Annotated in this window: 52 protein-coding genes (1 of these 52 running past the window's edge); 26 read left to right on the top strand and 26 right to left on the bottom strand. The window is 61.4% G+C overall.

The genetic code is table 11. The annotated features are described in order from the left end of the window. On the top strand, positions 1-22 hold the 3' end of the coding sequence (locus MHJ63_RS08620; RefSeq protein WP_239447170.1) for a DsbA family protein. 614 nt of this gene lie to the left of the window's left edge; the window shows 22 of its 636 coding nt (coding positions 615-636); the start codon falls outside the window, past its left edge; it ends in the stop codon at positions 20-22. Positions 23-66: 44 nt separating this feature from the next. On the opposite strand, the gene MHJ63_RS08615 is transcribed toward MHJ63_RS08620, so the two are convergent. Continuing rightward, the gene (locus MHJ63_RS08615) at positions 67-1,515 is read right to left on the bottom strand and encodes an NAD-dependent epimerase/dehydratase family protein (RefSeq protein WP_239447169.1); all 1,449 of its coding nucleotides are present in this window, start codon (positions 1,513-1,515) and stop codon (positions 67-69) included. Positions 1,516-1,656: 141 nt separating this feature from the next. On the opposite strand from MHJ63_RS08615, the gene MHJ63_RS08610 reads away from it, so the two are divergent. Next, positions 1,657-2,019, top strand: a complete 363-nt coding sequence (locus MHJ63_RS08610; protein ID WP_239447168.1) for a BlaI/MecI/CopY family transcriptional regulator — start codon at positions 1,657-1,659, stop codon at positions 2,017-2,019. Positions 2,020-2,044: 25 nt separating this feature from the next. Beyond that, on the top strand, positions 2,045-2,827 hold the full coding sequence (locus tag MHJ63_RS08605) for a M56 family metallopeptidase (RefSeq protein ID WP_052048479.1): 783 nt from the start codon (positions 2,045-2,047) through the stop codon (positions 2,825-2,827). A gap of 52 nt (positions 2,828-2,879) precedes the next feature. Here the strand turns inward: MHJ63_RS08605 and MHJ63_RS08600 are convergent, their stop codons facing one another. The 3 genes from MHJ63_RS08600 to MHJ63_RS08590 are packed head-to-tail and all read right to left on the bottom strand — an operon-like array spanning position 2,880 to position 5,532. Next, positions 2,880-4,142 carry a Dyp-type peroxidase gene (locus tag MHJ63_RS08600; protein WP_239447167.1) on the bottom strand — a complete coding sequence of 421 codons (1,263 nt, stop codon included), beginning with the start codon at positions 4,140-4,142 and terminating at the stop codon, positions 2,880-2,882. A gap of 48 nt (positions 4,143-4,190) precedes the next feature. Beyond that, a complete protein-coding gene (locus tag MHJ63_RS08595) occupies positions 4,191-4,826 on the bottom strand; it encodes a copper chaperone PCu(A)C (RefSeq protein WP_239447166.1) in 636 nt (211 codons plus the stop codon). Between the two features lie 25 nt (positions 4,827-4,851). Further along, a complete protein-coding gene (locus tag MHJ63_RS08590) occupies positions 4,852-5,532 on the bottom strand; it encodes a copper resistance CopC family protein (RefSeq protein WP_239447165.1) in 681 nt (226 codons plus the stop codon). 337 nt (positions 5,533-5,869) lie between these two features. Here MHJ63_RS08590 and MHJ63_RS08585 point away from each other — a divergent pair, with 337 nt between their 5' ends. After that, complete coding sequence (locus tag MHJ63_RS08585) at positions 5,870-7,204, top strand: CDP-glycerol glycerophosphotransferase family protein (protein WP_239447164.1); 1,335 nt, start codon at positions 5,870-5,872, stop codon at positions 7,202-7,204. A 121-nt stretch (positions 7,205-7,325) separates the two neighbouring features. Here MHJ63_RS08585 and MHJ63_RS08580 read toward each other — a convergent pair whose 3' ends face one another. After that, positions 7,326-8,747, bottom strand: a complete 1,422-nt coding sequence (locus MHJ63_RS08580) for a variant leucine-rich repeat-containing protein (protein WP_239447163.1) — start codon at positions 8,745-8,747, stop codon at positions 7,326-7,328. A 95-nt stretch (positions 8,748-8,842) separates the two neighbouring features. Between MHJ63_RS08580 and MHJ63_RS08575 the strand changes: the two genes are divergently transcribed. Further along, a complete protein-coding gene (locus MHJ63_RS08575; protein ID WP_239447162.1) occupies positions 8,843-9,724 on the top strand; it encodes a hypothetical protein in 882 nt (293 codons plus the stop codon). Positions 9,725-9,816: 92 nt separating this feature from the next. On the opposite strand, the gene MHJ63_RS08570 is transcribed toward MHJ63_RS08575, so the two are convergent. After that, positions 9,817-10,131, bottom strand: a complete 315-nt coding sequence (locus MHJ63_RS08570) for a helix-turn-helix transcriptional regulator (RefSeq protein WP_415752567.1) — start codon at positions 10,129-10,131, stop codon at positions 9,817-9,819. A 280-nt stretch (positions 10,132-10,411) separates the two neighbouring features. On the opposite strand from MHJ63_RS08570, the gene ald reads away from it, so the two are divergent. After that, complete coding sequence (gene ald / locus MHJ63_RS08565) at positions 10,412-11,524, top strand: alanine dehydrogenase (RefSeq protein WP_239447161.1); 1,113 nt, start codon at positions 10,412-10,414, stop codon at positions 11,522-11,524. Positions 11,525-11,562: 38 nt separating this feature from the next. On the opposite strand, the gene MHJ63_RS08560 is transcribed toward ald, so the two are convergent. Continuing rightward, the gene (locus MHJ63_RS08560; RefSeq protein ID WP_083285436.1) at positions 11,563-12,663 is read right to left on the bottom strand and encodes a YeiH family protein; all 1,101 of its coding nucleotides are present in this window, start codon (positions 12,661-12,663) and stop codon (positions 11,563-11,565) included. A gap of 195 nt (positions 12,664-12,858) precedes the next feature. Between MHJ63_RS08560 and MHJ63_RS08555 the strand changes: the two genes are divergently transcribed. From MHJ63_RS08555 to MHJ63_RS08535, 5 genes are all read left to right on the top strand, one after another. Then, entirely contained in the window at positions 12,859-13,725 is an 867-nt protein-coding gene (locus MHJ63_RS08555; RefSeq protein ID WP_239447160.1) for an NUDIX hydrolase, read from the top strand. A 73-nt stretch (positions 13,726-13,798) separates the two neighbouring features. Next, complete coding sequence (gene aroQ, locus MHJ63_RS08550) at positions 13,799-14,254, top strand: type II 3-dehydroquinate dehydratase (RefSeq protein ID WP_239447159.1); 456 nt, start codon at positions 13,799-13,801, stop codon at positions 14,252-14,254. Between the two features lie 194 nt (positions 14,255-14,448). Then, positions 14,449-16,254: an MDR family MFS transporter gene (locus MHJ63_RS08545; protein ID WP_239447158.1), complete on the top strand. Its 1,806-nt coding sequence runs from the start codon at positions 14,449-14,451 to the stop codon at positions 16,252-16,254. Continuing rightward, positions 16,247-16,753 carry a MarR family winged helix-turn-helix transcriptional regulator gene (locus MHJ63_RS08540; protein WP_239447157.1) on the top strand — a complete coding sequence of 169 codons (507 nt, stop codon included), beginning with the start codon at positions 16,247-16,249 and terminating at the stop codon, positions 16,751-16,753. The genes MHJ63_RS08545 and MHJ63_RS08540 overlap by 8 nt, the downstream gene beginning before the upstream one ends. A 211-nt stretch (positions 16,754-16,964) precedes the next feature. Continuing rightward, positions 16,965-17,600, top strand: a complete 636-nt coding sequence (locus tag MHJ63_RS08535; protein ID WP_239447183.1) for a DNA-3-methyladenine glycosylase I — start codon at positions 16,965-16,967, stop codon at positions 17,598-17,600. Here MHJ63_RS08535 and MHJ63_RS08530 read toward each other — a convergent pair. After that, positions 17,587-17,967: a P-loop NTPase family protein gene (locus MHJ63_RS08530; RefSeq protein WP_338110390.1), complete on the bottom strand. Its 381-nt coding sequence runs from the start codon at positions 17,965-17,967 to the stop codon at positions 17,587-17,589. The genes MHJ63_RS08535 and MHJ63_RS08530 overlap by 14 nt on opposite strands. On the opposite strand from MHJ63_RS08530, the gene MHJ63_RS08525 reads away from it, so the two are divergent. Then, the gene (locus MHJ63_RS08525) at positions 17,891-18,181 is read left to right on the top strand and encodes an ArsR/SmtB family transcription factor (RefSeq protein ID WP_239447155.1); all 291 of its coding nucleotides are present in this window, start codon (positions 17,891-17,893) and stop codon (positions 18,179-18,181) included. The two genes, MHJ63_RS08530 and MHJ63_RS08525, sit on opposite strands and share 77 nt — an antisense overlap. A 108-nt stretch (positions 18,182-18,289) precedes the next feature. Here the strand turns inward: MHJ63_RS08525 and MHJ63_RS08520 are convergent, their stop codons facing one another. From MHJ63_RS08520 to MHJ63_RS08475, 10 genes are all read right to left on the bottom strand, one after another. Beyond that, on the bottom strand, positions 18,290-19,297 hold the full coding sequence (locus MHJ63_RS08520) for a glycine betaine ABC transporter substrate-binding protein (RefSeq protein WP_239447153.1): 1,008 nt from the start codon (positions 19,295-19,297) through the stop codon (positions 18,290-18,292). 10 nt (positions 19,298-19,307) lie between these two features. Continuing rightward, on the bottom strand, positions 19,308-20,069 hold the full coding sequence (locus MHJ63_RS08515) for an ABC transporter permease (RefSeq protein ID WP_420876148.1): 762 nt from the start codon (positions 20,067-20,069) through the stop codon (positions 19,308-19,310). Then, positions 20,066-21,469 carry an ABC transporter ATP-binding protein gene (locus MHJ63_RS08510; protein ID WP_420876147.1) on the bottom strand — a complete coding sequence of 468 codons (1,404 nt, stop codon included), beginning with the start codon at positions 21,467-21,469 and terminating at the stop codon, positions 20,066-20,068. Before MHJ63_RS08510 ends, MHJ63_RS08515 begins: the two co-directional genes overlap by 4 nt. Continuing rightward, the gene (locus MHJ63_RS08505; RefSeq protein ID WP_035756395.1) at positions 21,462-22,103 is read right to left on the bottom strand and encodes an ABC transporter permease; all 642 of its coding nucleotides are present in this window, start codon (positions 22,101-22,103) and stop codon (positions 21,462-21,464) included. The genes MHJ63_RS08510 and MHJ63_RS08505 overlap by 8 nt, the downstream gene beginning before the upstream one ends. Positions 22,104-22,254: 151 nt before the next feature. Then, entirely contained in the window at positions 22,255-23,403 is a 1,149-nt protein-coding gene (locus MHJ63_RS08500) for a lactonase family protein (RefSeq protein ID WP_239447152.1), read from the bottom strand. Then, a complete protein-coding gene (locus MHJ63_RS08495; protein WP_070491623.1) occupies positions 23,403-24,248 on the bottom strand; it encodes an HpcH/HpaI aldolase/citrate lyase family protein in 846 nt (281 codons plus the stop codon). Before MHJ63_RS08495 ends, MHJ63_RS08500 begins: the two co-directional genes overlap by 1 nt. A 163-nt stretch (positions 24,249-24,411) precedes the next feature. Next, the gene (locus MHJ63_RS08490) at positions 24,412-25,851 is read right to left on the bottom strand and encodes a dihydrolipoamide acetyltransferase family protein (RefSeq protein ID WP_239447150.1); all 1,440 of its coding nucleotides are present in this window, start codon (positions 25,849-25,851) and stop codon (positions 24,412-24,414) included. A 21-nt stretch (positions 25,852-25,872) separates the two neighbouring features. Beyond that, positions 25,873-26,838, bottom strand: coding sequence for an alpha-ketoacid dehydrogenase subunit beta (locus tag MHJ63_RS08485; protein WP_239447180.1), 966 nt, complete (start codon positions 26,836-26,838; stop codon positions 25,873-25,875). A gap of 11 nt (positions 26,839-26,849) precedes the next feature. Then, complete coding sequence (locus MHJ63_RS08480; protein WP_239447148.1) at positions 26,850-28,088, bottom strand: thiamine pyrophosphate-dependent enzyme; 1,239 nt, start codon at positions 28,086-28,088, stop codon at positions 26,850-26,852. A gap of 235 nt (positions 28,089-28,323) precedes the next feature. After that, positions 28,324-29,466, bottom strand: a complete 1,143-nt coding sequence (locus MHJ63_RS08475; RefSeq protein WP_239447146.1) for a histidinol-phosphate transaminase — start codon at positions 29,464-29,466, stop codon at positions 28,324-28,326. A 206-nt stretch (positions 29,467-29,672) separates the two neighbouring features. Between MHJ63_RS08475 and MHJ63_RS08470 the strand changes: the two genes are divergently transcribed. Further along, positions 29,673-30,074 carry a phage holin family protein gene (locus tag MHJ63_RS08470; protein ID WP_035756387.1) on the top strand — a complete coding sequence of 134 codons (402 nt, stop codon included), beginning with the start codon at positions 29,673-29,675 and terminating at the stop codon, positions 30,072-30,074. 12 nt (positions 30,075-30,086) lie between these two features. Here the strand turns inward: MHJ63_RS08470 and MHJ63_RS08465 are convergent, their stop codons facing one another. Both MHJ63_RS08465 and MHJ63_RS08460 read right to left on the bottom strand, forming a co-directional pair. Next, positions 30,087-31,472, bottom strand: a complete 1,386-nt coding sequence (locus tag MHJ63_RS08465) for a hypothetical protein (protein ID WP_239447144.1) — start codon at positions 31,470-31,472, stop codon at positions 30,087-30,089. A 26-nt stretch (positions 31,473-31,498) separates the two neighbouring features. Then, complete coding sequence (locus MHJ63_RS08460) at positions 31,499-31,792, bottom strand: hypothetical protein (RefSeq protein WP_035756384.1); 294 nt, start codon at positions 31,790-31,792, stop codon at positions 31,499-31,501. A 146-nt stretch (positions 31,793-31,938) separates the two neighbouring features. Between MHJ63_RS08460 and purB the strand changes: the two genes are divergently transcribed. Further along, on the top strand, positions 31,939-33,351 hold the full coding sequence (purB, locus tag MHJ63_RS08455; RefSeq protein ID WP_239447142.1) for an adenylosuccinate lyase: 1,413 nt from the start codon (positions 31,939-31,941) through the stop codon (positions 33,349-33,351). Positions 33,352-33,623: 272 nt separating this feature from the next. On the opposite strand, the gene trxA is transcribed toward purB, so the two are convergent. Both trxA and rlmN read right to left on the bottom strand, forming a co-directional pair. Then, entirely contained in the window at positions 33,624-34,004 is a 381-nt protein-coding gene (trxA, locus tag MHJ63_RS08450; protein ID WP_070491612.1) for a thioredoxin, read from the bottom strand. Positions 34,005-34,066: 62 nt separating this feature from the next. After that, positions 34,067-35,305 carry a dual-specificity RNA methyltransferase RlmN gene (gene rlmN, locus MHJ63_RS08445; protein WP_239447140.1) on the bottom strand — a complete coding sequence of 413 codons (1,239 nt, stop codon included), beginning with the start codon at positions 35,303-35,305 and terminating at the stop codon, positions 34,067-34,069. A 35-nt stretch (positions 35,306-35,340) separates the two neighbouring features. Between rlmN and MHJ63_RS08440 the strand changes: the two genes are divergently transcribed. Then, positions 35,341-36,318, top strand: coding sequence for a DUF7010 family protein (locus MHJ63_RS08440; RefSeq protein WP_239447126.1), 978 nt, complete (start codon positions 35,341-35,343; stop codon positions 36,316-36,318). A 47-nt stretch (positions 36,319-36,365) separates the two neighbouring features. Here the strand turns inward: MHJ63_RS08440 and MHJ63_RS08435 are convergent, their stop codons facing one another. The 4 genes from MHJ63_RS08435 to MHJ63_RS08420 are packed head-to-tail and all read right to left on the bottom strand — an operon-like array spanning position 36,366 to position 42,512. Then, positions 36,366-39,659 (bottom strand): ABC transporter permease family protein, encoded by a 3,294-nt coding sequence (locus MHJ63_RS08435; RefSeq protein ID WP_239447125.1) that lies wholly within the window; start codon positions 39,657-39,659, stop codon positions 36,366-36,368. Then, positions 39,656-40,450: an ABC transporter ATP-binding protein gene (locus MHJ63_RS08430; protein WP_052048449.1), complete on the bottom strand. Its 795-nt coding sequence runs from the start codon at positions 40,448-40,450 to the stop codon at positions 39,656-39,658. Before MHJ63_RS08430 ends, MHJ63_RS08435 begins: the two co-directional genes overlap by 4 nt. Beyond that, a complete protein-coding gene (locus MHJ63_RS08425; RefSeq protein ID WP_052048448.1) occupies positions 40,447-41,181 on the bottom strand; it encodes a phosphoribosylanthranilate isomerase in 735 nt (244 codons plus the stop codon). The genes MHJ63_RS08430 and MHJ63_RS08425 overlap by 4 nt, the downstream gene beginning before the upstream one ends. 38 nt (positions 41,182-41,219) lie before the next feature. Next, positions 41,220-42,512, bottom strand: a complete 1,293-nt coding sequence (locus tag MHJ63_RS08420) for an MFS transporter (protein WP_239447123.1) — start codon at positions 42,510-42,512, stop codon at positions 41,220-41,222. Positions 42,513-42,774: 262 nt separating this feature from the next. Between MHJ63_RS08420 and MHJ63_RS08415 the strand changes: the two genes are divergently transcribed. From MHJ63_RS08415 to MHJ63_RS08365, 11 genes are all read left to right on the top strand, one after another. Then, positions 42,775-43,662, top strand: a complete 888-nt coding sequence (locus MHJ63_RS08415; RefSeq protein WP_239447121.1) for a TetR/AcrR family transcriptional regulator — start codon at positions 42,775-42,777, stop codon at positions 43,660-43,662. Next, complete coding sequence (locus MHJ63_RS08410; protein WP_239447119.1) at positions 43,652-46,399, top strand: MMPL family transporter; 2,748 nt, start codon at positions 43,652-43,654, stop codon at positions 46,397-46,399. The genes MHJ63_RS08415 and MHJ63_RS08410 overlap by 11 nt, the downstream gene beginning before the upstream one ends. Before the next feature lie 120 nt (positions 46,400-46,519). Next, positions 46,520-47,140 (top strand): GNAT family N-acetyltransferase, encoded by a 621-nt coding sequence (locus MHJ63_RS08405; RefSeq protein WP_239447117.1) that lies wholly within the window; start codon positions 46,520-46,522, stop codon positions 47,138-47,140. 73 nt (positions 47,141-47,213) lie between these two features. After that, a complete protein-coding gene (locus tag MHJ63_RS08400) occupies positions 47,214-48,389 on the top strand; it encodes a lipid II:glycine glycyltransferase FemX (protein WP_239447116.1) in 1,176 nt (391 codons plus the stop codon). A 55-nt stretch (positions 48,390-48,444) separates the two neighbouring features. Next, positions 48,445-49,749, top strand: a complete 1,305-nt coding sequence (locus MHJ63_RS08395) for a carboxylate--amine ligase (RefSeq protein WP_239447114.1) — start codon at positions 48,445-48,447, stop codon at positions 49,747-49,749. 185 nt (positions 49,750-49,934) lie between these two features. After that, positions 49,935-50,261 carry a metal-sensitive transcriptional regulator gene (locus tag MHJ63_RS08390; RefSeq protein WP_035756152.1) on the top strand — a complete coding sequence of 109 codons (327 nt, stop codon included), beginning with the start codon at positions 49,935-49,937 and terminating at the stop codon, positions 50,259-50,261. 34 nt (positions 50,262-50,295) lie between these two features. Continuing rightward, entirely contained in the window at positions 50,296-50,520 is a 225-nt protein-coding gene (locus MHJ63_RS08385) for a copper ion binding protein (protein ID WP_035756150.1), read from the top strand. Beyond that, positions 50,517-53,036, top strand: a complete 2,520-nt coding sequence (locus tag MHJ63_RS08380; RefSeq protein ID WP_239447112.1) for a heavy metal translocating P-type ATPase — start codon at positions 50,517-50,519, stop codon at positions 53,034-53,036. The genes MHJ63_RS08385 and MHJ63_RS08380 overlap by 4 nt, the downstream gene beginning before the upstream one ends. Beyond that, the gene (locus tag MHJ63_RS08375) at positions 53,033-53,728 is read left to right on the top strand and encodes a FadR/GntR family transcriptional regulator (protein ID WP_239447110.1); all 696 of its coding nucleotides are present in this window, start codon (positions 53,033-53,035) and stop codon (positions 53,726-53,728) included. Before MHJ63_RS08380 ends, MHJ63_RS08375 begins: the two co-directional genes overlap by 4 nt. Positions 53,729-53,886: 158 nt before the next feature. Beyond that, positions 53,887-55,314: an MFS transporter gene (locus MHJ63_RS08370; protein ID WP_239447099.1), complete on the top strand. Its 1,428-nt coding sequence runs from the start codon at positions 53,887-53,889 to the stop codon at positions 55,312-55,314. A gap of 141 nt (positions 55,315-55,455) precedes the next feature. Beyond that, a complete protein-coding gene (locus tag MHJ63_RS08365; protein WP_239447097.1) occupies positions 55,456-56,721 on the top strand; it encodes an alpha-hydroxy acid oxidase in 1,266 nt (421 codons plus the stop codon). The last annotated feature ends 950 nt before the right edge of the window (positions 56,722-57,671 follow it).

Genomic DNA, 57,671 nt, shown 5'->3' with positions numbered 1-57,671 from the left:
AACCGGTACCGACGCCATCTAGCCGCGGCTAGGCAGCACACTCTGGGCGGGCTCGGTGACCTTCCCTTAGCGGAAGGTCACCGCGGCCCGCTCAAAGTTTGGATACTCAAACACAGGCCCCACCACCTCAACCGCGTTCGTCTCCGCCTTCACACCATGCAGCAGAAGCCCCGGCTCAAGTCCCGCCAACCCGCCAGCGGCACGCATCACACCAGCCGGAACCGGCAACCGAACACCCCCACCAGACTCGGAACCAAGTAGCCGCAGCGCTTCCGAAAGCCTGATCGGCTCCGGAGCCGCCGCCACCACAACCCGGTCATTCAACGCTTGGAGAGCACCAGCATCGGCCGTCTGCTCTTCCTGCATGAGCAGCGCATGCACAACAATCCGCGCCCAGTCCTCCACGTGAATCCAGGACAGCCACGGGTCCACGCTCGGCCGCACACGCGATGCCGCAACAGCCTTCAACCCTGCAAGCCCCGGCATCCCGGAACCCAGAACGGGCGCGGTCCGCACCACCACGGCATTTTCAGGTGCATCGTTCTCCCACTCACGCAACAACGCGGCCATTCCCTGAACCGCTTCCGGCGCCCAGTCCGGCGCGGTCTGCGCGGTATATACCGGCGCATCCACATCGGTAGTCAAGGCAAGGGCCGATGCGTGAACCCACCCCGTCACGCGCCTCGCCTTCCGCGCCGCCTGAGCCAGCGCACGCGCCGCCGTCAGTCTGGCCACGCGAAGTTCCGCCATCTTCGCGGCCGTCGCTTTCTTGAACATGCGCGGCCCCACCATGTTCACAATCGAAACCCCGGCAGGGTCAGCGAAAACCTCCGCCCACTCCCCAACGCTCACGCCATCCCACTGGCGCCGCGGAACCAAACCCCCGGTGCGCCGCGAACGGCTCAAAACCACCACGCGGCGGCCCCGTGCCATCAACGTGTGGGCAAGCCTGCTGCCCAAGAACCCCGTGCCGCCTGCGATCACAACCAGCGGCAACGCACGTGCGGCATCGTGATCGGCAGGCTCCGCGAGCATCTCGAAAAGGCGAGCACCAACCTTGGATAGATCGCTATCCAGCAGGCCGCCGAAAGCCGCCCCACCAGCCGCTGACCCGAGAGGCCCCTCAGCCTCGATCCGCCGCTCGACCACGGTCCCGCGACCATCCGCGGAATCAATCAGCGACCACGTGACCTTCGTGAACCCGCCAGGTTGATCCTGCTGCCACGCGAAACGCAGACCCTCATGCATCTCAACAACCCGCGCAGGGGGTGCCGTCAACGCGTGCACCGTGCCCCGCGCCACCGCGCGAGGAACCACCATGATCCGCTGCCCCACCGTCAGGTCACCGGTCTCACCCGCGGCCACATCGTCCAGAACCGTGCCATCCTCAGCCACCGGCGCGCAGCGCTGGATCGCATCGTCCACCACGGGCCACACATCCGGGGTCATCAAGGCACCCCATACGGCCTCACGAGGGACGGCAACACGAACCTGCTGTACACGCTGAAAGGTCATGAAACCAGCCTACCCACCAACAACCTAAGTTACTGTCACAGCCACAAGAACCAACGCGACATCCGATGCCACATCTTGTAGTGTTATATAGGATCGATCAGGGATAATTCCCCATAACTTCAGCAAGGAGGTGACCCAACCGTGACGCCGATTCGCGAACGCGGCCAGCTGGAACGCGAAGTCCTAGACCTTCTGCGGGAGAACAGCTCCCCCATGAGCGCCCGCCAGCTGCAAGACGCCTTCGACGAACCCACGCCGGCATACACGACGCTGATGACGGTGCTCGCCCGCTTAGAGAAGAAAGGCGAAGTCACCCGGGGCGGTCCCTCTCCACGCAAGACAACCTTCCAGGCTGTCCGTAGCGATGAAGACGCCGCGAGCCACGGAATGCTCGCAGCCCTCGGCCAAGCCAATGACCGCAAGGCGGCCCTGCTCGCTTTCGCCGGTAACCTCGATGCCGCAGACGTCGCCCTGCTTAACCAAGCGTTCAGTTCCAAGAAGTAACGCCGTTTCCTGACATACTGCGACTATGCTCTGGTGGGTTCTCACGTGCTTCGGCACCGCAACAGCGCTCGCTTTTGTAGCGCCCATCGTGCTCACCAAGGGCCACTGGCATGTTCGCCGCCCGAGGCTCGCCCTTACTCTGTGGTTCGGCGCGTTCTTCACCGGTCTTGGGTTGACTCTGCTCGGCCTCATCTTGAGCGCAACCACCGCCGTCGCCACCCCTAAAGCGGAAACCGGGCTGGAATCACTCACGCTGTCGATGCTGGCCTGGGTCGGCCTGCTCGCGCTCGGCGCGGTCACCGCGCTGATCTATACCGCGACCGAACCACTCGTGGAAATCCAGAGATCCACAGTCTCGCATCTAGAATCAGCGAGCTATCAACGCATCCAGCACCGCGACTACGAACTCATCCTCTTCCACGCCGCCGAACTGCTCGCATGCGCAGTGCCCCTCAAGCACGCGACCGTTTTCATCTCCTCCGGCCTGCGCGAAGCCCTCACAGACGCGGAACTCGACGCGGTCATAGCGCACGAACACGCCCACCTCACCCAACGCCACGGGCTCGCGCTACGCATCGCCCACGTGAACTCGATTGCCCTCGGCGCGTTACGGGCCGGCCGCGAGCTACGCCGCGCCTCACTCCTGCTGGTTGAGCTAGCCGCCGACGACGCCTCAGCCAAAGCCACGAGCCCCACCGCACTCGCAGGGGCCTTAACCACGATGGGCACGCAGCTTGGTGACGCCGGCATGCTCGCACGCGCGCAACGGCTCTCAGCTAAAGCCAACGCCAAAACAGCGGCGGCCTAGCCGCGCTGGAGGCCTGGCCTCGCTGTGCGCTCCAGCGGCGGCCTGAGGACAGTTACGCGAAGAGGGTTTCGCCGATGAACCCGCCGTCTTTGCATCCTGGCGGGATCGCGAACACTGCCGAGCCGATGTGGGTGATCCACTCGTTGAGCAGATCAAGCTCATCAAGCCGCTTCTGTAGCGGCGCGTACTGGGTCACAGGGTTGTGCTGGAACGCGGTGAAAATCAACCCGGAATCTGAGACTTCGGTCCCGGTGGGGTGCACGTCGTAGTTATAGACGCGGCGGAAGATCCGCTCGTGCGGGTTATCCGAGCGTGCCCGGCGGATGTGCGCGAAGTCCGCGATCACCGGGAACCCGGCCGCGTTGTTGGCCTCAAAGTCAGGTTCGTCGTGCTCCTTCTGGCCCGTCAACGGGGCGCCGGAAGCCATGCGGCGGCCTACAGAGGCTTCGCGGCCATCGCGGTCCAGGCGGTCCCACTTATCCAGCATCATCTCGATGCGGCGGATCACCAAGCTCGTCCCACCATCAAGCCAGGCAGGGTTCGCCTTAGGCCCTTCCCACACGACGGAAGCGAAATCATCCGTCTCCGGCGCCATATTCACGGTGCCGTCCAGCTGCCCGAAAAGGTTGCGCTGCGTGTGGGTGTCTTTCTGCGATCCATAGGCGCGCCGGAACCCCTGCTGAACCCACGCGACATCCATAAAATGTCGCGAGTCCTTGAGCAACATGCGGGTTGCGTGAGCGACCGTCACCGGATCATCCGCTGCCACCTGAATCAGGAAGTCCCCGCCAGTCCACTCCGGTTTCAGGGTGTCACGTTTGTATTTCGGCAGCGGCTTGAGCCAGTCCGGCATGACCTTCGGGTCAGGGTTGATCCGCTTGACCATCTCAGAGCCGAAACCGAACGTCACGGTGAGCCGCGAGGGATAGAGCGCGAGCTCCGGCTCCGTATCCGCCAACGCACCGTCACCCTGCGTGAGGCGGGACGCATCGTCGGTAAGAATATTCAGCATCCGGTGGAGACCTTCGCGGTCCGCTGTCTTCTTCAGCGTCAACCCCACCAGAGTCTGATGCGCCTGCGGGTACATCTCGATGCCGGCTTGGTGTTTGCCATAGAACGGTAGCTTCTTGACGCCTTGGATGACGTCAGCATCCGCGAGAGCTTCTTGCCTCGCCTGATCTTCTCGATTGCTTGCGAACGCATCGACGCCGACAACGGCCGCAGCTCCCGCTACGGTCGCGGCACCCCCGAAGAGCAATGAGCGGCGTGATAAGCCACCCCGACCTTTCTGGTCGTCTTGTTCCGCGTGGGTCATACGTGCCTCATCCTTTCTGTCGACGCCGATGCGTAAGCAGGAAGGAACTTACTTGTCCTTCTTGTCTTCCTTGTCACCGTGATCATGGTCGCCGTGGTCGTGGCCGCTGTGATCGCTGTGCTCGTCCTTGTCCTTCTTATCGGACTTATCACCGTGTCCACCGTGTTCGCCGTGGCCGGCGTGGTCGTCATCGTAGTTTTCGTTGGCGCCGGTGAATTCCTTGGCTGGGGCCTCAATGTCGAAGCTTTCGCCGTCGGTGGTCTTGAGGGTGATCTTGATCGTGTCACCCGGCTTGATCTCCTTGGACAAGCCCATGAACATCAGGTGGTCAGCGCCTGGCTCGAGAGTGATGCTCTTGTGTGCAGGAACAACGAAGCCGCCTTCCTTCTCCTGCATCTTCTTGCTGCCATCCGGGGTGTCGATGACCTCGTGCAGCTCTACCTTCTTCGCGTACTCGCTGGTTGCGGATTCGATAGTGACGTCTTTATCAGTCTTGTTCTCGATGACGCCGAATGCGGCGGTCATGCCTTCAGAGGCCGCCTTTACCCAGGCGTCCTTGGCTACGAGCGCTTCCTGCGAGGCCTCCTGCTTGGTCTCTTCCTTCTTCGTGTCACCCGAGCATGCGGACAAGCCGAGAAGAGCAGCTGCACTCAGTGCGATTGCGGCGGAAATACGACGGTTCATGATGGTCCTTTACGAAGGTTGTGCCTCAGTTAGTTTTTTGGCCTCGGCTGGCGAAATACCAGACGGCCAGACCCGCTATCACAACGCCTGCGCCGGCGGCCGCGATAACCCAGACAGGGACACCAGATTCCTTCTCGGAATCAGCGCTAGCTGAGGCTTCGGCAGCACCGTCATAGATACTGCCGCTATCGACGTCCTTACCGTCAAGGGCAGGAACCTTGGGCGCGTCAGTGACATCACCTACAGAAAACGGGATAGTCCCCGAGATGGGGTGTCCATCCTCAGAAACCACACGCCACCGGATTTCGTAGTATCCATCCGGCAGTTTCCCATCCAAGGGCTGGGTGACTTTGAAGTCCTTGATCTTCGCGTCAAGGCCCTCAGCGTGGTTCTTCTGTTCGGCATCCACCACCATGATCATGGTGCCCAAATCCATGGGGCGCCCCGAGAACTCAAGCGTGATGTCCTGCGGAGCCTGATCAAGTGCCTCTTGGCTGGCAGGGGTGGAGTCAACCAAACGGTCATGAGCGTGCGCGGCTGGCGCACCAAAGACCGAGGCGATGAGCAGCAACAGCGTGAACGCCACCGCACCTAATGCGACGGCACGGCGCTGTGCACCGACAGAAGAGGCCGATGCAGCGACAGCAGAGCCCGGTGTAGCGACGGGCGCCGGTGCAGCGGTAGACCTCGCTAGTGTGCGCGTCATGCTTTCGATCTCCCCCATGAGCTATACGTGCTTGAACACTGTGATATCGAGTACGCACCTAACTCTACAAGATGTAGTCGCTAATTCCTATTGGCTGTCGCATCAGCGCAGTCACCAAACCCGCGTAGCCACCAGTTCCACGCAGATCATTGAGGCGCACACCTACAGGCTTAATTATGGAGCATGCCTCGAACGGAAACCTGTTTCACGCTTGTAATATAGAGTTGATTATTTGGCAAGCCCTCGTTCATCTAGGGCTCCAAGGCCGTTACCTACCCCATCATGTGCGCGCCCTCATTGTGAGTGAGCCCTCGTTCTACGTTTATGCAGGAGTCCTGTGGAAAAGCAGCTGAAGAAGTTCGCCCGTAAAATTTTCCGGTCCAAAGCCTGGAAAGCCTCCAGCCAGTGGCTGCGAGGCACCCGCGACTACAACCTGACCGCTAAAGAGTACGCAGACTCCGCCGCTCCGGAAGCACAGATCCTCGCATACTTCGGCGATACCCGCGCCAAGCTCTACCAGCTGCGCCAGTGGATCCCCGTGCTTGAAGAGCTCAACGAAACCGTACCGACCGCGATCTTCCTGCGCCGCCCATCGGCCATTAAAGCGGTAGAAGAAATGACGAGCCTACCGGTCGTCTACCGCGGCAGCTTCGACCGCATGATCAGCTACTACGAAGAACACAAGCCAAAGCTGTTCCTCTACGTCAACAACGGCCGCTCCAACTTCCAAACCCTCAGCTACGCGCCAGCCGTGCACGTGCACATCAACCACGGCGAATCCGACAAGCTCTCGATGGTCTCCAACCAGGCGAAAGCCTACGACGCCGTCTTCACCGCCGGCCCGGCCGCGCTACGCCGCCACCGCCGCGCACTCATCGACTTCGACGAATCCAAGCTCATCTCCGTCGGCCGCCCACAGCTGGACCTCGACTACGAGAACGAACTGCCAGAAACCACCCTGCGCACCATCATGTACGCACCAACCTGGCAGGGTGAAAACGACAACAACAACTACACCTCGATCGACTGCTACGGCCCACAAATCATCGAAGCCGCCCTCGCAACCGAAGGCACCCGCGTAATCTACAAGCCACACCCACGCGTGGCAGGGGCACGCCAGGCCGACATGAAGGCAGGCCACCGCCGGATCATGGAACTCATCGAAGCCGCAAACGAAGAAGGCGGCGAGCACCTCGTGTTGCGCAACGGCAACATCCTCGCGATGTTCGCTGACGTTGACCTCATGATCACCGACATCTCCAGCGTGGGCCTGGACTTCCTATACCTCAAGGCCGACAGCCCGATGCTGTTGACCGACCGCCGCACCAACCGTAAACAGCTCACCGACGAATCCCCGGTCGCCTCCGCTGTACCAGTGATCGACGCAGACACCGTGGACACACTGCCTGAGATGATCGCCGATGCGCTGGCCAACGGTGGCGATAAGGACGCCCGCGCTGAAGCCCGGGCACTGTACTTCGGTGACTACGGCGTCGGCGAATCCCGCGTCGCTTTCATCGACACCGTGCAGCGGCTCATCGCTGAACGCGCGGAGAAACTCAAGCACCTCGACCTCCCTGCAGCCACCGCAGCCGAAGCCGGAGACGACCCAGAGGAAGACAACCTCGAAGGCGAGAACACGGCCGGTGACAACACGGCCGAAGAAGACTAGGCCACAGCAAGTCCAGCCCCAACCGGGCGAGGACTTACAACACAGCAACGCCCCGGGGCTATTGACTGCACCCCGGGGCGTTGCTGTATCGCTGTAGCTCTGTGACTCTGTGGCTTTGCGGCTAGTACGTGATGAAGTGGGAGCGGCTCAGGAATACACCGCGCCCGGTTTTGCTGTTCCAACAGGTGAGGCCGTGCTCTTCAGAGACGCACACGAAATCACCGTGGACAACGGATTCGCCGTATCCGAGCTTCTGACCCTTGAACCCGTCTTCACAGCCGTTCTTCTCGAAGCAGAACTTACCTTCGTGGGAGCCGCCGTAGCTCGCCAAAGACTTGTTGGCACCCAAGAACACGTACGGGGTGGTGCCTTGCTTAGGTTTCGGGTTCGCGGCTACCGGCGCCCGGTCCTTCCACGACTTCACGGAGCACGCGATCGAGTCGCCAGCATCCCCGCTGTCATCGTCACTGTTTTCACGCAGGCGAATGTCACAACCGATATTGCCGGTCGGGGTCATGACCGAGGCGATCGTCATACCGTCCTTCTCGACCGTGGCCTGCGGCTGCTGGGCATCATCCGGGGCGGGGCCGCGAGCACCCGCATACACCTGCGGCGGCAACGGAGTCTGGTCCTTCTCCTCAGATTCTTCCTCATCCTTTGCGGGCTCGTCGCTCGGCTCCTCGGATGGGCTCGCGTCCGTGGCTTCAGCGACCGTATTCGGCGCGGGGTCCTTGTCTTTATTGCCTCCAAAGAGAGTTGTCGCCGCAAAAACCACGGCAACGATCGCCAAGACCGCCACAATCACGATGGGCAACACGGCCCCGGAACGGCGGCGCGGCTCTCGATCTTCCTCAACATATTGGTCTTCCTCAACATATTCGTCGGAGTGATCATCGTAGGAATCCTCCGGCGGATAAAAGCCCGCGTACCGAGTGGGTTGCTGTGGAGCAGGTTGTTGGGCTGGTTGCTGCGGGTTTGAAAATTGTTGCGGGGCCGCTGCCGCTTGGGCGTTGAACTGCTGGGTTGCTTGCGCATCCCCGGACTGCTGGGCGCCGTATTGCCCAGCCCCATACTGCTGCGGGTTGAACTGTTGAGTAGCTTGATCGTCATGCTGCTGAGCATTGAACTGCTGCGTTGCTTGATCATCAAACTGTTGCGCAGCACCGTATTGCTGAGCCCCATACGACTGCGGGCTGTGTGGTTGAGCGTTGTGTGGCTGAGCTGGCGGGTTGGGAGGCATGTCCCCCACCGCCGCATCCTCTGGGTTGACCGGCGGCAGGATCGGGGAAAACACAGGCCCTTCGGCTGGGCGAGGAGGCTCGCTGACGGCCTGCATGTGCTGCGTAGCCTCAGCGTCAGAGGCGTCTGCCCCAGGGATTTCGGCGAGGATCTGAGCCACCAAACCGGCGGGGCAGTTCGGGTGCATGAAGACCTGGCTCCTCAGCTGAGGATATTGCTCAGCGATACGAACCAGTTCATCAGCAGAAAGTTGCGGATCTTGCAAACGCGAACGCGCCTCGTCCATCTCCCCATCCTCGAACACGACGTCAAAAACTCCTCAGCTGTGCTATTCACACAGCTAAAGAACAGTGCAAACATTGATTGTAGACTGTTTCGCCCCGCCCTGAGGAGAGCACTATGAACAGCCAGAACCCTCAACAGTCGGCGCCACCATCCTCCACCCCACCCGCTCGCGAGCAGAAACGCTCAGCCCGAGTGATAGCGATTGTGAGCGCCGTGGTCGCGGTTCTCGTGTTGATTGCGGGGATCATATGGATCGTGGTTCGCGGCGGATCCGAGGACAACGCGAAACAGCCTTCATCTGAAAACCCAGCCGCCACAACAACCGTTGAAAGTGGCGGACCTTCACACTCAGATGGTCAACCCTCAGCTACGGACACCACGTCAGAGGACCCCAGCGAGAACGGCGCTAGCGACGACAGCAACGAGCCCGGGGCCGACGACCACGGCGGCAACGAGCAGGGCGGCGACTCGGACAGGAAGCCTGACACGGGCGTGGACGTTCAGGCCGGGAAACTACCGAAAGCTGGGGCGCCTGCCCCACGCTCCGCTATCAAAGCGGAACGCACCCGTCAGGTACGCGGCAGCCTCGTTGCCTCGATCCAGGTACCGAGCGGCAACATCGGATGCAACATCTATAAACCTGAGTCAGACCAAGACCGCATGGGCAATCAGCTGATGTGTACCGTCGACTCCTGGAAAACCAACCCGCCTAAGAACTTCAGGGAAGAAGCCCCGCACCACACCCCGGATGACGATGCGATGGTCGCGATCACGGAAGCTGACCGGAAACCGTTCTACGGAAGCGCTCGTGTAGAAGACAAGTGCTACAAAAAAGACGTGTGCGAGAAAGGTTTCGAAGGCCAGGTGCTCGAATACGGGACCGCCGTGAAACATGGAGACTACGTATGCCAGTCCGAAAAGGCCGGCCTCACGTGCTGGAACACCAAGACCGGCCGCACAGTATTCATGAGTAAAGAAGACCTCCGCGTTTTCTAACGACGGAGGTCTTCTGTGCTGGCTAAGCCCAGCGGTTTAGCTTCGGGGCTCAGTGCTCGGCCGAGTCTCTGTGCTTAGCCGAGTCTCAGTGCTTAGTCGGCGAATTCGTCAGCGAGTTTATCCATCGCCGCGGCTTCACGGGTGTATTCATACTGCCGCTGAATGTAGGACTCGAGCTCGTCGCGTTCGATGCGCCAAATGCCGCGGCCACCAACCTTAATGGCTGGTAGGGCGCCTGTTCGCACCAGCGAGCGGGCCTGCTGCATGCTGACGTTTAACTCATCAGCTACGTCCTCTAGACGTAGGAAACGAGGCTGTTTTTTCTCCATATGGTTCTCCCCCAAACGGTTCTCCACAAGCTCACAACTATCCCCGATGGACAGGTCATCGAACAGATGTGGATGCACCCCACCAGGTCTTTCTTATGGAATTAGATACAGAATATCACCGCCAGGCGCCAGCAAGAAAGAGCTAACAGCATAAAAGGGAGGCAAAGCGGGCACACAGCCAGGCGCGGCGCTTCAAGGTGAATGTGACCGCCACATTAAGGCATGATGTGTGTGATAGGTCACAGCTTTACTATGGCCACTCCACGGACCACATTTCGAACAGTCGCAGCCTAAACAGCCACAGCCTAACCAGACACAACCCAAGCAGATACAACCCAACTATGAGTACGGAGTCCACATGCGCATCGGTGTCCCCACTGAAGTCCTCAACAACGAGTCCCGCGTAGCGGTCACTCCTGCCGGGGTATCCGAACTCGCGGCTCAAGGCCACGAGGTCCTGGTCCAGTCCGGCGCTGGCATCAACGCAGGCCATAGCGATGACGACTATACGGCCGTGGGCGCGCAGATCGTCGCGGACGCCGAACAGGCGTGGGCCGCCGAACTCGTCCTCAAAGTCAAGGAACCACAGCCGAGCGAATACAGCCTGCTACGTAAAGACCAGGTGCTGTTCACCTACCTGCATCTTGCCGCATCGCGCGAATGCACTGACACTCTGCTAGAAGCCGGCACCACATCGATCGCATACGAGACCGTGACCCAGGGCCGCACGTTGCCGTTGCTCTCCCCGATGTCCGAGGTGGCGGGCAGGCTTTCTGCGCAGATCGGGGCCACACTCCTGCAACAGCCAGCTGGCGGCTCAGGCATTTTGATGGGCGGCGTTCCAGGGACGCGGCCAGCGAAAGTTGTGGTGATCGGCGCCGGAAACGCTGGGGAACAAGCCGCACGCACAGCCCAAGGCATGGGTGCAGAGGTCACGATCGTGGACATTTCCGCATCCCGCCTCCACGAGATCGACAACCTCGCCCGCGGCCACATCAAAACCATGGCCTCAACCAAGCTCGCAATCGCCGAACTCGTGAAAGATGCTGACCTCGTGATCGGTTCTGTGCTCATCCCGGGTGCGGCTGCGCCGAAGCTCGTGACCCTCGACATGGTCAAGACGATGCGTCCAGGATCGGTGCTCGTGGACATCGCGATCGACCAGGGCGGGTGCTTCGAAGGATCCAAACCAACCACGCACGACAACCCGACCTACCGCGTGCACGACGCTCTCTACTACTGCGTGAGCAACATGCCCGGCGCCGTCCCACAAACCTCAACCGCAGCACTCACCAACGCGACACTCCCCTACGTAATGCAGCTAGCGAATAAGGGCTGGCAGGATGCACTCGCGGCCGATGAGGGCTTCGCATCCGGACTCAACACCTACGACGGGAAGGTCACCAACCGCGGAGTCGCCGAGGCACACGGAATGGACTTCGTGGCTCCCGCAGACGTGCTCGCAGGCTAGGAACGGGTCTACAAACTGGCGGTCGGCGCCGCGCCATACTAACTGAGCGCCGGTGCCGCGCCGAGCGCGATGCACACGATCACAACGAGGATGATCACCACGCTCGAACCCGCACCGAGAAGCAGTGGGCGGCCGCCGAGCTTCATGAGCGATTTCACGTGAACGCCCAGACCGAGCGCGAACATCGCTGAAGCCAACAGGAATGTTTGGGCGATCTTCGCGACATCCAGAACCGGTTGCGGCACGATGTGCAGCGACGCGATCACAACCATCACGATGAACCCGAGCACAAACAGCGGCATGATCGGCGGGAGCTTGACCTCCGCATCGGCGCTATCTGCGCTACCGTCTGAACCGTCTACGTTGCCGCCGGTGCCGCTAGCTGTGGCGCGGGCCGCGCTTGCGTCTCGGCGAGCGCTGAGCGATACGGCGGCGATCATCGGGGCGAGCATCAGGACTCTTGCGAGCTTGACGGTGACGGCGGTGGATAGGATGACGCCGCCTCCTGCGATACCGCCTGCCGCGACTACTTGGGCGACTTCGTGGACGGAACCGCCGATGAACATGCCGGCGGCGGCATCGTCATAGCCGAGTAGCTGCGCCAGAAGTGGAGCGATGGGGATCATGAGCGTCCCGCACACTACGACCATCGCGACCGCGGCAGCAACGAACTCTTGTTTGGCGCGGGTAACACCTTGCATTCCGGCGACGGCCGCGGCGCCGCAGATCGAGAAGCCTGCGGCCATTAGCATCCGTAGGTCTTTTTCGATGCCGAGCGCCTTACCGAGCCCGAGGGTCGCAACGAATGTGATGGCCACTGCAGCGACGGCGACCACGATCACGCCCCAGCCGAGGCTAGCGATCTGGGTGACGGACAGTTGCAGGCCAAGGAGCACGACCCCTAGCCGCAAGACCCGTTTAGCGGCAACCGCGATGCCGGGATCGAAGACTGCGGGCACTGGGGCGAGGTTACGCCATAGAGCGCCGAGCAGGATCGCGATCAGCATGACCGGGATCGAGGCGTTCAACGCGCCCAATCCGATACACACAGCCCCCACCGCGAACGCGAGTCCAAGCCCCCACCACACTGACGGTTTCGCAACCGTGCCGTTGCTCTGTTGGGCTTGGTTCCTGGCCACGTGACGCTCCTCGTTAGGTAGGCGGGCTTGAAGTATGTCGCACCCTTCAGGCTAGACCCTGCCCCACCCTGTATCCACAGACTCGGTTCATGATTGCGCAGAAACACTAGACTCAAGACAACACTGAATTCAGGCAAGCACCAGACACAAGGCAAGCGTCCAGCCGCATGGTAACGATGAGAGAAAGGCCCCGATGTGACTTCTTCGACGTCCGCTTCGACGTCCGCGTCAGCTAAAAACTCTGCGTCAGTACTGCTGGTCCGCCCCGCCTCTGAGGCGAGCAGCGGCGTTGAGGTGTTCGTGCATGTGCGTGCCAACAGTATGGAGTTCGCGCCGGGCGCCGTGGTGTTCCCTGGCGGCGGCGTTGATCCGAGCGACGCTGACGGCACTTCAGCCTGGGAATTGCCGGCGCCGCTTGCGGCATCACTGACAGATGACGCGGCAGAGGCGTCCGGGATTTCTGCGGCTGAGCGCGGCCGCCCGGTCGCCCCACAGACCCTTGTTGCCGCGGCGGTGAGGGAAACCTTCGAAGAATGCGGGGTTCTGCTCGCCCGCCCAACCGAGGAATCCACCAGCCCGGGGCTGCATCCTGAGCGGGAGGCACAGCGCCGAGCGTTGGAGGAGCACCGCATCGGGATCGATCAGGCAATCACAGCGCTCGCTGCGGTCCCCCACCTGGAGAGCATCGTGTGCGTTGACCGTTGGATCACCCCCGCCAGCCTGCCGAAACGCTACGACACCCGGTTCTTCGCAGCGGTACTCCCTGAAGGGCAGATAGCCGATGGCCACACGAGCGAATCCGTAGACAGCTTCTGGATCCGGCCCGAGGAAGCGCTACGCCGCTATAAGGAAGGAACGCTTATGGTGATGGCGCCGACGTGGGCGCAGCTTATTCGGCTTGCGCAAGCCGAAACCGTCGAAGACGCCCTGAAGCCCGCCGCCACAGGCGTCACGATGCCGCGCATCATCAAAGAACCCGGCGCGAAACCAGGTGCTAAGACGCGCATCGCGTTCTGGGGCGAAGAAGCCTACCTTGCAGCCGGCAAACCCATCTACAGCTAACCCATCCCACCACAATTCCTAGCCACCAGCGGAACCGAACCCAACTGCCCCGATAGCCAAAGCGAGCATGATCATGAGCACCAAAGCACAACGCACCGTGTATGTTTTCAACGGCCCCAACCTCAACCTGTTGGGCACCCGCGACCCGGAAACATACGGGACCACGACCCTCAGCGACGTCAAGGACCTGTGCGAGGCCGCTGCTGCCGAGCAGGGACTGACTCTGGATTTCCGGCAAACCAACCACGAGGGCGAGCTCATCGACTGGATCCACGAAGCCGGGGCCGCCGTCAAGGACGGAAACGCGGTGGGTGTTGTGCTCAACGCTGGCGCCTACACCCACACATCGGTTGCGCTCGCGGACGCGATCTCGGGAGCCTACTGCCCCACCGTCGAAGTGCATATCTCCAACGTTCACGCGCGCAAAGAGTTCCGGCACCACTCCTACCTCTCCCCCGTTGCGAAGGGAATCATCGTGGGGCTCGGAGTCACCGGCTACGAACTCGGGATCCGCGCCCTCGCCCAGTAACACTGGGTTCATCTGACACAACGCACTTAGCCGGTAAACAGCCTCGCCCCGTAAAACCTGCCCCGGGCCGTGACCGCGCGCCGTGTCGCGCAAGACACCACGCAAGTAGTTGACAATGCGCAACTACCTTGGATTATTGTTGACTTTCATCAACAACTTTTGTCGTGACTGCCGCGACATGTCCAGGAGGTTGCATGGCCGAAAACCCTGCGTCTGAACAGAACCCTGCACCAACAACTACCCCTGCGCCAGCATCGAACCCAGCTCCGATGTCTCATAGCGCTAAGATCCAGTCGCTGACAGCGCTGATCATGGCGATGTTCGTGGGCATGATCGCCAACACGGTCGTCTCAACCTCGATGCCGCGCATCGTTCACGACCTCGGCGGTACACAGGCACAGTATTCGTGGGTTATCGCGGCCGCAATGCTCGCGATGACGGTCACGGTCCCGATTTGGGGCAAGCTCTCTGACCTGCTGGACCGCAAGATGTTGATGCAGGTCTCGCTCGCGATCTTCGTCTCAGCAACAGCGTTCGCCGGCTTTTCACAATCCATCGACATGCTCATCGCCGCCCGCGTGTTCCAGGGGATCGGTATCGGCGGGACGATGACGTTGTCACAGATTGTGATGGCTGACGTCATTTCGCCTCGTGAACGCGGTAAATATATGGGGATTTTCGGTGCGGTCATGGCGTTCGCGACCGTCGCCGGGCCGCTGTTGGGTGGCTGGATCACGGATACGTTCTCTTGGCGCTACAACTTCTATATCGCGTTACCGGTAGCGATCGTCGCGTTCATCATGCTGCAAACCCGCCTGCACTTGCCGCCGCAGGAGTACCGCCGCTTCCGCCTCGACGTGCTCGGGCTGGTGTTGCTCTCCAGCGGTATCTCCCTGTTGCTGATTTGGGTCACGATGGGCGGCAACGCTCCCGGGGCGATGTTCCCGTGGAAGTCGGTTGAGACGCTGTGGATGACCAGCGCATCGGCTGTTTTGTTGATCGCGTTCGTGTTCGTTGAGTTGCGTACGGACGAACCGTTGCTGGATTTGCGGTTGTTCAAGAACCGTACGTTCACGCTTTCGGTGATCGGTTCGATCGCGGTGGGGCTGGCGATGTTCGGCGCGACCGTGTACCTGTCTCAGTTCATGATTATGGCGCGCGGCGCGAGCCCCACCATGGCGGGCATCATGACCATCCCGATCATGGTGGGCAGCATGATCTCCGGCAACGTCGTCGGCGTCATCATCAGCCGCACGGGCGTGTGGAAACCGTATGTGATCGCGTGCTCCGTCATGCTGGTTGTGGGGCTCGGATTGATGTCTGTGGTTCGCGCGGACAGCAACTATTGGTTCATGGCGGTGCTCATGTTCCTCATGGGTGCCGGTGTGGGCGGCACGATGCAGAACTTTGTTTTGCTGACGCAGAACGCTGTGCATCCGCGGGTCATGGGGGTTGCATCTTCCGCGGTGGCTTTCTTCCGTTCGATGGGCGGGACCGTTGGTATCGCTTGGCTCGGTGGTGTGCTCGCTAACCTCGCTCCGGCGTTGATTTCTGATAGGCAACAGGACTTGATGCGCGCGATTTCTAGCCTCCCGGCGTCCGAGCGGGCCGCGGTTTTGGACATGCAGACCTCTGGCGAGTTGCCGGCCCCGAGCATGCTCCCGGATTCTGTGGCAACCATCATTGAGCACGCCTACGGTGAGGCAATCGCGCACTTGTTCCTGTACGCCGCACCGTTCGCTGTGCTTGGCCTGGTGGTTGCGATCTTCATCCCGAACCTGAGCTTGTCGACTCATACCCGCCACGAAGAGCTCGCCCGCACCGCAGGGACCGACGGAGAATCTGTTGGCGAGGAAACGACTGGGTCCGCAGGCAACCCGGGCTCTGCGGATAACTCTGGGGCTACGGGGAGGCCCGGGTCTGCTGGTAGTTCAGGGCCTGTTGACAAGTCCAGGCCTAAGAACATGGTGCCGCGGCAGGAGGTGCGCCGAGATGTCTGATGCGTGTAGCGAGGAGTTCACGGAGCAGCTGCGTTCGCTGACCCGCGAGTACCGGATCCTGTTGGCCGCGGCTCGCCGCAGCTTCCGTGAGCAGGCCGCCGCCCTGGATACCTCCCTCCAACCGTTCGACGGGGTTGTAGCTTCCGCGCTCTACCGTCGGTTCATGGAGACCGGCAGTTGCACCCCGGACGCCGGGATGACGGTGACCGAGCTGTCCGAGGTTGTGGATGCCGATAAGTCGATGGTGTCCCGCGCGATCAAACGGCTTGAGACTGCGGAGCTGTTGGTGCGCACCGCGGACCCGAAGGACGCCCGGAGCTATCTTCTGGTTCTGAGCGATTCGGCGCGAGCTCGCTTCAAGGATTACGTTATGAAGCGGCAACAAGAATCCGCCGTCATGTTCGAGGACTGGAGTATCGAGGAAGTCTCGAGGCTAGCCGCGCTATTGAAGAAACTCAACGACAGCCGCACCCGGATGCAGGGTCGAGAAGCGCTATAGCTCGGGTTTCGGCAATCCACACCCGGTTCCTATCGGAGTTTTATCCACGGATTGAGGGTGCGGCTGTTTCGCGCCCGTGTTGTGGTGGGAAGCTGGAAACCCTAAGCATAACAGCCGTCTGAAAGGAGCCGTCGTGACCGATTCAGCTGACCAAACCGAGTTACTTGACCACACCGAATCAACTGAGCAAACCGAGGTACCTACCCAGGACCTGGCGTTGCCCCGCACGGCATGGGCATTGCAGGATCCGCTTCTGACCGAGTATTACGACACCGAATGGGGCCGGCTGATCACGAGTGAGCGCGGGTTGTATGAGCGGATCGTGCTCGAATCCTTCCAAGCGGGCCTGTCTTGGCTCACTGTCCTGAAGAAGCGCGAGGCCTTACGGGAGGCCTTCGCGGACTTCGACCCGGAGGCGGTCGCGGAGTTCACCGAGCAGGACGTCGAGCGGCTGCTGGCTGATGCCCGGATTATCCGCAACCGCGCCAAGATCGAGGCCGCGATCACCAACGCACAAGCAACGCTTGCGTTGCGTGAATCGGGTGGGCTCGCCGCACTCGTGTGGTCGCATACCCCGGCGCGCAGCTGCGTTCCCGCAACCGAGGAAGAGATCCCTTCGCAAACCGAGGAGTCCCGCGAACTCGCACGCGCCCTGCGCGGGCAGGGTTTCCGTTTCGTGGGCCCGACCACCGCGTTCGCGCTGATATGCGCGGTCGGGATGGTCGATGCCCACGTCACCTCATCCCACATGCGGGGCGTGTGCGGACTACGCGATGCCGCTGGCCAGTTGACCGAAGAAGGCAGGCGCTTCGTGGACGAGGTAACCGCGCCCGCTACTGCGCTGTGATGCGGATGGTTGTGCTCGCCATCGCTGTCAGCAATGGGGAGTCATGCGAAACGATCGCGGCCGCCGCTTGATCCTCGGCCACTACGTCCCCGATCACGTCCCACACTCGAGAGGCAGTGCGAGAATCCAATGCGGAGGTCGGCTCATCCGCGAATAAATACCGCACAGGCCGGACCAGCCCACGAACCACAAGCGCGCGTTGAAGCTGACCATCGGAGACCTCATGCGGCTTCCGGTCCAGAAGTTCGCGCTCTAGTCCCACACGCTCCCATAAGATGAGGGCTCGCTCATTGAGGTCTTTAGCGCGCGGCCGGATGCGGCCCCGGCCAAAACTCAGCGGAGCCGCGACTGTCTCAGCGAACGTCACCGAACTCGCCGAGGCCGCCGGGATCACGCCGAACGCAACGACACAAGCCCTGCGACGACTCGAAGACTCAGGCCTCGTCCTCCCACGCAGGGATGGCCGCCACCGCCGCTGGTCGCTCACCGACCCGCGCATCCACGAGCTACTCCACCTGGTCAGCGCTCCCCACACCGAACTGCACCCGGAACACAAAACTTTCCCGGAAAATCAGCACTAAGAGCCCCAGTTCTTCGCCGTAACAATGGCGAGACAATACACGAAAAGGGGCGGCACCCGACCCTGAACTAGCCCCCAGGTGCCGTCCCTCAACACGTACGAGACGAGACTATTTCTCGCTAATGAACCCTTCTTCGACCATCCATTCATAGGCCACATCCGATGGGTCTTGGCCATCGACGTCGACCTTGAGGTTGAGCTCCTGGAAGGTTTCGTTGTTCATTTTCTCTGTGATCTTCTCGTAGTTCTTCTCAAGCTGTGGATACTTCTTGATGAACTCGGCGTTATACAACGGAGCGATCTCATAGGACGGGAAATACTTCTTATCGTCCTCCAGGACCGTCAGGTTCAGCGACTTGATGCGGCCATCCGTTGCGAAGACCTCACCGAAGTTGCACGTCCCACGGGCGGTCGCCTCATAGATGGCGCCCGTATCCATCACGGACACGTTGGAAGCCGGAACGCCGTCCGCTTTACCTAGATCCATCTGGTAGTGGGCAAGCAACGGTTTGAAACCATCGGCACGGGAATTGAACTCCGCCTCAACACAGAACGTGCGGTCCTCGGCCGGGAGCTTGCCGACATCGGAAAGTGTCTTCGCATCCCCGAGCTTCTTGGCCGCATCCGCGCTGTAGGCGATCGCGTACGTGTTGTTCAGCTCGCCGGGCTTGCCCCACGTGATGCCGTTCTCGCGGTCCGCCTCGGCCACCGCCTGCCACTGCTTCTGAGGGTCCGGAATACCTTCCTCGCCACCCAGATAGGACAGCCACACGGTTCCCGTGTAATCGAACATGACGTCCGCCTTGTGCTGCTCCATGAGCTTACGCGCCGGCACAGAACCCGGAACGTTCGTAAGGTCCTTGACGTCAAAGCCCGAGGCCTTCGCCGTCAACACCGCGATCTTGCCCACAATCTGCTGCTCCGTGAAGTTCTTGGAGGTCACCACGATCTCCTGACCCTCCGCGCCATCGACCTGTTCAAGGCTTCCCGGGCCCGGTTCCTTAACGAAAGCCGCCGATGACTGCAGCCCGCAGGAACTCAACGCGAGCCCCACCGTGGCGAGCGCGGTCATCGCCATGATGCGAGACCGGCGGGGACCATTCAGTTTCTTTTTCACGAAAGCCACCTCACAAGCCTTTAGGACGGGCGACGTGCTCGACTACGCGCCCGACCCAGTCGATTACCAACGCCAGCAGCGCAACCAGGATTGCGCCCACCACTACAACGGTGGTCTGTGACAGGTTCACGCCCGTGGTGATGAGCAGCCCCAAACCGCCGCCGTCGATGAAGGTCGCTAGCGTTGCTGTACCAACCAGCAGAACCAACGCGGTACGGATACCGGCGAGCATCACCGGGACCGCGAGCGGCAGCTCAACACGGAACAGGACTGAAAGAGAGGACATGCCCATGCCGCGGCCAGCCTCGATCAGGCGCCGATCCACGCCATCCAAGCCCACCATCGTGTTCCGCAGCACCGGAAGCACCGCGTACACCACGAGTGCTACCACCGCGGACCAGAACCCGAAGTCCATCCACATAGCCAGCAACACCACAAGCCCGATGGCCGGTGCGGCCTGCCCGATGTTCGCCACCGCGATCACGGGGCCGGTCAGGAAACGCAGCGGCTTGCGGGTCAGCAGTACGCCCAGCGGGATCGCGATCACCAAAACGATCAGCGTGGAAACCACCGTAAGCTCGATGTGCTGAACAGTCAGCTCTGCCAGGCTCTTCGGAGACAGCGTCGATGCGGCGGTGGGGCTCAGGTCAGTTGCAGCCAGATAAATGAAGACCGCCCCGATCAACCCCAGCAAAACCAGCAGCTGGATTCCCAGCCCCAGCCAGTTATGCGAGGTGACCTTCGGTTTCTTCGCAGTAGCTTGGCTCGTCACAGGCGACCATCCTCACCAGCGTTGCCCGCATCGGGCTTCGCTTGCGCCTCAGTCCCTTCCGGGGTCTGGGTTTCGGCCGACGCTTGGGCTACGGCTGGGGCGTCGGCTTCCGGCATCGGGGTGTCGCCTTCACGGTTGGCATCCGACTGCGTCGCGACCGCCGGGATCGCGCCCGAGTTCATACCCACTGGCGCGTTGCGATCATCGGCCAGCTTGCGTGCCTGACCAATCCACGCCGTCACGGACTCGATGTCCACAACACCCCGGAGTGCGCCACGGCGGCCCGCAACAATCGCATGACCCGTGGTTGCTACAAGCATCGCATCCAACGCGTCATTGAGCGTGGCGTCCATGCCGATCACCGGAAGGTCATCGACCACCTGATCCGAGATGACCTCCATACGAGACAAGTCACGACGGGTAGGCCACTGGATTGGACGCTCACGCGAATCAACCACGACCGCCCTCCGATGCCCTGCCGCCTGGACGCGCGACAAAACATCCGAAGCCTTCTCGCCAGGGCGAGCCACCGTCGGTTCAAACAAATCCACTTCACGCACACGCGAAAGCGACAACTGCTTGATACCCGCGCCAGCCCCGATGAAACCTTCAACGAACTCGTTGGCAGGCCGAGCCAAGATCGCCTCAGGCGAGTCATACTGAACCAACTGGGCGCCCACATCGAACACAGCGATCCAGTCACCCAACTTCATCGCTTCCTCGAAATCGTGGGTCACGATCACGATAGTCTTGCCCAGCTCCTCATGGATCGAAAGCAGCTCATCCTGCAACCGCTGGCGCGTAATCGGATCCACCGCACCGAACGGCTCATCCATCAGCAGCACCGGCGGATCAGCCGCCAGCGCGCGAGCCACACCCACACGCTGCTGCTGACCACCCGAAAGCTCCTTAGGATAACGCTTCCGATACACCTTCGGATCCAAAGAAACCAGCTCAAGCAACTCATCAACACGTTCGCTGATGCGCTTCTTATCCCAGCCGAGCATCTTCGGAACCAAAGCGATGTTCTTCTCAACCGTCATGTGTGGAAACAAGCCGCCAGCCTGGATCACATAACCGATCTTGCGGCGCAACTTATCACCGTTCATCCCGGTGATGTCCTCTTGGTTGATGAAGATCTTGCCCTCAGACGGCTCGATCAGCCGGTTCATCATCTTCAACGTCGTGGTCTTACCGCAACCCGAAGGGCCCACCAACGCAACAATCGAGCCGGCGGGGATCTCCATCGTCAAACCACCGACCGCCGGAGTCGAAGTCCCCGGATACCGCTTGGTCACATCCTCCAAATAGATCCGGGCACCATGACGAGACGCCTCAGTCCCCTCAGAACTCGGCTCGAGAGAGTCAGCCGACTGGGTTGCAACAGAATTATCAGACACGGATACCCTTCCGGATAGTGAGGCGAGAGACGCCCAAAAGAATCAAGTCAAGAATGAGAGCCAAGATGATCACGCCCACCACAGCAACGACCACCGAGTTCAACGCATTAGCCCCGCCAAGGCGAGCCAAACCATCGAAAATAAACGTCCCGAAACCAGGACCCAAAACATAAGCAGCCACCGCGGCCACACCCATGACCATCTGGCCGGAAACACGGATACCAGACATGATCACCGGCCACGCGAGCGGCAACTCAACCGTCGCCAGGGAACGGATCCGGCTCATACCAATCCCACGGGCTGCCTCGCGCGTCTCCGCAGGGATCTCCGCCAACCCCACAATCGCGTTACGCAGAATCGGCAAAACAGCAAAAAACGTAACAACCACAATCGCCGGCGTAGGGCCGAAACCGAACGGACCAATCATCAACGCAATCAGCGCGAAAGACGGGATGGTCAGCCCGACCGAGCTCAGACCCATCGCGAAATTAGCCAGCCACGGGATGCGCGCCGTCAAAACCGCCAACAAGACAGCGATGACGGTGGCAAGTATCAGACACTGCACCACCAGCGACATGTGTTGATACGCCGCGAAGAGGATCTGCCCCCAGCGGTCAATGATGAATTCTTTCACGTATCTTCCACCTCAGATAAGGGATACACCCTTGAGGATTGGCGGAAACGCAAAGGTCGCAACACACCAACCCGGAGTGTTTGACCCTATCGACCTTATCAAGATCGCAACAAGCACCACCCAGCTTGAAGTAATATCTACGGCTCAGTAGTCACTTCCTATAGAACTCGAACGCCGCAGGACGAGCCCCCGTCGCGACCCGCTGCGTAGGGTTCAAAATCCCGTGCTCCGTAATCCGATACACGCTGATATGCCCCGACAATTCGCCAGCCACCAAAACCAGCTCACGGCCCGGCGCCACCGCAGCAGCACGCGGCCGCTCCTCCGTGCGCGTGCGCGCCCTACGGCGCGGCTGCGAACCCGTATCAAACACCGTCAACGCACTCGTGGTGCGCTCCGTAGCCAAAATATAGTTAGCGCCGCGGGCATGCATCAGACCCGCAGCCCACATCGGACGCTCCGGCAAGCCAGAGTCCTGCTCATCAGCATCGCTGTGCTCATCGCCGTCGATGCGTAGGGGGCCGCAACCCTCACCACGGACGTAACCCGGCGCGAGCTCATCCTCAGGCTCATCCACCCGGACCCTCGCGAACTCAGCCAACTCACCCGTTTCCGCATCCCGGTGGAACGTCAAGATCTCACCGCTCAGCTCAGTCAGCAACGCAACATGCGTACCCTCCGAGTGAACCATCACATGCCGCGGACCAGAACCCGCAGGCGCGTTCACCGTCCCGGAACGCACCAACGGCGGCTCACCAGTCACACCCCGCCGATAAATCACAACACGGTCATCAACCAAACTCGTCGCATACACGTGCCGGCCATCCGGAGACGGAACCACACAACGCATTCCACGGCCCGCCGCATCATCAATCCACGCCGGCTGACCCTCCTGAGGCAAACCCTGCGAATCCAACATGACACGGAACACCGCATCCCCGAAATAGCTCGCCCCCAACAAACCATCCCGGCCCACAGAACCAGCAACCGCCGGATGCTCATCCCCAGACGTCGGATCAAACTCCAAATACGCCGCCGAACACGGCAAATGCGCGGTCCCCCGCAACAACAACCGGCCACCAGCAACCACCGTGAAAACCCACAACAACGGATGCTCATGCGAGGCCCCACCCTGCCCGGCATACAAGATCCCGCGGCGATGATCCATCGCCAACATCGCGACATCCTCAAGGCCCTCAACCACCGCAAAACGGTTCAGCCGGCCCTCAGCATCATCCAAAACATAAGCCTCAATGCTGCCCTCATCCCGGCAAGCAACATACGTATACGTCGTAGACATCAGGCGTTCCACAACCCATACGAATCAGCGAGCTGCGCAATCTTCTGCGCACGCTTCAAACGAGGCAAATACGAACCATCAGTCATCGGCGCACCCTCCGCATGCTGATCCAACAACTCATGAGCCCACTTCAACTCATCCTCGCTCGGCGAAAGACCAGCATTCACACGCTCAACCTGATCAACATTCAAAACCAGCTTGCCCGTCATACCCATCTTCGACGTCACCGCGCAATCCTCAGTGACCTCAACATCATCCGCAGCCGGAACCGAAGGGCCATCAATCGGGCCAGGCAACCGCCCCACACGCGAAGCCACCACCAGCTTCCCCCGCGCATACGACAACGCCAACGGATCACCACCAGCGCCCGTATCCTTACGGAAATCATTCACACCGAAAGCCAACCGGAACGTACCCGGCGCAGACGCGATCTCAGTGGCATTCTCAATACCCAACGCCGACTCAATCAAAGCCAACACCGGAGTACCAGCCGCCAACCGCATCGCAGTCAACGCCACCTGCTCAGGCTTCTCCGTCTCCGCAAGCATCACCCCACGCAAACCAGGGGCACCCTGCAAAGCCTTCAAATCATCAGCCCAAAAATCAGACCGAATCGGGTTCACACGCACCCAACCACTCATCCCCGCATGCAACGCCTCAACAACGTTCTGCCGCGCCTCTTCCTTCTGATCCTCAGGGATCGGCGCCTCCATATCGAAAATCACCGAATCAGTCTCAGACGCCAACGCCTTACCAAAAATCTCTGGCTTCAAAGCATTAACGAGCAGCCAAGACCTCGAAAGTTTGGCAGGAAGAGCAGCAGCACGAATATTACGGATGGGCATACCTCAACCCTATAAGGACAAACCGGCGGCCGGAACACCCAACCGCCATGATGACGAAACAACGCTAGATACACATCGGTCGACGACCGTGTGAAGCGGGAGGGCGCGGCCGTGTGAGGCTGGCGATGCGAGCTAGGCGGGGTGGCGCGACCGCCCGCGCCGGTCAGTCCAGCAGTAGCGCGGGTTCCTCGAGGATCGCGGCGATGTCCGCCAAGAACACCGCGCACTTGTCCCCGTCAACAATCCGGTGATCAAACGAGCCACCCACCGTGGTGACGTACCGCGGTACCACCGCACCATCGACCACCCACGGGCGTTCCCGCACCGTACCGAACGCAACAATCCCGGCCTCCGGTGGGTTGATGATCGGCGTGCCCGTATCGATCCCGAGCGTTCCGACGTTCGTGATCGAGATCGTGCCGTCCCGCATATCCGCCGGCTGGGTCTTGCCGTCGCGGGCGTTCAACGCCAGGTCATTCAACGCGATCGCAAGCTCCTTAAGGCTGAGCTCGTCAGCGTTCTTGATGTTCGGGACAATCAAACCGCGGTCCGTCGATGCTGCAATACCGAGGTTGATGTAGCCCTTCTGGTGAATCTCAGCGCCGTTCTCCGTCTCTACCCACGTCGAATTGATCTCCGGGTTGCGTTGCGCCGCCCACATCACGGCCTTCGCGACCACCAGAAGCGGGGTGACCTTGACGCCCTCGAAATCGCGGGAAGCCTTCAGCCTGCGCACAAACTCCATGGTGCGGGTCGCATCCACATCCACGAATAGCGACACATGCGGTGCCGAAAACGCAGAACGGACCATCGCCTCCGCCGTTGCCTTACGCACCCCACGCACCGGAACCACCGTGACCTCGCCCGCCGGAGGCTCCGCAGACACTCCGTTGTGCATGCCAGCACCGAACGATGCGGCAACAGCTCCCCGCGGAACCTCACTCGAGGCAGCCGGGGCCGAGCTCCGGTAGGTGCCCAGACGCTTATCCGCGAAAGACGCCAGGTCTTCGCGTGTCACCTCACCTCGCGGGCCGGTCGCCGGAACATCACGCAAATCCACGCCCAAATCACGCGCCAACTTACGCACCGGAGGCTTCGCAAGCGCCGGAACACCCACCGAACCAGGGAGCGAACGTTGCGCACGCGCAGCCGGACCACCATACTCCACACCACGCTCACCCGCGCGCCGCTCGCCCGCATGCTGCGGGGCGCGCCTGCGACGCGACCGCAACGTCGCTTTATCCGCAACCGGACCTGAACCCACCAACGGGCCCGGACCGGCCGCCGCCTCACCAACCGCGCCGTCCTTACCGGCACCGGAACCGGCGGCAGCGGAGCCGGCGGCAGCGTCGTCGGTTGTTTCTTCACCTGGCCGGGCGATGTCGATCAGCGGCTGCCCCACCTCAACCACCTCACCAACATCGGCGTGCAGGCGCGTCACCGTCCCCTCGAACGGGCATGGCAATTCAACCAACGATTTCGCGGTTTCGATCTCAACGAAAGGCTGGTTCAGCGCGACCTCATCGCCCACCGCAACCTTCCATTCGACGATGTCAGCCTCGGTGAGGCCCTCGCCCACGTCAGGCAAATTAAACGTAGTCATCCCAAAGTCCTTCCAAAGCGCCTAGTGTTCGAACGTGCGGTCCAACACATCAACGATCCGGTCGATATTCGGCAGGTAGTCCGTCTCCACCCGCGACGGTGGATACGGCATGTGATAGCCGCCCACCCGCTCGATCGGCGCCTCCAACGCATAGAAACAGCGGTGCCCGATGCGTGCCGCGATCTCCGCGCCAAGCCCTTGGAAGGTTGGTGCTTCATGAGCAATGACGAGCCGGCCTGTCTTCGCGACTGAGGCCTCGATCGCGTCGAAATCGATCGGGTTCAAGGAACGCAGGTCGATCACCTCGATATCGAGGTCTTCCGCCTCCAACGCAGCCGCCGCGGCGAGTGCGGTCGGGACCACTGGCCCCCACGCGAGCAGGGTCGCATCCGTGCCTTCCCGCACAACCATCGCCTGGTCCGGGGCTGCCTCACGGTTCTGGGTGTCGACCTCGCCGCGCAACCAATAGCGGCGCTTCGGCTCAAAGAAGATCACCGGATCATCCAGCTCACACGCTTCCTGGATCATCCAGTACGCATCATGCGGCGAAGACGGCGTCATGATGCGGATGCCGGCAGTGTGAGCGAAGAGCGCTTCCGGGGATTCGGAGTGATGCTCAACCGAGCCGATCCCGCCACCATACGGAACCCGGATCACCACCGGGAGCGTGACTTTGCCGCGCGTGCGGGCAAACATCTTAGACAGCTGGGTTGTAATCTGGTTGAACGCCGGGAAAATGAAGCCATCGAACTGGATCTCAGCCAGCGGACGGTAGCCGCGCATCGCCATACCGATGCAGGTTCCAATAATGCCGGATTCCGCGAGCGGTGAATCCACGACCCGGTCTTCCCCGAAGTCTTCCTGTAGCCCGTCCGTCACGCGGTACACGCCGCCAAGTTTGCCGATGTCCTCGCCAATCAACAGTGAGCGTGGTTTAGTTTCTAGGATGCGGCGCAAGCCTGCGTTGATCGCGCCAGCGATAGTCATGCGTTGCGTGCTCACGCTCGCTCCCCCTTCCCGTGGCCTGCTCGGTTGTTACCGTCAAGTTGCTCGGCGTCTTCAAACTCGCTGTCTTCAAACCCGTTGTCTTCAAAAGAGTCCATGAACGCCCGGTATTCGGCCCGCTCTTGTTCCACGAGCGGGTGTGGTTGCGCATAGACGTAGTCGAACTGTTCATCCAGTGTGGCCCCACCGAGGCTCATGACGGCTTCGCGGACTTCGGCCGCACGCGCTGCCGCTTGCTGCTCGACCTCGTCGAAGAAGGAGTCCTCGACCCCGCACTCTTCGAGGAACGTGCGTGCACGCACGAGCGGATCCCGCGGAGCCCAACTCTCTTCCTCCGGCCGGCCGCGGTATTTGGTTGGGTCATCAGCGGTGGTGTGCGCGCCGAGCCGGTAGGTTTCAGCCTCGATCAGCACTGGACCGTGACCGGTGCGGGCGTGCTCGAGCGCCCAACGAGTCACCGCGTACACCGCAAGCACATCGTTGCCGTCAACGCGAATGCTTGGGAACCCGTAGCCTGCGGCACGCTGTGCGAGCGGAACCCTGGACTGGGTTTCGAACGGGACCGAGATAGCCCACCGGTTGTTTTGGCAAAAGAACACGACGGGCGACTGGTTGCTTGCCGCGAAAACCATGGATTCGTGAACGTCACCCTCGGATGAGGAACCGTCGCCGAAGCACGCGATGACGGCCTCCCCGTCTTGGGCGAGCTTCGCCGGATCCCAGCCGTTCTGGTCACGTTGGATACCCATCGCGTAACCGGTCGCATGCAGTGTCTGTGCGGCGAGCACGAGGGTATAGACCTGGAAATGATGCTCTTGGGGATCCCAACCTGAGTGGCCTTCGCCTCGGAAGAGCTGGAAGAGATCCGGGATGCTCACATCGCGTGCCAGTGCCATCGCGTGTTCGCGGTACGTCGGAAAAACAAAGTCGCCGGCGCGTGCCGCGCTGATCGCCCCGATCTGCGCCGCTTCTTGCCCTTGCAACGGGACCCACAACACAAGCTCGCCCTGTCGTTGCAGGATCGAGCCTTCCTGATCCACGCGACGGGCGATGACCATGTCGCGATAGAACTCCTGATAGTCCTCGACCGTGAGGTCTGTGACCCAGTGGTCCCAATCAGGGTTGGCGATCCGCCGGCCTTCTGCATCCAACATCTGCACGGGTTCAAAGTTCAGAACCTGTTGCATTAGCTGGCGAGAATCTGGCCCGCTGTTCGCAGGGGTGACCTTCATGCCGCTCCTCACGTGAGCGGGATCAGCCGAGTGTTTCTAGAAGCTGTGTCCGCGCCACGATCATTTATATTCCACTTCTGGAATGGATGTTTTCTGGTTATCTACTCTTTGTGAGCCTACATGCCTCCGGGACGTTAAAGAAAGCGCATCGGGCCGCAGAAATCGCGAGATTCTGCGGCCCGATGCGCTATTTACTTTGCAACCCTAGCTATTCCGAAACTGGAATATTCAGGGGTTAGTTGCTTGCCGAGCTGTCATCTTTCAACCCTGCGTTGCCTTCGATGAATTCCGCGCACAGCTCGATAAAGCGTGCGTTTGCTTCGGGTTCTCCGATCGAGACGCGTACGCCTTCGCCTTCAAAGGCACGAACCGAGAGGGCCTTCTGCCCGGCGGCTTCCGCGAACTGTGCGGCGCGTTCACCGAGTGGGAGCCAAACGAAGTTCGCGTGAGTCTCTGGGATCTTCCAGCCCTGCTCCGTCAGCGCGGCAACGACCTTATTGCGTTCCTGCACGGTCTCTTCGACGCGTTCGAGCACTTCGTCAATCGCATCGAGCGAGGCGACTGCGGCGGCTTCTGCCACGGAGGAGACACCGAAAGGTACTGCGACCTTGCGCAGGTATTGGGTGATGTGCGGCTGGGATACCGAGTATCCGACGCGCAGGTTGGCAAGCGAGTGCGCTTTGGAGAAGGTGCGGAGCGCGACCACGTTGGGGTGCTTGCGGTATAGCTCAAGCCCGTTGACGGCTTCATCGTCGCGCAGGTATTCGAGGTAGGCCTCATCGATCACGACGAGGACGTTGGTTGGGACCTTGCTCAGTAGGTCTTCGACTTCGGCGGTGCGCAGCACGGGGCCGGTCGGGTTGTTGGGGGTGCAGAGGATCATGACGGACGTGTTTTCCGTGACGGCCTCCACCATCGCATCGAGGTCGATGCGGTGGTCTTCGGTCAGCGGAACCTGCACCGAGGTGGCGCCTGCGGTTTCCACGATGATCGGGTACGCCTCGAAGGAACGCCACGGGTAGATGACCTCATCGCCTGTGCCGTCTTCGTTGGTTCCGGCGAAGGCGTTGATGATCTGTGTCAGAGCGCCAAGCGATCCGGTTCCGGTAACGATGTCCTCGGCTGGGATGTCGAAGTGTTCTGCGAGCCGGTTGCGTAGCTTGGTGGAGAGCGGGTCCGGGTAGCGGTTGTAGTCCTCATAAGCCTTGATGGCTTGGGCTACAGATGGGACTGGGGTGCCGGGATTCTCGTTGGAGGAGAGTTTATAGGGCTGGAGTCCCGGGATCACCACGGGCGGTTTGCCCGCTTTATAGGCGGGGAGGCGGCCGATTACGGGGCGTGGTGAGGGAGTTGCAGCGTTTTCTGTGACATCAGACATATCGCTAGGGTATTCCTTCTACGGACGTTCGCGCACCTCAAGTTTGTGAGGCTGGACACATTGCCGGTTGTGTCCGACTTGCTTCGTATGATGCGTCGCTTTCTTCTCGTGGCGATGCCAGCTCGTCTATGAGTTTCGCTTGAATTTTGCCTCGATTCATACTCGGGGTTGAGGATCTGTTGAGGGCAGCGTGGGATGCTGTATCTATGCGTCTCTTGATTAGTGCTATCGTCAACGCGCTTGCGCTTGCCGCGGCGGCTTCTATCGTCAGCGGTATCCACATCGGCCCTGTTAATGGTTCGGATCATTCGGGTTCTGTGATGGCCTCCTATCTTTTCGCGGGAGCGTTGTTCGGCGTTGTCAACGCGGCTTTGGGGAAGTTCATTCGGATCATTTCCATTCCGCTCTATTGCTTGACGTTGGGTCTTTTCGCGCTCGTGGTCAACGCACTGCTTTTCGAGCTCACTGCGTGGCTGTCCAACCTCACGGGCCTCATCGTGTTCTCGATTGACTCGTTCTTCTGGGACGGCATCCTGGGTGCGCTGATCGTCTCGATCGTGTCCGCACTCATCGGCTTGACGATGCGCGCACTCCGCCTGGGCGCCTGACCCGCACCCGGTTCAGAAGCGTATACGGAGCGGCCGCAAGACTGTGGGTGGCGGTATTACAGGAGGCAGTCGAACGTTTGAGCCGTTGGAAGTTTTGAAGCGGTAGGTTTCGGTGATCTTCAGATCATCGAGTTCCATCTGCTTCTTAATGTCCGAGAGTGCGGTGTCTTTGAGTCCATCGGCCACCCGGGCATGGTCGAGATAGTTATGGGAGCCGTGGTCTGAACCGAGCAGGTCAGGTTTGCTGGTTGCGACCCGATCCCTACTCTTAGAGAACACGGCAACGCGATTCGGTGAAACTTTGAGCGGGGCAGTTGCCCCGAGTGCTGGAATCGCATCATCAGGGTCGATCAGCATCAATTGCGGCGCATCCGTTGGCGGATCGTCATCCCCGTGAGGGGCGCCCGCTGTGAACGTTCCTTTGAGCTTGTACTGTTCTTTGAACTCTTGGTCGTGCGCCAGGTTCAAGGAATGCGTCCCACCTTGCGAATGGCCATTCAGGTACACGCCGTCCCCCGGCTTCGCGCCAGCTTCTTTGAGGGCTGCTTCGACTGCTTTGCGCACGTCGTCGGTGTTGTTGTCGAATGCTTGAGCCATACGTCGCAATCCCCACGTTGAGCCCCCGGACATGTTGGTTCCTGGCATCGTGACAATCCACCTGTGTTCCCCGGACGAAGTCACAGCCTTACTCACCACAATGGCGCCACGCTCTTCCCCTGCCAGTTGTTGGTGTTCAATCCACGTGGTGAGTTTCGTAGCATCCGTACGCATAGTTGTTACCTCTTCTTTTCCTGCCACCACAATGTTCGGGGCGAAATCGAACAACACGGAGAACAGAGTTCTGACAGTCCTAGCACCGACTTTTTTCATCTCAGCCGCATTCATTTCGTTTCGCAGCTTCATGCCGAGCAACCCGGGTGAGTAAATGGCGAAAGCTAGCAACGCCATTTCCTCTCTCCACTCCGGCATCGCCTGCATCATATTGATGACAGCCCCCACTGATGCGTCCGTATCCGCGTACCCGATCGTGGACAGGTTCTGCGATTCAGCTTGCTCATAATTCTCTGCCGCGCGACTCAGGCTCTGTTCAAGTTTGTCGACGCTAGCAGAGGAATGCATCATCTGTTCAGAAGCCTTGCGTGCCGCCTCTCTAACCTGTTGCAACGCGCGAAAGATCTCAAGATACTCGTCCCCCTGCAGGCCTTTCCCCTCCGGCACGTCTGAGCACGCCCTGCTCAAACGCCCCCAATCTGGTTGATAGGCTCGCATCTCGCCGGCAGCTAGTTTGAGTGAACCGCTCACAACCTCTATCGAGTGACCACCGCCAAACACCTGCATCCCGTGGTCCCTACCGGCACCGTTGCCGCCTGCGTCGTTACCACCGGGGCCATTACCCACGGTCAAACCACTCGCCACAACCACCGTCACTGCACCCCCGTCAGGTCTAGCCCGATTCCCAACCTGATGCGCTGCTCGTTGATGGCCGCTAAAGCTGCCGCTGCACAAGCCTGCACATCCTTCAAGGACGCTCCAGCACCGTGCATGATGAGCGATGCCTCATCTCGTGCCGATTCGTAGCGGTGCTTAGCTTTCCCTTTCCAATCCGGAATCTGACACCGATTCACAGCCGCATGAGCCGCTGTGACATCAGACTCCATGCCATACAACATGTGGATATAACACTCAACGCTGATACGCAGATCGTTCAACGCATGCATCACGGCCTCCTTCCGTTTTCGTAGCGTTTCCTCAACGGTAGAAACCTGCACCCTCCCCCGGGAGGGCTTGTGGATAAGATGCTCTGCTTGAGGCGCTTGTGGGCAACGAAACCCCGCGCTAGGGCGAGTCATGGGACAATAGGGGCATGTCTGCCTCTCGTGTTTCCTTGTCCGAATCCACACTCGCCCTCGGCTCCCTCGACGGCCGCTACCGTTCCGCAGTCGCCGGCCTCATCGACCACTTGTCCGAGGCCGCACTGAACCGCAACCGCATCCACGTAGAAGTCGAATGGTTCATCTACCTGTGCGAAAACAGCGTCCTACCCGGCCTCAAACCACTCACGGACGAACAGAAGTCCGGCCTGCGCGCCATCGTGACCGACTTCAACACCGATTCCGTTACTGAACTCGCAGAAATCGAAGCCGTCACCGTACACGACGTCAAAGCCGTCGAATACTACATCGGCCGCCGCCTGGAAGCCCTCGGCCTAGAACACCTCAAAGCGCTCGTGCACTTCGCGTGCACCTCAGAGGACATCAACAACCTCTCCTACGCGCTTGGAATCCGCGACGCGATCCAAGACGTATGGCTACCAGCCGCGTGGGACTTGGTGAACCAACTGTCCGAGATGGCAGAAGCTGACCGAGAAACGCCGATGCTCTCGCGCACCCACGGCCAGCCAGCCACCCCGTCCACCCTCGGCAAGGAGATCGCGGTCTTCGCCTACCGCCTCGCCCGCCAGCTGCGCCGCATCCAGAACACCGAATACCTCGGCAAAATCAACGGCGCCACCGGAACCTACGCGGCACACCTCGCCGCCGTACCAGCAGTGGACTGGCAGTCCATCTCCCGCGGCTTCGTCGAAAGCCTCGGGCTGAGCTGGAACCCGCTCACCACTCAGATCGAAAACCACGACTGGCAAGCGGAACTGTACTCCGACATCGCACGCTTCAACCAGATTCTGCACAACCTCTGCACCGACATCTGGAGCTACATCTCCATCCGGTTCTTCCAGCAGATCCCCGTTGAAGGCGCAACCGGCTCATCCACAATGCCGCACAAGATCAACCCGATCCGCTTCGAAAACGCAGAAGCCAACCTCGAAATCTCCAACGGGTTGCTCAACACGCTCGCCTCTACCCTGGTGCAGTCCCGCTGGCAGCGCGACCTGACCGACTCCTCGAGCCAACGCAACATCGGCACCGCAATCGGCCACTCGCTACTAGCAATCAGCAACGTGTCCAAGGGCCTCGAACGCCTCGACACCGCAGTGGACGTGATCGCCGCTGACCTCGATGAGAACTGGGAAGTCCTCGGCGAAGCAGTACAGACCGTGATGCGCGCCGAAGCGATCGCGGGGGTCGAAGGCATGGACAACCCATACGAACGCCTCAAAGACCTCACCCGCGGCCACCGCGTAGACGGCGAACGCATGCGCGAATTCGTCAAGAGCCTCGGCCTGAGCGCCGATGCGGAAGAACGCCTCCTGAACCTGACCCCACAGACCTACACCGGCCTAGCGGACCAACTGGTCGACTGGGTCTCGCAACGCGTCTAACCCAACGCTGCCGGGCACCGAAAGCATCGACTCCCAGGATTCTCACAGGTACTTTTACAGGTTTACCCTGGAGTGCTCAAGGATCTCACCAGGATACGCAGGTAGTGTCGTAGACACCTCAAGGGTGCGAGTGATGACGCAGAAGGCCCCAGCCGAAAGAATCGGCCGGGGCCTTCGTCATTTAAGCCTGGGTTTCTAAGCTCGAGGTTTCTAAACCGGGGATCGCGGGGCGCTCGCGCGCACGGCCCCGCTCAACCCGCTACAAGGCAGATCTACTCTGCGGAATCAGCTTGGGCTTCCTCTTCGGCGATCTTGCGCCGCACCTCGTCCATGTCGAGTTCCTTGACCTGACCCAGGATGTCCTCCAGCGCTGCAGCTGGCAGTGCGCCTGCCTGACGGAATACGAGGATCCCGTCACGGAACACCATGAGCGTTGGGATCGACGTGATCTGAGCGGCTGCAGCCAGCCCCTGCTCGGCCTCGGTGTCTACCTTCGCGAAACGAACATCCGGGTGCTTCTCAGACGTGGCCTCGAAGATCGGGGCGAACTGCTTGCACGGCCCGCACCATTCAGCCCAGAAATCGACGATCGTGATGCCTTCAGCCTGAACCGTCTCCTGGAATTTCTCGCCAGTCAATTCGAACGTCGCCATGGGTTGGCTCCTTACGTGATCGATATATCGTCTCCCGCTATACAACCGGGACGCGCGGCCCGCTATTCCGCGGCGGCGAGCTGGCCGCATGCGCCGTCGATCTCTTTGCCGCGGGTGTCGCGCAACGTGGTCGGGATTCCGGCGGCCTCGAGGCGCTGGATGAATTCGCGGGTGACTTCCTTTGTTGAGGATGTCCAGATCGAGCCTGGGGTGGGGTTGAGCGGGATCGGGTTCACGTGCGCCCAGCCGCGGCCGCGTTCGTTGAGTTTCTTGGCGAGCAGGTCGGCACGCCAGCCGTGATCGTTCATGTCTTTGATCAGCGCGTATTCGATCGAAACGCGGCGGCCCGTGGTCTCGAAATAGTTGTAGGCGGCATCCAGGACCTCATCGACCTTCCAGCGGGAGTTCACCGGGATCAGGTCATCACGCAGGTCATCGTCTGGGGCGTGCAGGGACAGCGCGAAACGCACCTGCAGGTTCTCTGCGGCGAGCTTGCGGATGCCCGGCTCCAAGCCCACGGTGGAGATCGTGATGCCGCGGGCGGACATCCCGAGCCCTTCCGGCGCATCGGCGATCATGCGGTGCACCGCGTTCATCACACGCTTATAGTTGGCTAGCGGCTCCCCCATCCCCATGAAGACGATGTTGTTCACGCGGGCTGGCGGCTGGTCGTCGCCGCGGATCTTACCGAGCCCACCCTCAGCGATCACGCGGTTGGCTTTCACGATCTGATCGATGATCTCGGCGGTAGACATGTTGCGGGTCAGCCCGTTCTGGCCCGTCGCACAGAACGGGCAGTTCATGCCGCAACCGCACTGGGATGAGATGCACAGCGTGATGCGGTTCGGGTACCGCATCAGAACGGACTCAACGAGGGCGCCGTCGAAGAGCCGCCACAAGAACTTGATGGTCGCCCCGTCATCCGTCACGAGCCTGCGGACCTCGGTCAATAACGGCGGGAAGAACACCTCCCCGATCGCTTCACGCTTATCCTTCGGAAGGTCCGTCATCTCTTCCGTCTGATCCGTGTAGTGCTGGAAGTAGTGTGTGGAAACCTGCTTGGCTCGGAACGCCGGCAGGCCAAGTTCCTTCATTTTCTCTTGCCGCTCAGCAAGCGTCATGTCGGCAAGATGCTGCGGCGGCTGCTTGACACGTGGCCGTTGCGCGAACTGGAGTGTCGGGCGGCCGTCGGGGCCCATCGGCTGCTTCCAGCCCTCCGCAGTGGGTCGAACCTGCGGACGCTGACGCTTGGATGGAGCGGACTGCGGATGCTTCTGCGAGGGTTTCTTGGAAGTGCTCATGGTGTCTCCATCATCCCACGCGGTAGGTTGGAGACATGATCAAGGAACAAGCTCTCCCCACAAAACCCACTCACACGGGTGCTTTCACGTTAGAACCCGCGCAGCGGCAGGCCCGCGCCGTGATGCGCGGAGGCGGTATTTCTTTCCTCGTTTTGGCTGCGTGGTGGGGTGTTGCCGCCGCCTTGTTCCAGTGGGGCTCCCCTATCACTGGCCAGATCGCGTTGCTGGTTGGCGCCGTGGTGGCTCAGCCGATCACGTGGGCGCTGCTGAAGCTCTTGGGTGGCCCTGCGTGGCTTCCTAGCGAGAACCCGTTGCGTGGGCTCGCGCTCGCTAACGCCGCGATCCCCGTGGTGTGTGTTTTGGCCGCGATGGCGATGGCCACGAAAATCCCGGAAGCGTTCTTCGCTGCCGCGATGGTTGGCTGGGCCGCCGCTGCTCTCCCCGATGCGACCTTGTACGGTATGCGGATCCACTGGCTCTTCGGTGGCTTGCTGATCCTGATCCCTGTTCTGTTGTGGTTCGCGCTGCCCGCGATTCTTCCGTGGGCCGGCCTGATCGGCGTTGTCATGTTCACACTGTTCGGCCCGCTGATCCTGCGTTCCGGAAACCTCTTGCCTGCCGACGGCAGTGTTCCGTCGATGACCCAAGCCGCCGAACTCTCCACCTCCGCTAAGCCATCCGCTGACACGAAGGATGCGGAACGTAAGGACGCTGACGGCAAGGCCGGTTCCGTGCGCAACGCTGAGGCTGAGAAGAACGGTGCAGGGAAGAAGGCCGAACAGAAGACCGTCGCGACCAACAACGATGCGGCGCGGAACGATGCGGCTAAGGGCTCGGTGAAGGATCCCGCGCGCAAGGATGCGGGACCAGATGCGCGAGGGGACGCAGGCAAGGGCGCGCCGAAGGCCTCTGACCTATCCACACCGAACGCAGGTTCTCCCGATGCTGGCGCTCCTGACGCCGGCTCGCTGGGTGGCCAGCCACCGCAGCCACCGCGCCCGCCACGCCCGTAACGTCAAGCGGCTAGCACCCGCCCCACCACGCCCCTAACGTCAGGCGTTTAGACGTGTTGTAGCGGCAACCGTGGGACCATGACCCACGCGACCAGCGTGGACCCCACGGGAACCGCGAGCAACAAGGCGACCAGTTGCGTCCACGGAATCCACGTGAACGTGTAGAGGTCAACGAGGCCGTAGCCGATCAAGGGAGGCAGCGCCACCGCTATACCGAGCACCACCCCCAAGGTCGAGAGCACGAACGCTTGAATCGCGGAGAACCTGCGGCGTAGCGAACCCGTGGCCCCCATGACCATGACCAAGAGTTGTTCACGGCGGGCGTCGGTGATCCCGATCCCTGCCGCCAAGGATGCGACCGTGATGATCATGAGTGCCGCACCACCTGTGACCGGCCACGTGAACGGGTCAGCGACCGGCTCCAGGTTCGCGTTCGTATCCATCTGCAGGTTCGAGGTCGTCAGTTCCTCGTTGACTAGTTGCGTCTGTGAATCTGTGATCGGCTCATTGAACTTGACCAGCAAGCCACCCAAGCCCATCCGCTGCTTGGTCCCCTCAAGCGCTGTGGACGGAACCACAACAATCGGGTGTGCACCCATGCTTGTCGGCTGATACACCTCGGCCTGCAAGCGCCGCTCAGTCAACGGAGCCCACAGCGGCCACCGAACATTGAGCGAACTGACGCCGACGTCGGGGTCAGCGCCCTTACCGATGCTGATGCCCTCATCGGCCGGATTCATGCTGAACTCACCCAACCGTACGGTGCCGTCAGCGGCGAGGTATTGAGGGTCAAAGACCAACGCTTGCCCCTCACGCAAGGCGCGTTCGGCGCCTTCGTCTTCGCCCCACAGCGAGCTCGGCATCGTCTCCGGGCGTTCAGGGTCCACCACCACAACCGTCTGCGTCGGATATTGCAGGTCAATCTCAGGGATCACCCCGGAGGCCGCACCACCACACTTAGTCTTCTGCTGCCGGGTCAGCTGGGCTATCTCGTTCGACAAAGCATCCACCCGGCCTTCCAACGTCGTGTTCGTAGGGACCGGCAAACTGCATAAGCTACCCACCGGATACATCGGGTACAGCTCAGTACACGAGCTCGAGAACTGCGTGGCGCACGTAGGCATCGGCTGATAAACCTCCCAGCCTCGTTCAGCCTGCGGAGCGCCAGGGATCTGCATGATTTCAGCGATCTTGGTGTGGACACCGGCCGCGCCACCAGCATAGATGCCCTCGTTAGCGGCCAATTCCTCAACCGTGATCTCGCGGTCCTCAATCTGGCCTTGAGTGAGTGCCTTACGTTCCAACGTCGTGCGGTCATCCACCGCGATCCAGCCGGTACGTTCATCCGGAGCCAGAGCGTCCGCCGACGGCGCAACCAGCGATGCCTTGGTCACCGCAAGCAACATGATCCCGTACACGCCCACCACCGTGATCGAAACAACCACAGCCAAAACGGGTACCGAACGCCCTCGGCGGCGGCTGATGTCACGCACCGAGAAACGCAGCGCGAACGGCAAATATCGGTCCCACTTAGAGAAGGAGCTCGCCACCAGCGGAAGCAAAAACATGACGCCAGCGAGCATGAAGAACAACGCCAGTACCTGGCCCCCACCCAGCAGAGCCTGCGCGGTCTTGAGCTGCTCTTCCGTCTCGATCGACATCCCGTGAATCGTCAACGCGATCGAACCGATCAGGCCGATGGTCACAAGCGTCCAGCCGACCCACTGATACATCGAACGCACCGGATGCACCGTCTCAACCTCGACGGCCGGAGCCACATCAAGTGCGCGGCGCGAAGCCCGCACACCAACCCACCACGAGGTCACCCACGCCGCCAACAAAGCCAACGCCGCCGCGAAGAAGATGGCCTCCCACGGAATGTGCAGCCCGTACGTTGGAACGTGCCGGGCCTGTGCCAAACCGATCCAGATCCGTCCCGCGAGCGCGCCCAGCGCGCCACCCAGCAACGAGCCCGCAGCGCCACACGTGAGGCCCACCAAAAGCACCACGCGACGCAACACGGCAGGCTCAGCGCCCATCGTGGACAGCTTGCGAAGCAACGCACCCTGCCGGCGGGCGGAGATCGTCAACGCGAAACCGCTCAACAGGATCGCCTCACCGAAGGCGACAATCGCCAAGATCCCCACCGGCAAAGCGCGGTCCGTGTCCGACATGCTCGTGAACGGGTAGAGAAGGTCGATGGTTTTCTTGTTCGTCGCATGCCCGTATTCATCCACGACGGGGCGGAACAAAGCCGGAACACCTGCGCGATCAAAAGCGAGGAACTGCGCGTACGTATCCGGCACATCACCGCTCAAATACAGGCGCTGGGTACCCTTACCGGAAAGCTGCTTCGCGATCGGGCTACCTTCCTGAACAAACAGGATCGGCTCCGAATTCGGTTCCAGCCGCAAAATATTAGACAGCTGCGGCCAGCCCTCCGTATTGTCCACAACCTCGCCGGTGATCTTGAACGTCTGATACGTCCCGTCCTGGCCGGTACCGCCCGGACCGAGGATCCCCACCTGACCTGCGGCCGTGGTGCTCTTACCGCGCGCCTCGGCACGCTCGCGCGCCTGCTCCAAAAGCCTCGCCAGTTGCGGGGTCACCATGACCTCATCCGCACCCGAGTCAGCTACCTTGCCGTTCAACAGAGTGAAACGGGCGTCCTCGCCGGTGAGTTTAGGGTTGTTGAAGTCCGCGATCACGGTCTGGACCGTCGAATGCTGGCCCAACCCCAGCAAATCCACCGTGACCGTCTCAACGGTCGTCACGGACACGCCCGGCGGGATGACCCTACCGAGCTCACACGGCGGCTTCCCGCACAGCGTGTGCTGGCCGGCCTCGTGATCGGCCTGCCCCACGTCGATGCCCATATCCGCGAGCTTCTGCGCATCCAACCGGATGTTCGGGTTAGCAGGTGCTGGGAATGTGGACGCCGGATCTTCCTCAGAGCCCGCTGCCCCGGAGTCTGTGACGCCCGAATCCGTTGCGGCGGGACCCGATGCGCCCGCGGCCGAATCAGCGCCGCTGTTGCCGGCGGTGCTGTTGCTCGTCATGGACTGCGCGAGGCTGAACGTGGGATCCGATGGGTCGATGAGGACCCCATCGAAACCGGTCAGCAACCGGTTGGCATACTCAGTCGGAGAAGGCTTACCCGAGGAATAAAGCAGGGTCCCGATGGTGCCCACAAGGAACACGGGAACAGCGACGATCAATGCGATGATCCCGTGCCGCATCGGATTGGTGCGGATGATGCGCATCGCCAACCGCCACGGCGTGTAACGGAAACTGTGCCGCTGGTTGGGTTCCGTCAACGGGCCGGACGCTCTGTGTTTCACTCGGCCCCACCCAGCGGAGCATCAAGGTTGATAGCGCCCGTTTCGAGTTTCAGCAACGCTTCAGCGGAACGTGCCGCGACCGTCGCGTCAGAAACGATCTTGCCGTCGCTCAGTTCGATGACCCGGTCACCCCACGGCAGGGTCTCAGGCTCGTGCGTCACCACAATCACCGCCGAGCCCGCGTCCGCTTGCAAACGCAACAGCTTCATCGTTTCAAGGCCGGCCGCCTGATCGAGCGCACCGGTCGGCTCATCCGCGAGGACCACGTACTTCTCACCGACGATTGCACGCGCTATAGCGACCCGCTGCTGATACCCGGCAGGTAACTCCATGACCCACCGGTCTGCGGCGTCTTTAAGCCCCACCGCATCGAGGGTTTCCAGCGCGGCGGCCCGCGCGGCACGCGGCCGCACACCATCCAATTCGAGCGGCAATGCGACGTTCTCTGCCGCTGTGAGAATGTCGATGAGGTTGTGGTCCTGGAACACGAAGCCGATCGCCCTGCGCCGCAAGCGTGCCGCCTGCGTGCGGGTCAAGCCAAATAGGTTAGTGCCAGCGATGTGGATGCGGCCAGAATCCGGGCGTTGCAGCCCGCCCATCAAGGACAGGATCGAGGACTTACCGGACCCCGAAGGCCCCGTGATCATCACAAGCTCGCCCGGGCTCACCTCGAAAGAAATGTCGTCGAGGGCCTTCGCGCGGGCGTCCCCCACCCCATAACTCTTAGAGACCTTGTCGACAACCACCGCGGATTTCGGTGGAGCCTCAGGCGCGGTGCGGCGGGGCCTCATGAGCGGCCCTCCGCGTCATCGGCGTCGTGCTCGGGCGCGTGGGCGGCGTGGAAGCCTGCGTTGAGGCGGGCGTGGGCGGTCTTGGCGTTGTGAATGAACTCGGCGATCTTGTTCATCGACTTGATGCCGCGTTCCGATTCCACGCCGGAGGACACATCGACGCCCCATGGCTGCGCATCAGTGATGGCTTGGGCCACGTTCTGGGCGTTGAGTCCCCCAGCTAGAAGCCACGGTTCAACCAGCCGCGCGTTCTCAAGGGCCGCCAAGTCCCATGTGCTCCCTGAACCGGGTACGGCCGCATCGATCAGCAAGACGTCTTCGCCGCTGTCCCCGCTGGTCACCTCGGGATGGTGTTTGAGGGAGGTCGCCCACCACACTTGCCGCGGCGCGTATTCCGCACCTAGTTCGGGGGCTTTATCGAAAACGTCGCGAGCGGCCGCAACATCCTCGGAACTGTAGTTGCCGTGGAGTTGCAGCACGTTCGCGCCGATCTCGATCGCATCCCAGGCCGCCGCGACCGCTGGGGTGTCGAAAACAACCAGCACGATGTGCGCCGGGCGTTGGTGCTCAGCGAATGTTTCGCGTGCCGCATCGGCTACGCGCAGGGATTGTTCGTGGTCTGCGTGGCGGGGGCTGGGTTCGTAGTGGACGATCCCGACCGCGTCCGCACCGGATCTCACTGCGTGACGTGAGTCTTCGGCTGTGGTGATCCCACAGATCTTGACGAACACTGTGACGTACCCCTTGTCGCTGTGCTTTCGATGCGCAGCTATTGCTGCGCTGGATCCTCTCGCGTTATTGTCTCACGTGAGTTCAAGCCAGCCCGGGGTTGTTCGGGTTTCCTGATGAGCAGCACCGCAATCATCGCAACAACCGCGGCACCGGCATAGAAGATGAAGACTCCCGGGTAGCCGTTGCCTGTTGAGATCATCCAGCCGGTGATGGCTGGGCCGATGATCGCGCCGAAGCGGCCGATCCCGGCGGTCAACCCCATGCCGGTGGACACCAGATGCGCCGGGTAGACGTAGCCGACGAACCCGTAGAGCATCACCTGGGCCGAGAACACGAAGATGCCCGTGACGAGCAAGAATCCGTTAAGTACAAGCCCGCTGTTGAATCGGATCACGAGCGAAAGCAAGAACAGGGCGGCCAGCAAGAACCAGACGGCGTTGGTTCCGCGGACACCGAAGCGGTCCGCGGTTGCGCCACCGACCAACAAGCCCACGACCGCACCGACGTTGGTCACGAACAGCATCACGAGCGAATCCGCAACCGGGTAGCCTGCCGAAACCATGATCTTAGGTAGCCACTGGTTCAGGCCGTACACGAGCAGCAAGCCCATGAAGGACGCGATCCACAACGCGAGCGTCGAGCGTGCCCGGCCGTGAGTGAACAGGGCACCGATCCCCGGCTTAGTGTCGGCCGCCGGTTTGGCGTCGGCGCCAGTTTCGACCGGTTCCGCGTCGAGGCTGTCCGGCAAGTATCGGTAGATCAGCGGCATCACGACGAAGCCGAGGGCACCGCCGATGTAGAAGACCCATTCCCATGCGTTCCCGACGGCGAGCGCGACGAGGGAGGCGGCGACGGCGCCGGCGTGGTAGCCGGTCATAGTCACGCTGGAGGCGTGGGCGCGGCGGCCGCTGGCCATGGTCTCTTGCATGAGGGTCAGCGCTACCGGCATCGACGCGCCGAGCCCGACACCTGCAATCAAGCGGAAGAGCGCGATGAGTTGCCACGCGGGCATAAGCGGTAGAGCGACCGTGAAGATGCTGAAGAGGGCCACGCACGCCAAAAGGGTGCGGCGGCGGCCCCACCGGTATGTGAGCGGGCCGATCACGACCGCGCCGACGCCGACGCCGACGAGTGAGACGGTTGCGACGACCGTCATCGCCTCTGTGGTGAGGCCGGCGTGCGGTGCCGCTGGATTCGTGAGGATCGGGGTTGTGGCGCCGAGCGCTACGAGGTCGAAACCTTCCAGGGCTACCGTGGTCCAACACAGAATCATGATCCACATACGTGAGATCGGGGCACCAGATTTAGTGGTGAAAGTGTGCGTGCGCATGCGTCTCCTCAGCAAGCGTCAGATCCCGGAGTATGCGCGTGGTTCGCGCCCGGCTGCCTCCGGAACACGCGTCATTCTATGGTGCTGAAAGTTTTGCGCGCGAGTTATTGACGGATCAAGTTTGAATGTTGAGACGGTTCGCAATGTTGCGGCCGTCACGCGAGTGTGTCGTTTTTATTCACAGTTGCACCCCAGCGTTTCCTCAGACTTTTTGCCCACAAGGCATATTTGCACAGAGTGCACGTATTGATAAAATGAGCCCATGGCCACAACTGAGTCACCCAATACCGCGGGTTGCGTTGTAGCGCCTGCGAACCTAGCGCAAGCCGTTGAGGCGCTGGGCCGGCGTGAACTCAACCGGATGGCAACAACCGAGGGGATCGTGAACGCGTGCCTCGACCTCGGGGAAGAACTCGGGTGGGACGCGGTCACCGTCGATGCGGTCGCTGATCGGGCCGGGGTTTCCCGCCGGACGTTCTTCAATTACTTCAGCTCACTTGCCGAGGCCGTTCACTATCCGTTGACCGTGATCATCCAAGACGCCCTCATCCGCCTCAACGTCCCGCAGGGAAACGGCGGCGCATCAGAAGAAACCTCAGGCACTGGTGGGCCACTCGATTACACGCAGGCGCTCACCGATTCGATACGGCTTGAACTATTAGCCCCCGCGACGCGCACGCTCTTGCTCGCTCGCGCTTCTTCCGCGTTACGCACCGAATCTTTACGCACATGGGAGAACAGCATCACCCAGCTCATCGAGCCGTTTCAGGGACTTTCACCGAATGCGCGGCTCGTGATCGAGGTTCAGGTCAGGGCCGCGGTCACCGCAGTCCAGGTGGCCTTTGAACACTGGGCCGCAGCACTGACCGGCCGCCCCACCAAGGCAGACGTTGAGGCTTTGCGGCTCAATGCAGTCCGGGCGGTATCGCTCATCTCACCGCTAGGGATGCTGCCCGCATCGGATGCTGGATGCACCGCCAACGCAAGCGAAGGCCAGGACGGCGGCGAGGACAGTAGCCGCAAGCAGGGCAACCACGGCAACGGTCAGTATCTACAACACAGCGCGTGGGCGAGCTGGCTCACCAGCGACGAACGCGAAGAGATCTACAGTTCCAACTTCTTCGAGGACTCACGGAAATATGGCACATAAGCTCTATCAACTCGCCAAGCTGGCGGCACGGCGGCCCTGGGCATTCATCGTGTCCTGGGCGGTGATCATCGGCCTTCTGGTTGGCTCTGCAGCCCTGTTCATGGGCAAGCTCACCAACGATTTCGCGATCCCGGGAACCGAAACCCAGGACACCCTGGATGAAGTCGAAAAGATCTTCCCCGAGTTCAGCGGCGGCACCGGCTCCGTGGTTTTCACGACCGCTAACGGGAATGAGTTCACGGACGAGCAGAAGCAGGAAATCTCCTCGATGCTTGCCGGCCTTGAAGAGGACAAGACTGCGCTTGTAGCGGCTGACCCGTTCAAGAACCAAGCCGAGATCGCCAACGCCGGCAACAAGATCGAAGAAGGCAAGAAAGAGCTCGCGGCGAATGAGAAGAAGCTCGCCGACGGTCAGAAGCAACTCGACGGCGCAAAGAAGAAAATCAGCGACGGCCAGAAGCAACTCGATGACGGCAAGAAACAGCTCGAAGCTGGGCTGAAGCAAGCCCAAGACGGCGCGAAGCAGCTTGAAGCCGCCGGCATGACCCAGACCCAGCAGTACATGCAGGCGAAGGGCACCATCCAAGCGCTTGAACAGCAGCAGGCCGGTTTGAAGGCCAAGCAGGCGGAGCTCGATGAGGGCCGGGCCGAGCTCGAAACCAAGCAGAAGGAAATCGACGAAGGCAAGAAGAAGCTCGAGGAAGGCCGCGCCGAGCTGGCTCAAGGCCAGCGGCAAGCGGAATCCACCGAAGGCATGAAGTTCGTCTCTGACAACGGGGCGAGCGCTGTGGCCCACATGCAGTTCGAAGGCCAAGCCGAAGCCATGGAAACCCAGAAGCGTGAGCATCTGCTCAGCGAGCTGCACAGTGTGGAAAGCCTCGGGATCGAGGTCTATCCCTCCACCGAGATCTCCTCCGATCTCAACAGCGTCTTCGGCATTGGTGAGGCGATCGGCCTGGTTGTTGCCGGGTTGGTCCTGTTCATCATGATGGGAACTTTCGTGGGCGCCGGCCTGCCGCTGGTGCAGGCAGTTTTGGGTGTGGGCGCGGGTGTCGCGGGTACGCTCGCGTTCTCCTCGGTAGTGGACATGGCCTCGATCACCCCCGCGCTCGCTCTCATGCTGGGCCTGGCCGTGGGTATCGACTACACGCTGTTCATCGTGCACCGCCACCGCCGCCAGCTCATGCAAGGCGTTGACGTTAAAGAGTCCATCGGCTTGGCCGTCGGGACCTCCGGAAGCGCAGTGGTGTTCGCTGGTTTGACGGTCGTGATCGCGCTGGTTGCGCTGCTCGTTCCGGGCCTGCCGTTCCTCTCGGTGCTTGGTCTGTCTGCCGCCGCGACCGTCGCGTTGGCCGTGCTGATCGCGGTCACGCTGACCCCTGCGTTGCTTTCGCTGATCGGTCAGCGCCTGGTGTCCAAGCGTGCGCAAAAAGCGTTCGATGCGAAACAAGCGAAGCAGCGCGCCCGCCTCGCTGGTGCTGAGGCAGGCACTGGCGCTGAGGCTGATGATGGGGCAGGTGCTGACGCTGAGACTGACGGCGATGCGGATCGGGGCGGCCACAACGGCTGGACCCGCTTCACGACCGGCAAGCCGTGGCTCGCTGCCCTGGCCGGGGTGCTGTTGCTCGGGGTTATCGCGATCCCCTCGCTCAAGCTCACCACCGCGCTACCGGATGGCGCGTCAGAGCCGTACGGTTCGGATGCACAGGTCGCCTATGAGAAGACCGCAGAGGATTTCGGTGCCGGTTTCAACGGCCCCATCCTCGGATTTGTGACATTGCCGGAGGGTGCCTCGGAGGCTGAAGCGCAGAAGGCGCTCTACGAGACTGCCACGAAGGTCCGCGAGATCGAGGGCGTGATCGCGGCCTCCCCTGTTGAACAGACCGACGACAACCGATACGGCCTACTCCAGATCATCCCAACCACCGGCCCGGCAGATGACAAGACCGTGGATCTGGTTGAGACGATCCGCGCCGCTGAGCACCAGTTCGAAGACGAAACGGGTGCGAAGCTCGCGTTGACCGGGCAGGTGACCGCGATGATCGACGTGTCAGAGAAGATGGCGGAAGCTTTGCCGCCGTACCTGGTGATCGTGGTGAGCTTGTCGCTGGTCTTGCTGCTGCTCGTGTTCCGTTCGATCGTCGTTCCGCTGATTGCAACGCTGGGCTTCCTGCTGTCGCTCGCGGCCGCGTTCGGCGCCACGGTTGCGGTTTATCAGTTCGGCTGGCTCGGCGAACTGTTCGGCGTCCATACGCCTGGCCCGATCATGTCCTTCCTACCGATCCTGTTGACCGGTATCTTGTTCGGCCTGGCGATGGACTATCAGATGTTCCTGGTGACCGCGATGCGCGAAGCGTTCGTGCACGGCGCCTCGCCGCGTGCCGCGGTCCGTAAGGGCATGACCGCCGCCGCACCGGTCGTGGTTGCTGCCGCACTCATCATGATCTCGGTGTTCGCAGGCTTCATCTTCTCCGAGCTCTCGATGATCAGGCCGATCGGTTTCGCACTCGCGTTCGGTGTGCTCTTCGACGCGTTCGTGGTCCGGTTGACCATCACACCGGCGATCATGACGCTACTGGGCAAGCATGCGTGGTTCATCCCGGGCTGGCTCGATAAGGCCCTGCCGAACGTGGACGTTGAAGGTGAATCCCTCAGCGAAGAGATCGCGGCAGCCGAACGCACCGCAACGGAGTCTAAGGACACCGATACCGCCGATAAGAATGCCGCCCGCGCATAAGCGCGCCGCTGTGCGCGGTAGCCGCTAACGTAGGGGTGGGGTTTCACACGAAACCCCACCCCGCATCGTTCGCAGACCCCGCATCGATGTATAGAACCTGATTGCCCTTCTGGAGGTTCCGTGTCCACTCACCTTCGTGCCCTCAACCTTCCAGACGGGCTGCTCGCGTTCGTAGGGAACCTGCGTTCGATGGATGCGCCCACATGGGCCGGTATTTCCACGTTGCGGCAGAACGTTTTCATCGTCGAGCAGGGATGCAACTACGCGGACCAGGACCTCAACGACCTCGAGGACACCACGGAACACTTGTGGGTTGAGGACGGCGCCGGGGTTGTGTTCGCGACCCTGCGGATCATGAACGAGCAACCCAAAGGCACCGGCCTCGGCCTGCCGCTGCTAGGGAATGCACAGACCAAGGATGCGCAGAGCAAGGATGCGCAGAGCATCAACATCTTCAACCCCGGCGGCAACGCCGGCGCCAACGGGACGGGTTCCGCGCCGCAAACCAACCAGCAGACCAAGCGCATCGGCCGGGTCGCGGTGCACAGCAAACGCCGCGGGCAAGGCATCGGGCATACACTCATGAAGACCGCGGTAGCCCGGTGCGGTAAGCGCCGCATCGTGCTCAATGCGCAATCCCACCTGGCTGACTGGTACACGCAGTTCGGTTTCGAGGTGGATGGCGAGGAATTCCTCGAAGTCGGGATCCCCCACGTGCCTATGGTGCGCGAAGCCCTGTAGCTATTGGGTGCGTGGGGTGCTGTAGCTAACACCGGCGCCGGCGCTCGGGCGGGCGGCGGATATACTCGGGCACATGGCTGAACCGACTTCCCCACTGAATAATCCCTTGATTAAAGCGCGTGAAATCAGTGCCGATGAGCACCGCGAGTTCCTCTCCCAGCACCCTGACGCGAGCTTTATGCAGACCCCTGCTTGGGGTGCGGTGAAGTCGGATTGGGATTCGGTTTCGCTCGGCATTTACGCGGGCGAAAAGCTCGTTGGTGCTGCCCTGGTTTTGTTGCGGTGGGCGCCGGTTGTGAAGCGGTGCCTAGCGTATGTGCCAATGGGGCCGGTGATTGACTGGTCTGAATACCCAGCGGACGCGGTGGTCGATGCGTTGGTTGAGGATGTGAAGCGCCGTGGCGCGTTCGCGTTGCGTTTCGGCCCGAACGTCAAAGCTAAGCGGTGGGGTGCCGCTGGTGTCCGTAAGGTCCTGGGTGCCGGGACCATGCAGAGCCTCGATGAGCTTGAACCGACCGAAACCTATGAGGTGGGTACGCAACTGATCGAGGCTTTGACCTCCCGCGGCGCGCGCCCTCTGGGTGGGGGCATGGATTTTGAGGCCGGCCAGCCTGCATACCTCGCGCTTGTTCCGCTCGTGGATGAGGGCGGGAACCAGCTGGACTTAGATGGCGTGTTGGCTGCGTTTTCGGGCAATAATCGCCGCGATACACGCAAGGCGATGCGCGCAGGTTTCATAGTGCATGAGAACCCGGACAATGGTTTCGAGCGTTTCACCGCACTGATTGAGGAGACCGCTAAGCGGCAGGATTTCACGGCGCGCCCGGCATCGTATTACAAGACCCTCTATAACGAACTCAATGCGTCGGAGAAGGGTTCGTGCCGCATCTATATCGCGTCCGCCCCGGAGGATGAGAACCACGACCTTGCCGCCGCGATGTTGGTGATGCACGGCAACCAGTCTTGGTATCTGTACGGGGGTTCGGTTCTTGACCGAGCGTACGCGGGCGCCCCGCGCTTGCTTCAGGCCGTGATGATTGAGGCCGCGATCGAGCGCGGTTGCGTTGTGTTGGATCAGGGCGGGCTGACTGCGACCTTGCAGATGGGTGGCGACCACGCCGGCGGTTTGACGCGTTTCAAGACCGGCGTTGGCGCGGATGTTTTCCGGATGGTTGGCGAGTGGGAGATCGCGATCAGCAAACCTATGACGTGGGCGTTCAATAAGTACATGCAGCTGCGTTCCAAATAACGCTCAAGCATACGCGCCCGCGCCCCCCTGTCAGCGACCTTCAAGGAGACACCCTGTGACGACCGTGAGCCCTGAACAGCCTTTTGTTCCCGTTTTGTATGGCGGCGACATGGGTACGTACGCGATGGCCCGCGCGTTCCACGAGAACTATGGGGTCACGTCCGTGATCGTCACGGGAGATCCGAACGGTTCGGTCAACCACTCCGCAATCGTGGACCTGCGTCCGGCTGGAACCATGAAGGACGAGGCCCGCGTGATCCAGTTCCTGCTGGATCAGGGCCGCGAACTGGCAGGCCCCAACCGCAGGCCGCTGTTGCTGCTGGGGTCACTGGACCTGCACATCGGGCAGTTGGTGCGTAACCGTGAGGCGCTCGAGGAGTTCTATACCCTCCCCTACCCTGACGAGCAGACCATTACCCAGGCGGCGAATAAGTCGGAGTTCTATGCGGTGTGTGAGAAGTTGGGGATCCCGCATCCGCGCACCGTGGTGATTGATCCGCGCAAGGTGGCAAGCGAGGGTGCGGAGGCCGCCGTACCGGAAGAGTTGCCTGAGTTCCCGTTGATCGGTAAGCCGGCTGATTCCGCGGCGTGGGTTGATGCGAGCTTTGAAGGTAAGCAGAAGGTTTTCCGTTTCACAGACCGCGATGCTGTAGTCACGATGGTGGGTCGGATGGCCGAAGGCGGGTACACGCAGCCGTTCATCCTGCAGGAGATGATCCCTGGCGGGGATGAGAACATGCGGCTGTGCTCAATGTACGGGGCGAAGGATGGTTCCGGGACTCTGTATGTCGCGAACGCGAACGTTGTGGTTGAGGAGCACTCCCCGATTGTCGAGGGGAACTCGGCGGGCATTGTCACCACCGACAACCCGGATATTGTGCCTTCCGTCAAGGCCCTGGTTGAGCATTACGGTTGGACGGGCTGGGCCATGGTGGACGCCAAGTTGGATCCGCGCGATGGCGTGGTCAAGCTCTTCGAGATGAACCCGCGTTTGGGCCGGAACCACTACTACATGCAGGCCGCAGGCCTCGCGGCCTCACGCGTGTATGTTCAGGAGTGGCTGGATGCTAACGAGTTCGGGTTGTCTGATGGCACCCCGGTTGTGTCCGATGCGGACTCCCGCGTCGAGGGCGGCTCGCGCGTGCTGACGCGCGAGCACCTCTACACGGTGTTGCCGCTGTGGCTTCTGAAAAAGTACGCGAAAGGCACCTCCGGCGCACAAGCCAAGGAGCTCATCAAAGCCCGCAAGGTCACGAATCCCTTGTTCCATAAGGCCGAACGCCATCCCCGCCGGTGGCTCTATATCGCGATGGCGATGGTCAACTACGTCAAAAAGTTCCGCGACTTCCCGCCCGCGTAAACAGCGCGGCGGAGACCGTTTCGTTCCGCGTTGCTGCCGGTAGCGCGGGGCCAGCGCCCGCTGTAGCGGCCCGCAGCCGCAGCCCCGCCCGAATCTGCCGCCCCCGCACCGGCTGCCCCCGCATCTTGCGGAGCAGCAAGAGCACTCTTCATATACCCCTAGGGGGTATTGGTATAGTAGATGGCATGGCTGATTCAACGCATCACGATCCGCACGCCGGCCACGGCTATACGCAAGACAAGACGGCCCTGCTGAACCGGCTGCGGCGCATCGAAGGGCAAGTCCGCGGCATCTCCCGCATGGTCGAGGACAACACGTATTGCCTCGACGTCCTGACCCAGCTCGCGTCCGTGAACTCGGCCCTGCATAAGGTTTCGCTTGAGCTCATCAAGGACCACATCAACCATTGCGTGGTGGACGCCGCGCAAGAATCCATCACGACCGGCGACTCCACCATCGTGCAGAACAAAGTCGATGAAGTCACCGCCGCCGTCGGCCGTCTGCTGCGCTAACTGAACACTTCCCTCCAACCGAAGGAGAACCCCTATGGCTGTCACCCTGAACGTCACTGGCATGACCTGCCACCACTGCGTCTCATCCGTCAAGGAAGAACTCGGCGAACTCGACGGTGTGGCCAACATCAGCGTCGAACTCAACACCGGCGGCACATCCGTGGTGACATTCGACGCTGAGGCGACCGTGACCGATGAGCAGATCCGCGGCGCGATCGAAGAGGCAGGCTACGAAACCACGGAGTTGAGCCGCGCATGAGTGAAACGCAGCGTGTACTCACCCTCGATATCGAGGGGATGACGTGCGCGTCCTGCGTCAACCGGATCGAGCGGAAACTCGAGAAACTCCCCGGCGTCACCGCGGCCGTGAACCTCCCGCTTGAGACCGCGCGCGTCACCGCGCCGGCAGACGTCGAGGATGGCACGCTCATCGAAGTGATCCGGAAAGCAGGCTACGATGCGCGCATCCACTCCCCCAAGAAGACCCGGACAGAGGCTCAAACCAGCACGGCGCCGCAACCGGCGGCCGAGCAAGCACACGCCGACCCAGCGCTTTCTTCCGACACAGGCCAGAAGAACCCAGCGCCTTCCGAAGCAGGCCAGGCGGATCCAACGGGTGAGTTTGGGTCTTCGGCGGGCTACCGGGTTCCGTTGTTCAAGCGGTTCCTGATCGCCGCGATCCTGACCGCGCCGGTGTTGCTGATTTCGATGGTTCCGGGGCTTCAGTTCCGGCATTGGGGCTGGGTTGCCGGCTTGTTTTCGTTGCCGGTGGCGACGTGGGCTGCGTGGCCGTTCCATAAGGCTGCGGCGATCAACGCGCGCCACGGGACGTCCACGATGGACACGCTCGTCTCGATCGGCGTGATTGCCGCGACTGTGTATTCGTGGGTTCAGTTGTTGCGCGATCCGGCGCTCACGGCCGATGCGCGGCTCGGTGACCTGCACGCGATGCACGGGCACCACCTGTATTTCGAGTCCGCAGCGGTCATCGTCACGTTCTTGTTGCTGGGGCGTTGGCTTGAGTCGCGTGCTCGGCACGGCGCAGCGGATGCAACGCGCGCGTTGCTTGAGCTGGGAGCGAGCCACGCGACGGTCGTTGACGCCGATGGAGGCCACCGTGAGGTCCCGGCGGATGAGCTCACCGTGGGCACCGTTATTTTGGTGCGGCCTGGTGAGAAGATCGCGGCCGACGGGGTTGTGACCGAAGGTGACTCCGATGTGGATGCTTCGATGATCACGGGCGAATCCGTGCCCGTGCCGGTCTCCCCCGGTTCAGAGGTTACGGGCGCAACCATCAACACGTCCGGTCGCTTGCTCGTGCGGGTGAGCGCGGCCGGTGAGGATTCGACGTTGGCTGCGATGGGCAGGATGATCGCGCAGGCGCAGTCGGAGAAGACTCCGCTTGTGCGGCTCGTGGACCGGATTTCCGGTGTTTTCGTTCCGATCGTTTTAGCACTAGCGGTGCTCACGTTTGTGGGGTGGTGGCTGATTGCCGGCAACCCTTCGGGCGGTTTCATCGCGGCCGTGACGGTCCTGGTTGTCGCGTGCCCGTGCGCGCTCGGTTTGGCGACCCCGGTTGCACTCGTCGCCGGCATCGGTAACGGGGCGAGCCGCGGAATCCTCATCTCCGGGCCTGCCGTGCTTGAAGAAGCACGCAACCTCGATGCGGTGGTGCTCGATAAAACCGGCACCATCACCGAAGGCCGTATGACGCTCACCTCCACAACCCTGTTGCCTGGCGCTAGCGCTGCCACCTCCGCTACAGCCTCCCCTGCCGCAACAGTGGACATCAGCGCCAACACTGCGCTGGCTTATGCCGCCGCACTCGAGCAAAACTCGGAGCACCCTATCGCTCGCGCGATTGTCGACGCCGCCACCGGCGCGACGGACGAAGCCGGCGGTGCTAATGGCCGTCAGCTCACGGTCGAGGACTTCGCCTCGCACTCCGGAAGTGGCGTCACCGGGGTCGTGAGTGATCAGAACGGTATGCGCCAGGCGGTCGCGGTCGGGACGCTGGACCTGCTCACTGAGCAGGGCATGCACGTGAGCGATGACGCCCGCGCTGAGCTTGCGCGGCTTGAACGCGAGGGCATGACGGTGGTCGCGCTCGGCATCGGGGGCTCCGGAACCGGCGGCACCGATGCAGCTGACACCAGCACAAGCGGCCGCGCGGTCGCGTTGCTCAGCGTCGCGGATCAGGTCAAGCCGGATTCCGCGGAGGCTGTCGCCCGGCTCACTGGGATGGGTGTGACCCCGTGGATGGTCACGGGTGACAACCGTGAGGTCGCGGCCGCGGTCGCGCGTGAGGTCGGCATCCCGGAGGTACACGTCATGGCCGGGGTGCGGCCTGAAGGTAAGGTCGACGCGGTCCGGGATTTGCAGGCGGATGGCACGAAGATCGCGATGGTTGGCGACGGCGTCAACGATGCCCCTGCCTTGATGACCGCGGACCTTGGGCTTGCGATGGGCGCCGGAACGGATGTTGCCCGTGAGGCTGCCGGGGTCACCCTCATGGGGTCTTCGCTGGGGCAGGCCGCGGATGCGATCGAGCTGTCCCGGCAGACCTTGCGCATCATTCGGCAGAACATCTTTTGGGCGTTTTTCTATAACGTCGCCGCGCTCCCGGTGGCCATGTTGGGGCTTCTGAACCCGATGATCGCTGGGGTTGCGATGGCGGCCAGCTCCGTCATCGTGGTGTTCAATGCGTTGCGTCTGCGCCGCTTCGGTAAACACAGTCCTGGCCCGCATGCCGATGTGAGAGGATACCAACCGTGAAGGCTCATGAGTTGGTGATGCAGTGGGTGACCGACGAACTTTCGGCAGGCCGCCTCAGCATTGGCGATCACCTGCCGAGTGAACGGTCACTCGCTGAAACGCTCAAGGTGTCCCGCGGTACCATCCGTGAAGCGTTACGCGTCTTGGAGGCGCTGGGTTCTATCCGGAGTTCCACGGGGTCTGGGCCTCAGTCTGGGACGGTGATTACCGCGGCACCCGAGCAGGCGCTTTCGCTGGCGCTGAACCTCCAGTTGGCTACGAGCCAGGTTGAGCATCACCACGTGTTTGAGATGCGGCTCTTGCTTGAAGACTGGGCGGTACGCAACTCCGAACCCGAGCATGCCGACCCTGAACATTCCGATTGGATGAAAGCGGAAACGCTTCTGGACATGATGGATCAGCCGGGCCTGTCCGTCACTGACTTCCTGAACTTGGACGCGCAGTTCCACGTAGCGCTGTCCAAGGCCGCGAATAATCCGCTCGCCTCAACACTCATGGATGCGATGCGCACCGCGATCGAAGGGCACACGGTTGAACGCGCCAAGGCCCTGCCCGACTGGGAGGCGACATCGGCGCGGCTGCGGAGCGAGCATCGTGCCATCCTGGAGGCTGCGCGCCACGGCGAAGCGGACGCGGCCGCGGACCTGCTCAAGGAACACATCAGCGGCTACTACGCCGAAACCGCTGGCTGACGGCAGGTAGCGTAGCGCAGCCTCACCGGCGCCACTGCGGGCGCCTTAAGAAAAATTACCTCTTGCGCAAATGTGACCGAGGCCATAATGTCTGTGGTTAGACCACATGGTCTGACCACATCTATCCTTGACATTGGCACCTACCCCCAGGAGTAGCTTTGAAGCCTTCATCGCATCAGAACTCCGCCGCGGCGAACCCGGCACACTCTGCCACGAACCCACAAGCTGGCAACAACGCCGCATCAGGCTCCAAAGCCCGCAGGCCACACAACGGAACGCAAGAAAAGCAGCCCCTGAACTACCGGGTGCTATTCGGAAGCCTCAGCGGCTCCGTCATCGAATGGTTTGACTTCCTCATCTACGGAACGGTCGCGGCTCTTGTTTTCAACAAGATCTACTTCCCCAGCGATAACCCGTTCATGGCCACCTTCCTGGCCTACGTGTCATTCTCACTCACGTTCTTCTTCCGCCCGCTGGGTGGCGTGATCTTCTCCCACATCGGCGACCGCATCGGCCGCAAGAAGACCCTGTTCATCACCCTGTGCCTCATGGGCGGCGGAACGGTAGCGATCGGTTTGCTCCCGGATTATTCGATGATCGGGATGTGGGCTCCGCTTCTGCTGTGCCTGTTCCGTATTCTGCAGGGCCTCGGCATCGGCGGCGAATGGGGTGGGGCGCTACTGCTCGCCTACGAATACGCGCCACGTAACCGCCGCGGCCTCTACGGTGCGGTACCGCAGATGGGTATCTCGCTCGGTATGTTGCTCGCCTCCGCCGTAGTTGCGTTGCTGACCCTCATGCCAGAAGAGCAATTCATGCTGTGGGGCTGGCGCATCCCATTCGTGGCCTCGATCGTGCTGGTGTTGATAGGTTTGTGGATCCGCAACGGCCTCGATGACACCCCTGAGTTCCGCCGCATGCGTGAACAGGGCAAGCAACTCAAGCTGCCTATCAAGGAAGTTGTGACCAAACACTGGGGCGCGGTCCTGGTTTCGATCGCCGCGAAAGCCGCGGAAACTGGACCGTTCTACATCTTCGGAACCTACATCGTCGCCTACGCGACCGATGTCCTCGGCGCCCGCAATAACATGGTCCTGCTCGCAGTCGCGGCAGCCGCTTTCGTCGCAACCATCTGGATGCCAGTCTTCGGCGCGATTTCCGACCGCATGAACCGGGGCGTCCTCTACCGTACATGTGCGCTGAGTACCATCGTGCTCGTGTTCCCGTACTATTGGATCCTCAACACCGGCGAAACCTGGGCGCTGTTCGCATCCACGATCCTCGGTTTTGGTATCCTCTGGGGCTCCGTCAACGCAATCTTGGGCACCCTGATTGCTGAAAACTTCGCTCCACAGGTCCGCTACACCGGCGCATCGCTGGGCTACCAGCTGGGTGCCGCGATCTTCGGTGGTACCGCGCCGCTCATCGCTGTCTGGCTGTTCGAAATATCCGACGGCCAATGGTGGCCGATCGCCTGCTACGTCATCCTCTGCTGCTTGATCTCCGTGATCGCTAGCTTCTTCATCAGCCGCGTGGCCTACATTGAAGAAGAGAACCTCGCACACGAACAGGCCCCGGCGCAGTAATGACTGACGCAGCGGTGGCCTACGCAGCGAAGGCCTACACAGCGATGACTTGCGCAGTGCTGTCTTGCCGCTGCGCGCCGGCCGCCTGTTGGCGCACTTACAGACTTGCCCCTGGCAACTAATTTAGAGAAAGGAATAGAGATGATTCGCCGTCAATTCCCTCACCCCAACGAGATTTTTGATCTGCTGAAGTTCAAGAAGCCCGAGCTCAACCCTAAGAAGCGTCGCCTGAGCAACGCGCTGACCGTGAGCGACCTGCGGAAGATCGCTAAGCGCCGCACCCCGGCCGCCGCGTTCGACTACACCGACGGTGCCGCTGAGGAAGAGATCAGCATGCACCGCTCCGTACAGGCGTTCCGTGATGTTGAGTTCCACCCGGACATCCTCAAGCCAGCCGAGCACGTCAACACCTCGGTACAGATTCTGGGCGGTAGCTCCGCGCTTCCGTTCGGCATTGCGCCAACCGGCTTCACCCGTCTCATGCAGACCCAGGGTGAGCACGCTGGTGCGGCCGCCGCTGGTGCCGCTGGTATTCCGTTCACGCTTTCGACGCTGGGTACGGCTTCGATTGAGGATGTCAAGAAGGCGAACCCTCACGGCCGTAACTGGTTCCAGCTCTATGTGATGCGGGACCGTGAAATCTCGTACGGCTTGGTGGAGCGCGCCGCGAAGGCTGGGTTCGACACTCTCATGTTCACGGTGGACACCCCGATTGCTGGCCACCGTTTGCGTGACTCCCGCAACGGCTTCTCGATCCCACCGCAGATCAGCCTGGGTACTGTGCTGAACGCGATCCCTCGCCCATGGTGGTGGATCGACTTCCTGACCACCCCTAAGCTCGAGTTCGCTTCGCTGTCTTCGACCGGCGGCACCGTGGGTGAGTTGCTGAACTCGGCGATGGACCCAACCATTTCCTACGAGGACCTCAAGGTCATCCGTGAAATGTGGCCGGGCAAGATCGTGGTCAAGGGTGTTCAGACCGTCGAGGATTCCCACCGCCTGCTGGATCACGGCGTGGACGGCCTGGTGCTCTCGAACCACGGTGGCCGCCAGCTGGACCGCGCACCTGTTCCGTTCCAGTTGCTGCCGAAGGTTGTGCGTGAGGTCGGTAAGGACGCTACCGTCATGATCGACACCGGTATCCGTACTGGCGCGGACATCGTCGCTTCGATGGCTTTGGGCGCTAAGTTCACGCTGATCGGCCGCGCATACCTCTACGGCCTGATGGCTGGCGGCCGCGAAGGCGTTGACCGCACCATCGAGATTCTGCGCACCGAGATCGAACGCACCATGGCCCTGCTGGGTGTATCCACGGTCGAGGAGCTCGAGCCACGCCACGTGACCCAGCTTCAGCGCCTGGCGCCTATCCAGAACGATGCGGTAGAAGCCGCCGAACGCACGCTCTGATGCTCAGCGCTTAGCCGCGAGCACAGACGTAGCTTGATCTAGAAACTGCTCCCCATGAGTTGGACTGAGAACTCAGTCTCCAGCCATGGGGAGCAGTTCGTTTAAGGCCTAACACTCCGTAGATGCGGGAGCCTTGAGTGTGATGCAATCCAATGTGCCGCGTCCGGATTGAGCCACGTGGTCAAAAGCCTGATAGCTTCCTGCGCACGATCAAGACGAGCATCTTCCTGCTGTCTGTTCCGCCTGACAATCGGTTCGTGATGGGCACAACGGTTACGTAGTTTATAGACCACATCAACCTCACACTTGAAATCTGTCAAGGACGGCACGTAGATGCCAGCCCCGCCCTTATCCGTGGTCGAAGCCGGTGTGGCGACAAGAGTCTTATGAACCAGAGGCCAAATGGTCGACGCGTACCTATTCGTAAAAAGGTACGCCCAAAAATCCAAGTTGAGCTCAGCAATCACCCGCCCCGGTGGCGGCTCCGGTTGTCGGCCGCTCCCCGACCTTCCGTCCGCCTTCCTACCTGCGCGTTTACTCGCCTTCCTAACAGAGTTCTCGGCATGCCAATCAAAAGGAATAGCAGAGTGGACATACCACCGCTCGCCATATCTTGAGGAAACAGCAGTATCGACATGGTTGCGCAAGAGCACCTCGACGTGCTGTATGTCCTCCAGGAATGCCTTCGTCACGCGCGTGTTCCACAAGTAGAGGGCTTCAGGGTCCGGGTGAAAACTGTAGGTTTTCATCCGCACAGGGGAAAACCACGCTTCAAGATCGCCGCCCGGTGTCTTCCGTAGTGCCTCATGTCAAGTTGATCGCGTAGCCCTAATCGTGCCTCACAGAGATTGATCGCGTAGCCCTGCTTAGGCAGTATGGAGTTTCACCCCACCGGTTTGTCGTTTCCGTCGGTTCTGTTTCGCGTCTTCGACCTCAGCTGTGAGGACCTC

Source organism: Pseudoglutamicibacter albus (genome assembly GCF_022346425.1).
Classification (GTDB): Bacteria; Actinomycetota; Actinomycetes; order Actinomycetales; family Micrococcaceae; genus Pseudoglutamicibacter; species Pseudoglutamicibacter albus.
The sequence above is the reverse complement of the archived record's forward strand: the minus strand, read 5'-3'. Positions and strand labels throughout refer to the sequence as shown.

Coding starts and splice junctions, on each gene's coding strand:
- MHJ63_RS08615 (WP_239447169.1), bottom strand. CDS start 1,515: ATGACCTTTCAGCGTGTACAGCAGGTTCGTGTTGCCGTCCCTCGTGAG.
- MHJ63_RS08605 (WP_052048479.1), top strand. CDS start 2,045: ATGCTCTGGTGGGTTCTCACGTGCTTCGGCACCGCAACAGCGCTCGCT.
- MHJ63_RS08600 (WP_239447167.1), bottom strand. CDS start 4,142: ATGACCCACGCGGAACAAGACGACCAGAAAGGTCGGGGTGGCTTATCA.
- MHJ63_RS08595 (WP_239447166.1), bottom strand. CDS start 4,826: ATGAACCGTCGTATTTCCGCCGCAATCGCACTGAGTGCAGCTGCTCTT.
- MHJ63_RS08590 (WP_239447165.1), bottom strand. CDS start 5,532: ATGACGCGCACACTAGCGAGGTCTACCGCTGCACCGGCGCCCGTCGCT.
- MHJ63_RS08575 (WP_239447162.1), top strand. CDS start 8,843: ATGAACAGCCAGAACCCTCAACAGTCGGCGCCACCATCCTCCACCCCA.
- ald (WP_239447161.1), top strand. CDS start 10,412: ATGCGCATCGGTGTCCCCACTGAAGTCCTCAACAACGAGTCCCGCGTA.
- aroQ (WP_239447159.1), top strand. CDS start 13,799: ATGAGCACCAAAGCACAACGCACCGTGTATGTTTTCAACGGCCCCAAC.
- MHJ63_RS08545 (WP_239447158.1), top strand. CDS start 14,449: ATGGCCGAAAACCCTGCGTCTGAACAGAACCCTGCACCAACAACTACC.
- MHJ63_RS08540 (WP_239447157.1), top strand. CDS start 16,247: ATGTCTGATGCGTGTAGCGAGGAGTTCACGGAGCAGCTGCGTTCGCTG.
- MHJ63_RS08500 (WP_239447152.1), bottom strand. CDS start 23,403: ATGTCTACGACGTATACGTATGTTGCTTGCCGGGATGAGGGCAGCATT.
- MHJ63_RS08495 (WP_070491623.1), bottom strand. CDS start 24,248: ATGCCCATCCGTAATATTCGTGCTGCTGCTCTTCCTGCCAAACTTTCG.
- MHJ63_RS08490 (WP_239447150.1), bottom strand. CDS start 25,851: ATGACTACGTTTAATTTGCCTGACGTGGGCGAGGGCCTCACCGAGGCT.
- MHJ63_RS08485 (WP_239447180.1), bottom strand. CDS start 26,838: ATGACTATCGCTGGCGCGATCAACGCAGGCTTGCGCCGCATCCTAGAA.
- MHJ63_RS08480 (WP_239447148.1), bottom strand. CDS start 28,088: ATGAAGGTCACCCCTGCGAACAGCGGGCCAGATTCTCGCCAGCTAATG.
- MHJ63_RS08475 (WP_239447146.1), bottom strand. CDS start 29,466: ATGTCTGATGTCACAGAAAACGCTGCAACTCCCTCACCACGCCCCGTA.
- MHJ63_RS08470 (WP_035756387.1), top strand. CDS start 29,673: ATGCGTCTCTTGATTAGTGCTATCGTCAACGCGCTTGCGCTTGCCGCG.
- MHJ63_RS08460 (WP_035756384.1), bottom strand. CDS start 31,792: ATGCATGCGTTGAACGATCTGCGTATCAGCGTTGAGTGTTATATCCAC.
- purB (WP_239447142.1), top strand. CDS start 31,939: ATGTCTGCCTCTCGTGTTTCCTTGTCCGAATCCACACTCGCCCTCGGC.
- trxA (WP_070491612.1), bottom strand. CDS start 34,004: ATGGCGACGTTCGAATTGACTGGCGAGAAATTCCAGGAGACGGTTCAG.
- rlmN (WP_239447140.1), bottom strand. CDS start 35,305: ATGAGCACTTCCAAGAAACCCTCGCAGAAGCATCCGCAGTCCGCTCCA.
- MHJ63_RS08440 (WP_239447126.1), top strand. CDS start 35,341: ATGATCAAGGAACAAGCTCTCCCCACAAAACCCACTCACACGGGTGCT.
- MHJ63_RS08430 (WP_052048449.1), bottom strand. CDS start 40,450: ATGAGGCCCCGCCGCACCGCGCCTGAGGCTCCACCGAAATCCGCGGTG.
- MHJ63_RS08420 (WP_239447123.1), bottom strand. CDS start 42,512: ATGCGCACGCACACTTTCACCACTAAATCTGGTGCCCCGATCTCACGT.
- MHJ63_RS08415 (WP_239447121.1), top strand. CDS start 42,775: ATGGCCACAACTGAGTCACCCAATACCGCGGGTTGCGTTGTAGCGCCT.
- MHJ63_RS08410 (WP_239447119.1), top strand. CDS start 43,652: ATGGCACATAAGCTCTATCAACTCGCCAAGCTGGCGGCACGGCGGCCC.
- MHJ63_RS08400 (WP_239447116.1), top strand. CDS start 47,214: ATGGCTGAACCGACTTCCCCACTGAATAATCCCTTGATTAAAGCGCGT.
- MHJ63_RS08390 (WP_035756152.1), top strand. CDS start 49,935: ATGGCTGATTCAACGCATCACGATCCGCACGCCGGCCACGGCTATACG.
- MHJ63_RS08385 (WP_035756150.1), top strand. CDS start 50,296: ATGGCTGTCACCCTGAACGTCACTGGCATGACCTGCCACCACTGCGTC.
- MHJ63_RS08380 (WP_239447112.1), top strand. CDS start 50,517: ATGAGTGAAACGCAGCGTGTACTCACCCTCGATATCGAGGGGATGACG.
- MHJ63_RS08365 (WP_239447097.1), top strand. CDS start 55,456: ATGATTCGCCGTCAATTCCCTCACCCCAACGAGATTTTTGATCTGCTG.